This is a genomic window from Glycomyces tarimensis, from assembly GCF_054776215.1.
Genome location: NZ_BAAHCB010000005.1, coordinates 762,524 through 805,531, shown reverse-complemented (window position 1 = coordinate 805,531; position 43,008 = coordinate 762,524). Strand labels below are relative to the sequence as shown.

The 43,008-nt window shown below is 69.8% G+C and carries 37 protein-coding genes; 11 read left to right on the top strand and 26 right to left on the bottom strand.

Features of this window, described 5'->3' with window-relative positions:
• Together ACYVK3_RS09170 and ACYVK3_RS09165 are read left to right on the top strand one after the other, a co-directional pair.
• The coding region (locus tag ACYVK3_RS09170; RefSeq protein WP_460496962.1) for a VOC family protein at window positions 1–614 on the top strand (614 nt) is incomplete at its 5' end.
• 2 nt (window positions 615–616) lie between these two features.
• Window positions 617–1,633 carry an SCO2521 family protein gene (locus ACYVK3_RS09165; RefSeq protein WP_460496961.1) on the top strand — a complete coding sequence of 339 codons (1,017 nt, stop codon included), beginning with the start codon at window positions 617–619 and terminating at the stop codon, window positions 1,631–1,633.
• A gap of 2 nt (window positions 1,634–1,635) precedes the next feature.
• Here the strand turns inward: ACYVK3_RS09165 and ACYVK3_RS09160 are convergent, their stop codons facing one another.
• The 3 genes from ACYVK3_RS09160 to ACYVK3_RS09150 are packed head-to-tail and all read right to left on the bottom strand — an operon-like array spanning window position 1,636 to window position 5,446.
• Complete coding sequence (locus ACYVK3_RS09160) at window positions 1,636–2,634, bottom strand: SCO2522 family protein (protein ID WP_460496960.1); 999 nt, start codon at window positions 2,632–2,634, stop codon at window positions 1,636–1,638.
• 10 nt (window positions 2,635–2,644) lie between these two features.
• Window positions 2,645–3,571, bottom strand: a complete 927-nt coding sequence (locus tag ACYVK3_RS09155) for an SCO2523 family variant P-loop protein (RefSeq protein WP_460496959.1) — start codon at window positions 3,569–3,571, stop codon at window positions 2,645–2,647.
• 3 nt (window positions 3,572–3,574) lie between these two features.
• Window positions 3,575–5,446, bottom strand: a complete 1,872-nt coding sequence (locus ACYVK3_RS09150; protein ID WP_460496958.1) for an SCO2524 family protein — start codon at window positions 5,444–5,446, stop codon at window positions 3,575–3,577.
• 1,810 nt (window positions 5,447–7,256) lie between these two features.
• Between ACYVK3_RS09150 and ACYVK3_RS09145 the strand changes: the two genes are divergently transcribed.
• On the top strand, window positions 7,257–8,072 hold the full coding sequence (locus tag ACYVK3_RS09145) for a hypothetical protein (protein WP_460496957.1): 816 nt from the start codon (window positions 7,257–7,259) through the stop codon (window positions 8,070–8,072).
• Here the strand turns inward: ACYVK3_RS09145 and ACYVK3_RS09140 are convergent.
• Genes ACYVK3_RS09140 through ACYVK3_RS09115 form a run of 6 tightly spaced genes read right to left on the bottom strand, consistent with a single transcriptional unit; the run spans window position 8,024 to window position 15,013 of the window.
• Window positions 8,024–8,572: a GNAT family N-acetyltransferase gene (locus ACYVK3_RS09140; protein ID WP_460496956.1), complete on the bottom strand. Its 549-nt coding sequence runs from the start codon at window positions 8,570–8,572 to the stop codon at window positions 8,024–8,026. The two genes, ACYVK3_RS09145 and ACYVK3_RS09140, sit on opposite strands and share 49 nt — an antisense overlap.
• Window positions 8,569–8,931 carry a DUF4233 domain-containing protein gene (locus ACYVK3_RS09135; protein WP_460496955.1) on the bottom strand — a complete coding sequence of 121 codons (363 nt, stop codon included), beginning with the start codon at window positions 8,929–8,931 and terminating at the stop codon, window positions 8,569–8,571. Before ACYVK3_RS09135 ends, ACYVK3_RS09140 begins: the two co-directional genes overlap by 4 nt.
• Entirely contained in the window at window positions 8,924–10,264 is a 1,341-nt protein-coding gene (locus ACYVK3_RS09130; RefSeq protein ID WP_460496954.1) for a bifunctional folylpolyglutamate synthase/dihydrofolate synthase, read from the bottom strand. Before ACYVK3_RS09130 ends, ACYVK3_RS09135 begins: the two co-directional genes overlap by 8 nt.
• Window positions 10,265–10,274: 10 nt before the next feature.
• Window positions 10,275–12,893 (bottom strand): valine--tRNA ligase, encoded by a 2,619-nt coding sequence (locus ACYVK3_RS09125; protein WP_460496953.1) that lies wholly within the window; start codon window positions 12,891–12,893, stop codon window positions 10,275–10,277.
• Between the two features lie 42 nt (window positions 12,894–12,935).
• Window positions 12,936–13,856, bottom strand: a complete 921-nt coding sequence (meaB, locus tag ACYVK3_RS09120; RefSeq protein ID WP_460496952.1) for an ArgK/MeaB family GTPase — start codon at window positions 13,854–13,856, stop codon at window positions 12,936–12,938.
• On the bottom strand, window positions 13,856–15,013 hold the full coding sequence (locus ACYVK3_RS09115; RefSeq protein WP_460496951.1) for an acetyl-CoA C-acetyltransferase: 1,158 nt from the start codon (window positions 15,011–15,013) through the stop codon (window positions 13,856–13,858). Before ACYVK3_RS09115 ends, meaB begins: the two co-directional genes overlap by 1 nt.
• A gap of 35 nt (window positions 15,014–15,048) precedes the next feature.
• Here ACYVK3_RS09115 and mce point away from each other — a divergent pair, with 35 nt between their 5' ends.
• The 3 genes from mce to ACYVK3_RS09100 all read left to right on the top strand — a co-directional run bounded on the left by mce (window position 15,049) and on the right by ACYVK3_RS09100 (window position 19,201).
• Window positions 15,049–15,492: a VOC family protein gene (mce, locus tag ACYVK3_RS09110; RefSeq protein WP_460496950.1), complete on the top strand. Its 444-nt coding sequence runs from the start codon at window positions 15,049–15,051 to the stop codon at window positions 15,490–15,492.
• A gap of 186 nt (window positions 15,493–15,678) precedes the next feature.
• Window positions 15,679–16,890 (top strand): coiled-coil domain-containing protein, encoded by a 1,212-nt coding sequence (locus tag ACYVK3_RS09105; protein ID WP_460496949.1) that lies wholly within the window; start codon window positions 15,679–15,681, stop codon window positions 16,888–16,890.
• A 430-nt stretch (window positions 16,891–17,320) separates the two neighbouring features.
• On the top strand, window positions 17,321–19,201 hold the full coding sequence (locus tag ACYVK3_RS09100) for a DivIVA domain-containing protein (protein WP_460496948.1): 1,881 nt from the start codon (window positions 17,321–17,323) through the stop codon (window positions 19,199–19,201).
• Window positions 19,202–19,264: 63 nt separating this feature from the next.
• On the opposite strand, the gene mmsB is transcribed toward ACYVK3_RS09100, so the two are convergent.
• From mmsB to chvE, 3 genes are all read right to left on the bottom strand, one after another.
• Complete coding sequence (gene mmsB / locus ACYVK3_RS09095) at window positions 19,265–20,575, bottom strand: multiple monosaccharide ABC transporter permease (protein ID WP_460496947.1); 1,311 nt, start codon at window positions 20,573–20,575, stop codon at window positions 19,265–19,267.
• A complete protein-coding gene (mmsA, locus tag ACYVK3_RS09090) occupies window positions 20,572–22,125 on the bottom strand; it encodes a multiple monosaccharide ABC transporter ATP-binding protein (protein ID WP_460496946.1) in 1,554 nt (517 codons plus the stop codon). The genes mmsB and mmsA overlap by 4 nt, the downstream gene beginning before the upstream one ends.
• A gap of 109 nt (window positions 22,126–22,234) precedes the next feature.
• The gene (gene chvE, locus ACYVK3_RS09085; RefSeq protein WP_460496945.1) at window positions 22,235–23,320 is read right to left on the bottom strand and encodes a multiple monosaccharide ABC transporter substrate-binding protein; all 1,086 of its coding nucleotides are present in this window, start codon (window positions 23,318–23,320) and stop codon (window positions 22,235–22,237) included.
• A gap of 339 nt (window positions 23,321–23,659) precedes the next feature.
• Between chvE and ACYVK3_RS09080 the strand changes: the two genes are divergently transcribed.
• Window positions 23,660–24,961, top strand: a complete 1,302-nt coding sequence (locus ACYVK3_RS09080; RefSeq protein ID WP_460496944.1) for a serine/threonine-protein kinase — start codon at window positions 23,660–23,662, stop codon at window positions 24,959–24,961.
• Here the strand turns inward: ACYVK3_RS09080 and ACYVK3_RS09075 are convergent.
• The 5 genes from ACYVK3_RS09075 to ilvA are packed head-to-tail and all read right to left on the bottom strand — an operon-like array spanning window position 24,958 to window position 28,234.
• The gene (locus tag ACYVK3_RS09075) at window positions 24,958–25,773 is read right to left on the bottom strand and encodes an alpha/beta hydrolase (RefSeq protein ID WP_460496943.1); all 816 of its coding nucleotides are present in this window, start codon (window positions 25,771–25,773) and stop codon (window positions 24,958–24,960) included. The genes ACYVK3_RS09080 and ACYVK3_RS09075 overlap by 4 nt on opposite strands.
• A gap of 25 nt (window positions 25,774–25,798) precedes the next feature.
• Window positions 25,799–26,080 (bottom strand): hypothetical protein, encoded by a 282-nt coding sequence (locus ACYVK3_RS09070; protein WP_460496942.1) that lies wholly within the window; start codon window positions 26,078–26,080, stop codon window positions 25,799–25,801.
• Window positions 26,081–26,090: 10 nt separating this feature from the next.
• The gene (locus ACYVK3_RS09065) at window positions 26,091–26,303 is read right to left on the bottom strand and encodes a hypothetical protein (RefSeq protein ID WP_460496941.1); all 213 of its coding nucleotides are present in this window, start codon (window positions 26,301–26,303) and stop codon (window positions 26,091–26,093) included.
• 23 nt (window positions 26,304–26,326) lie between these two features.
• Window positions 26,327–27,016: a uracil-DNA glycosylase gene (locus tag ACYVK3_RS09060; RefSeq protein WP_460496940.1), complete on the bottom strand. Its 690-nt coding sequence runs from the start codon at window positions 27,014–27,016 to the stop codon at window positions 26,327–26,329.
• Between the two features lie 3 nt (window positions 27,017–27,019).
• Window positions 27,020–28,234 (bottom strand): threonine ammonia-lyase, encoded by a 1,215-nt coding sequence (gene ilvA / locus ACYVK3_RS09055; protein ID WP_460496939.1) that lies wholly within the window; start codon window positions 28,232–28,234, stop codon window positions 27,020–27,022.
• Window positions 28,235–28,695: 461 nt separating this feature from the next.
• Here ilvA and ACYVK3_RS09050 point away from each other — a divergent pair, with 461 nt between their 5' ends.
• Window positions 28,696–29,973 carry an ABC transporter ATP-binding protein gene (locus ACYVK3_RS09050; protein ID WP_460496938.1) on the top strand — a complete coding sequence of 426 codons (1,278 nt, stop codon included), beginning with the start codon at window positions 28,696–28,698 and terminating at the stop codon, window positions 29,971–29,973.
• An 83-nt stretch (window positions 29,974–30,056) separates the two neighbouring features.
• On the opposite strand, the gene greA is transcribed toward ACYVK3_RS09050, so the two are convergent.
• Both greA and ACYVK3_RS09040 read right to left on the bottom strand, forming a co-directional pair.
• Entirely contained in the window at window positions 30,057–30,551 is a 495-nt protein-coding gene (gene greA, locus ACYVK3_RS09045) for a transcription elongation factor GreA (RefSeq protein WP_460496937.1), read from the bottom strand.
• Between the two features lie 119 nt (window positions 30,552–30,670).
• Complete coding sequence (locus ACYVK3_RS09040) at window positions 30,671–31,114, bottom strand: DUF4307 domain-containing protein (protein WP_460496936.1); 444 nt, start codon at window positions 31,112–31,114, stop codon at window positions 30,671–30,673.
• 186 nt (window positions 31,115–31,300) lie between these two features.
• Between ACYVK3_RS09040 and mca the strand changes: the two genes are divergently transcribed.
• Together mca and ACYVK3_RS09030 are read left to right on the top strand one after the other, a co-directional pair.
• Window positions 31,301–32,170 (top strand): PIG-L family deacetylase, encoded by an 870-nt coding sequence (gene mca / locus ACYVK3_RS09035; protein WP_460496935.1) that lies wholly within the window; start codon window positions 31,301–31,303, stop codon window positions 32,168–32,170.
• A 264-nt stretch (window positions 32,171–32,434) separates the two neighbouring features.
• Window positions 32,435–33,019, top strand: a complete 585-nt coding sequence (locus tag ACYVK3_RS09030) for a YqgE/AlgH family protein (protein WP_460496934.1) — start codon at window positions 32,435–32,437, stop codon at window positions 33,017–33,019.
• An 11-nt stretch (window positions 33,020–33,030) separates the two neighbouring features.
• On the opposite strand, the gene ACYVK3_RS09025 is transcribed toward ACYVK3_RS09030, so the two are convergent.
• Complete coding sequence (locus tag ACYVK3_RS09025) at window positions 33,031–33,474, bottom strand: DUF2269 family protein (RefSeq protein ID WP_460496933.1); 444 nt, start codon at window positions 33,472–33,474, stop codon at window positions 33,031–33,033.
• A gap of 269 nt (window positions 33,475–33,743) precedes the next feature.
• Between ACYVK3_RS09025 and ACYVK3_RS09020 the strand changes: the two genes are divergently transcribed.
• Window positions 33,744–35,123, top strand: coding sequence for a glycoside hydrolase family 43 protein (locus tag ACYVK3_RS09020; RefSeq protein ID WP_460496932.1), 1,380 nt, complete (start codon window positions 33,744–33,746; stop codon window positions 35,121–35,123).
• Here ACYVK3_RS09020 and ACYVK3_RS09015 read toward each other — a convergent pair.
• From ACYVK3_RS09015 to ACYVK3_RS08990, 6 genes are all read right to left on the bottom strand, one after another.
• On the bottom strand, window positions 35,113–37,563 hold the full coding sequence (locus tag ACYVK3_RS09015; protein ID WP_460496931.1) for an MMPL family transporter: 2,451 nt from the start codon (window positions 37,561–37,563) through the stop codon (window positions 35,113–35,115). The genes ACYVK3_RS09020 and ACYVK3_RS09015 overlap by 11 nt on opposite strands.
• Window positions 37,564–37,621: 58 nt before the next feature.
• Window positions 37,622–38,251: a TetR/AcrR family transcriptional regulator gene (locus tag ACYVK3_RS09010; RefSeq protein WP_460496930.1), complete on the bottom strand. Its 630-nt coding sequence runs from the start codon at window positions 38,249–38,251 to the stop codon at window positions 37,622–37,624.
• Window positions 38,252–38,653: 402 nt separating this feature from the next.
• The gene (locus ACYVK3_RS09005) at window positions 38,654–38,962 is read right to left on the bottom strand and encodes a substrate-binding domain-containing protein (protein ID WP_460496929.1); all 309 of its coding nucleotides are present in this window, start codon (window positions 38,960–38,962) and stop codon (window positions 38,654–38,656) included.
• A gap of 58 nt (window positions 38,963–39,020) precedes the next feature.
• The gene (locus ACYVK3_RS09000) at window positions 39,021–40,646 is read right to left on the bottom strand and encodes a glycoside hydrolase family 53 protein (RefSeq protein ID WP_460496928.1); all 1,626 of its coding nucleotides are present in this window, start codon (window positions 40,644–40,646) and stop codon (window positions 39,021–39,023) included.
• 102 nt (window positions 40,647–40,748) lie between these two features.
• Window positions 40,749–41,663 (bottom strand): sugar ABC transporter permease, encoded by a 915-nt coding sequence (locus ACYVK3_RS08995; RefSeq protein ID WP_460496927.1) that lies wholly within the window; start codon window positions 41,661–41,663, stop codon window positions 40,749–40,751.
• A 3-nt stretch (window positions 41,664–41,666) separates the two neighbouring features.
• Window positions 41,667–43,008, bottom strand: a 1,342-nt coding sequence (locus ACYVK3_RS08990) for a carbohydrate ABC transporter permease (protein ID WP_460496926.1), incomplete at its 5' end; no start/stop codon positions are given.

Below are 43,008 nucleotides of genomic sequence, written 5' to 3'. Positions count from 1 at the left end.
CCGAGCCGACCTCGGCGCCCGCCGCCGAGCCCGCCCCGGCGCCGCCGGCTCCTGAGCCGCAGGGGGGCGCGGTCGCCGAGGCCGCGCCCGCGGCGACCGTCGCCGCCGTCAAGGAAGAGCCCCCGCCCGAGCCGAAGGCCGAGCAGACGCTCCCGTCCCCGCCGCGCCAGCGCCGCGCGCCCGAGCAGCCGAAGATCCCCGACAACATCTCCGAGCTGCTGCTCGCCGAGAGCACCATGCCGGGCACCGACGTCACCGACGTCGCCGCCACGCTGATCGTCGCCGACCTCCAGCGCTCGGTCGAGTTCTACACGGAGGCTTTGGGACTGGTGATCGTCGACCGCACCACCGAGGCCGCCGTCCTAGAGGCCGGGTTCGGGAAGGTCCTGCTGTGGGAGCGGCCCGACGCGCCGCCCGGCGAGACCGGCATCATGCACCTGACGTTCGAGGTCGGCGACATCGACGCCGCGTTCACCGAGATGAACGACGCCGGCGTCGAGTTCCTGCACCTGCCGCGCACCGCGCTGCTGGGCCAGAACTACCAGCTGCGGGCCGCCGCGTTCCGCGACCCCGACGGGCACGGCCTGGCGATCACCGAGCACCGGGAGCGCTGACCGTGCTGATCGTCGGCGAGGTCCACACCGCGCTGCTGCCCCATTCGCGCCCGCTCACGCCGGAGGAGGCGCGATCGGCACTGGCGCTCGCGGTCGGGGAAGGCGTCACGCAATGGGCGAGGCCCGTGCCGCACACCGCGTCGCCGACGCTGCTGCACGGTATCGACTGCAAGCTGCCGCTCGGCCCGAAGCAGGGCCGCAAGGACGCCGATCCGGTCGGCGACAACGGCTCGGTCCGCTCGGTCGGGACGGTGTGCTCGCGCGCGGTCCTCACCGGAGGGCACCTGCTCCAGGGCTCGGCGTGGGCGGCCGTGGAGCCGCAGGACCGGCCGCGGCGCATGCCGTGGTCGTACTACCTGGCCAGGCCGGGGACGGTCCACCCCATCGGGAACCTGGAGGCCCGGCGGCTCGCCGAGGGCTTCCTGTACGCGGACGCCAGACGCGACCGCACTGGACTGCTCGACACGGCCGCGATCGCGCGGCATTCGATCCGGGACGTGCTCTCGCGCCCGGTGCTCGACCAGCGCCCGCCGATCAAGACGGGATCGACGCGGCTGCGATGGGCGGCGATCACCGATCCGAGCACGAAGTCGGCGGTGGCGTTCCGCCTGGTGAGTACCGACCGGCGGCGGCTCAGCCTCGTCACCGGCACCGCCGATCCGGAGCTGATCGCCTCGGCCGCCGAGGACCTGGCCGTCCACGACTGGCTGCTGACGGCGGTGGCCGCGCGGGTCTCGCTGGCGAAGATCGGGGAGGACTCGCGCCACACGCTGCGGACGCTCAGGCCGGTGGTCGACCACCTCATGCACCTGTGGTCGCCCGGCGCCCGCACTGCGAGCGACCTCCAGTTCACCTGGGACCTCCTCGAGCGGCGGCCGGGACTGACGCGGCAGTGGAACACCATGTGCGAGCGGGTGCGCTCGCAGATCGACTACGGCGCGGCCGACTTGGCCGACAAGGTCCTGACGATCATCGAGCAGAACCCGCAGCTGCTCCAGCGCGGCGACGGCCGGTACTGATCTTAAAGCGGGCCTTGGAAGATGTAGCTGAGCCGGTCGACCAGCTCGGCGGGCAGGTCGACGCGTTCGCGCGCGGCGGCCTTGGTGATCGCCTCGTACGCGCCGGGGTCGGGGCGCACGCACGAGCAGATGACGCGCACGGCGTGCTCGACTTCGAGGTAGTCCCCGGCGAGGACCGAGACGGTCCGATAGGCGGGGAACGGGAACGCCTCGGCGCCCAGCTGGATGATCGGCGGCATCGCGGTCCACTCCTCGGGGAGGCGCCCCGGCGCGCCCGAGCCGGGCTCGTGGCTGCGCTCGGCGCCGACGACCTCGTCTACCGGGACGGGCACGCCGATGCGCCGACCCCGATCGCGCAGGACGCCGAGGCGCATGAGCTGCCAGACGGCGGCGAGCATCGGGCACGACCAGCGCCGACCGCGCTCGGTCTCGTTCCACAACTCGACGTCGAGGAAGATCGAGTGCTCCCGGGCCGAGTTCTGGCTCGGCGGGCGCCAGGTGTCGGGCGCGCTCATGGCCACGCGCGGGCGCTGCGGCGTGGGGACGCCGTTGCACAGCCACCCCGAGCGCGACACGGGCGGGCGGGAGCCGTTGGTGCCCGGCGGCGGCTCGGAGACGATGCGGCCCGCGACGAGCGCGGCCAGATCGAGCTCGCCCATGCGGGCGCAACCCGACTCCCGGGCGAGGTAGTCGATGCGCAGTCCGGCCTCGGCGGCGGCCTCGCCGACCGTGGCGATGAGCTTGTCGGGGGCGGGCAGGTCGTCGTGGAAGTAGTCGTCGACGAGGTAGCAGGTGGACACGCGCGGCGTGCGCCCGCCGAGACGGCGGGCGAGCGCCTCGGTGGTGCCGTGGACCCAGGCCGCCGCCGAGGCCATCTCGGCGCGCAGCGCGTCCGGCCCGGCGGCGAGGTCGTCGGCGTAGAGGTGGCCGACCTCGATCGACAGGTGCGACATGCCGAACCGCTCGGTGCGCTGTTTGGCGCTGGTCTCGCTGTAGCTCATGAGCGCCCTCTCAGGTGCCGTCGAATCCGGGGATGAACGACTCCTCGCCGGAGCGCTTGGCGAGTTCGTTGAACGAGTCCACGGTGCGCTGGTTGGCGATGTCGAGGGTCGCGGTGTCGGCGTCGGTGATGATCTGCTCGCGCCACTGGAGGACCGGGTCGAGCGGGACCGAGCCGAGCAGGTTCATGCGCCCGACGCGCAGGGCGGCGGCCATCTGGTGCAGATCGGCGTCGATGCGCCGCAGCCAGCGCACCTGGGTGGGCTTGAGACCGGACAGCTCGGCGCCGTCGGGATCGACCACGGCGGTGCGCACGAACCGGATCGAGGACATCAGGCGGGCGTGGTTGTGCCCCCACGACTGGCCTGTCTCGAGCAGGCCCCGCTCGCCGTGGACGAGGCTGTGCGCGGCGAGGACGTGCTGCTTGGTCCAGCGGTGGAAGACGATCCAGCGCCACGGGACGGTCGTCAGCTCGGGCCCCGCGGTGGCGGCCATGACGATCTCGGTGGCGTGCGAGCGCCCGGCCGACAGGTCCACGATGACCAGGTCGAATTCGGATTCGAGTTGGAGGAACAGGTCGACGCAGCGGTCGATGGTGCGCGCGTCGCCGGGGAACTCGCCGCCGTCGGAGTCGCCGGGGTAGAGCACGAGCTCACCGGCGCCGTCGGGGCGGGCGCGCAGCTCTTCGCGGTCGGTCTCGTCCCACACCGAGTGCCGCTCCGGTTCGGAGGCGTGGCCCTGGAGGTAGTCGTGGATGCCGCCGCCGACGGTGCCGTGCCTGAGGTCGTCGATGTTGAAGATCGCCCCGGCGGTGGGCGAACCGAAATCGAAGTCCACATAGCACACGTTGCCGCCGAGGATGGCGCGCCGGTAGGCCAGGTTGCTGGAGGTGACCGAGCGGCCGGTGCCGCCCTTGTCGGACGTGGCGAACAGCAGCATCGTTCACTCCCCCGTCTCGGCGTCCCGCCCGGCGGCGATGAGCCGGTCGAGGTCGATCAGGGCCCGGACGCCGAGCGCGAAGGCGGTGCCCGGGCGCTCGCCGACGACCTCCTTGGCGTGCCGGATCGTCGTGCCCACGGCCTGGATCTCCTGGGCCAGCGAGGGCCCGGCGGTCCCCGAGCCGCGCAGCAGCTCCTGGTCGTAGACGTGCTCGGCCTCGACCAGGAGTTCCTGCGCCAGCGACTCCAGTCCCCGCGAGCGGGCCGGCTCGGAGGCGGCGAACCGGGCGGCCAGCACCATCGACTCGACGATGCGGATGGTGAAGTGCCAGGACGGGTCGGTGAAGCGCTGCTGGATCTCGTCGTACACCTGGCCGGGCTGATCCCACAGCTTCGCGGCCGGGCCGCCGCGGATCCTCCTGCGCTCCAAGTGCTCCCAGACCTGGTCGGCCACGGCGAGCAGCTCGGCGCGCGCGTCGATCGTGTTCAGCAGGCTCGCCGCGTGCAGGATCCGCTTGAGCAGCAGCGGGGCGTAGTCCACCATGTGCCACACCATCGGCGGCCCGTCGAGCTTCTCGATGCCGGTGAGCTCGCAGGGAACGCCGGGGAAGTGCATCTCGATGGCCTTCTCGCCGGCCAGGGCGCGGCGGCTGATGCGGCCGCGGTTGGCCAATTCGATCAGGACCTCGCCGAGCCGCATGAGTTCGTCGTCGCCGCCGCGGGAGGCGCCGAACCGCTCGGTGGCCACGGCGCATACCAGCAGGCTGTAGTAGTCGTATTCGAGACCGTCGGTGGTGCGCCACGGGACGTCCTCGAGCGGCCACTTCGAGCCGCCGCCGAAGGAGGCGATGGTGGCCCAGTACCGGCGCGTGATGTCCAGGCGCAGCTGGAGCGACTGCACCAGCTGCTGCTCCTCGTCGGACAGCAGGTTGCGCCGCAGCACGCGCGGCGAGAACAGCGTCGTGATCGCCTCGAGCGCGACGACGGTGAAGTACAGGTACGGGGCGTCCTGGGCGCGGCCCGGCCGCTGCGTCGCGCGGTCGGCGACGATCGCGATCTCGGGGGCGTTCTCGACGACCGACCACGACCAGCCGATCTCGAACAGCTTGGTCGGGGCCTCCACGCCGGCGGTGCCGCCGGATCCGACGGTGATGTCCTTCAGGGTGGCGACGATGTCGCTGGTCTGCTCGCGGAAGCGGCGGACGATGCGCTTGACCGGCTGGCCGTCGACGTTGATGAGCTCGACCAGGCGCTTGCCGTAGTCGTCCTCGGTGTCGAAGGCGGCCACCGCGAAGGAGCGCAGCAGGCCGGTGAGCGCGCCGACGAGGCGGCGGCGCACCATCGCCTCGGTCTCGTCGCGCTCCTTGACGAGGTCGAGTCGGCCGATCCGGTCCACGGTGGAGGAGAAGTCCATGAGGAACGACAGGGCCGACAGGCACAGCGGGATCGCGAGTGCGAAGCCCTCGGTGACGTCGATGCCGCGCTGCTCGGCGCTGGCCTCCCTGGAGCGGTCGAGGCGGTGCATGTTGGCGCCGCCGGAGTAGTTGGGCACGCCCTCGTCATCGGAGTGCTTGACCATGTAGTCCTTGATGATCTGCATGATGAGCGTCGGAATCTCGACCGCGTCGCCGAGACCGCCGAGCGCTTCGAGCACGGCGTCGCTCGTGGCGTCGGGGTCGGCGTAGTTGAGCTCCGGGAGCTCCTGAGCCGGGTAGAGCAGGCACAGCAGCTGCTGGGCGTCGCCGACCGGGTCGGAGTCGATGCGGCCGCCCCAATGCCAGTACTTGTGGCGGCGACCGTCCTCTTCGGTCACCGGCCTCAGGCAATAGGCCACCTGGGCGCGCCAGATGTCGAGCAATTGCTGCCGAGGCTGCATTTTCACAGGGGACCACCGCCGGATGACTCGGGGGCGTTCGGACCCGTTCACTATGGCACGGGGGTGCCAAGATCACAAGCGCGCCAAGGCCTCTGGGAGAACGTGTCGTGTCGACTAACCGACAAGTGCCGCTACTCGCGCGCCGTCCGCAGGCCAGACGGTGCGCCTCGGTCGAGTTACAGGCGTTCATCGACGACGATGGCAGCGTCTGCCTGGCGTGTGTCCTCATGGTCGGGTTCGTGCGGGTCCGGGTTCAGGCGGGCAGCGACGGAGAGATGAGTGCTTTGTAGAGGCTGGGTCGGCGGGCGTGAAGGTTCACTTTGGGCGCGGGCCGGGGCGGTTTCTTGTTCCCGATTGTGTGCGGCGCAGGGCGGTTGGCGGCTGGCAAGAGGGAAACGTGAGTGTTTTCCCACCCTAATGGGTGATGACAGAGCGCCTGTGACCTGGGAGAATAGAGGTATAGCACGAACCGGCGGAAACAGCAGGTTCGTACGAGACCTCAATGACCGAGGGAGGTGTCAGATGGCCAAAGCGACGAGGACCCAGAGCAAGACCGAGCGGACCGAGCGCGCCAAGGTCATCCACACCACGCTCGATGACGCAGCAGCCACCATCAATGCCCTCCACGCTCGGGTCCTGTCCGAGGTGATCGAGGCGAAGGCCTGGAATATCCACCGCGACTGCGATGGCTTCTCGGCCTTGCGGGAGTGGCTGGTCGCCACCTTCGACTTCCACCTGCGCACGGCTGCTGATCTGGCGGCGATCGCCCGCACGGCAGGGAAGTTCACCGTCCTGGCCGAGACGGCGACTTCGGCTCGGGCGCGGATCGACCGGGTCGCGGCAGCCGTGCGCCGCCTGGACGCCACCAAAGCCCTCCGCGTGTACGCCCGGACTCCCTACAAGGAACCGGTCCCTTCCCCGTTCGACGCGGACACCCTCTGCCCGACGCCGGAGCATCTGGTCGCCGAGTACTGCATTCACGCGACGGTGAAGGATGTGCACGCCCAGCTGGACGAGCTTCAGGCCGCGCTTGACTCGGGTGAGGAGCTGTTGGACGGGTTGGGGCAGCAGTCGTTGCAGCGCCTGGATCTGGTGGAGACTGAGAACGGCATGTTCGTCCTCTCCGGGCTGCTGTCGGCCGACACCGGGAAGCTGTTCGCGAAGCTGTTGACGACAGCGGTGCCGCCGCCGCGTCAGGACGAGGTCGACGCCGACGGGTGCCTGCCGCCGGCGGCGAACCGGCGGGCTGAGGCGTTCCACCAGATGGTCGCGGCCCACGGGGCCGACCCGAACGCGGTCAAGCGGCACGGGCACACCGCCATCCTGCACCTGTCGGTCGACATCGAAACGTTGGCTGGGGACGACACCGGCCGGGTGCCGACCCTCGAAGGCGACCCCATCTCTCTGGGTAAGGCCCGCCTGCTCGCCTGCGAAGGCCTCGTGATCCCCAACGTGTTCAACTACCGCACCGGCGAAGCGATCGAACTCGGCCGCGCACTCCGGCTCCCCAACAGCGCCCTGCGGCGGAAGCTGGAACTCGAGCAGCCGGGCGGGTGCGCTTGGAGCGGCTGTCTCGCACCGGTGCAGTGGACCGAAGCTTCACCACATCCGCCACTGGGCGAATGGTGGCCCGACGGTGGCGGAGAACCTGATCTTGCTGTGCCGGTTCCACCACGGCCGCGTCCACACCCCCGGCTGGACGATCACCAAAACCGGACCGGGCAAGGCGTTGATCGTCCACCACGACGGGCACGAGGACACCGACCCCGACCTCCAATGCGGCTGCGCCGACTGGCGCACCGACACGGACTTGGACGCCGACTTCACCGACGACATCGCGAACGCCTTCCCGACCGGCCTGTATCCCGAGGAATGGTCCGAGACCCTGAAACCCGACCTCGAAGCGGCTGCTGAGCAGGCCGAGACCGAGCAGGTCATGGCCGCCGCGAAAGCCGCCCGCGCCAAAGCACGAGCACGCTTCACCACCCCGACACCCCAACGCAAGACCGAACCCGAACCGGCTTCAGCACCGACACCCGAACCGGGGCAGGGCCAGAGGCGGGAATACGAGACTTCGACACCACTGACCGAGGCGAAGCGATCTCACGACCTCGTCAGCGCCGCACCGACACCCGACTACGGACCACCGCCGGTCTTAACCCGCCCGCTGCGGAATGCCGTGGCGGGGAAGGCACCTCATAGGTCGCCAGCTCGAAACCGACAACGGCTTCGAGCACATTCCCATGCCCAGACCCCCAAACCGGCACACCAACCACCCGGCTCCCGGCACCCAGCTCCCGGCACCCAGCTCCCAGGTCCCAGGTCCCGGCTCCAAGTCAACGCCAATCCGACCCGACCCGGCACGGCACTGCACGGCACCACCGGCTACCTCCGCGCCGCCAGACCGCCCCAGCCCAGCCGCCACTTGCTTTTGTCGCTGCCCATAGTGCAGGGCGACCATCACGCCCGCCCGTTCCCGCCGACGCCCCCGCGTCCATTGCCGGACTCGGCAGGCCCTCCCGCAGGAGCACACCACGGGCAGCTTCGGCTAACGACCCCGGCCGTCCAGCCACCGCTTCATCGCTGCCTCGGTGCAGGGTGGCCCGATGTTGCCCACACCTCGTAGACGTGGCAGGGCACCTCGAGGACCGGCACGACCGTGACCCGCTCGCGGGTCATCGCGAGCTTCTCGGCCACGCGCACGGACGCGGCGTTCTCGGCGTGGATGCACGAGACGAGCCGGTCCATGCCGAGTTCCTCGAAGGCGAAGCGGATCGCCTCGCGGGCCGCCTCGGTCGCGTAGCCCCGGCCCCAGTGCGGGCGGCCGATCCGCCAGCCGACCTCGACGGCCGGCAGGATCTCAGGGAGGAACTCCGGCACGGCCAGCGCGGCGAATCCGAGGAACTCGCCGCTCTCGGCGTGCTCGACGGCGAGCGTGCCCCAGCCCTGCTCCTCCCAGCGGCTCATGGACTTGCGCACGCCCTCCCGTGTCTCCTCGATGCCGCGCGGCTCGCCGTTGCCGATGTAGCGCATGACCTCGGGGTCGGCGTTGATCGCGGCGAAGGGCTCGACGTCGTCCTCGGTGAAAGGGCGCAGGACGAGGCGTTCGGTCGTCAGGCGGGTCATCGTTCGGGCGGCTTCCGCAATTGGGTGCGGACGTACCAGCAGTAGGCCCACACCGCCGCGAAGACGAGCCCCGCCGCGCCGAGCGACCAGTGGAAGAGCCAGCAGGCGATGAGCGCGGCTTGGACGACGGCGCCGGCAGGCCAGACCCACGGGCGCCTTGCCATGCCCGCCAGTACGACGCACGCACTGGTGAGGACGAGGACGGCGGTGATCGCGGCTGTCGCGTTGTCGAGGAGCATGCGCATCGGCACGATCGCGAGCAGCAGCGCGAGCGCCTCGAAGCTCAGGGCGAGCGCGGCCAGGCCGCGGGCGGCGCGTTCGGGGTCGCGCAGGCCCGAGGCGGGCGAGGGCTCAGACACGGCGGCGCACCAGGAGCTTGCGGGCGTCGGCGACGGTGAACACCGAACCGGTGACGAGGACGCCGCCGCCGCTCTCGTAGACGTCGTCGGCCTCCTCGGCCAGCTCGATGGCGCGGGCGAGCGCGTCGGGCATGTGCGGCTGGACGATGACCCGCTCGGGCCCGAAGACCTCGCGGGCGACGCCTGCGAGCGTCGCCGCCGGCATGGCGCGGTCGGAGCCGGACTTGGTGACGACGACCTCGTCGACGATCGGCTCGAGCAACTCGAGCATGTGGTCGACCTCCTTGTCGGCGAGCATCCCGATCACGGCCACGAGCTTGCGGAAGTTGAACTCCTCGCCGACCGCCTTGGTCATGGCCTCCATGCCGGCGGGGTTGTGGGCGGCGTCGAGCACGATCGTCGGCGCGGTGCGCACGACCTCGAGCCGGCCCGGCGAGGTGAAGTCCGCGAAGGCCTCGCCGACGATGTCGGCGTTGAGGGCCTTGGGCTCGCCCGCGCCGAGGAGCACCTCGACCGCGGCGAGCGCGAGCGCGGCGTTGTGGGCCTGGTATTCGCCGTGGAGCGGCAGGAACAGGTCCTCGTAGCGGGCGGCCTTCGTCTCGATGGTGAGCAGCTGCCCGCCGACGGCTACCTCGCGGGCGGTGACCTCGAAGCCGCGGCCCTCGGCGACGAGTCCGGCGCCGACGGCCTTGGCGCGGCGCAGCAGGGGCTCCATCGCGGAGCGCTCCTGGGTCGAGGTGACGAGCGTGGAGCCCTCGTGGACGATGCCGGACTTCATGGTGGCGATCTCGGCGAGCGTGTCGCCGAGCCATTTGGTGTGGTCGATCGCGATCGGGCTGATGACGGCGACCTCGGCCGCGAGGATGTTCGTAGAGTCGGTCTCGCCGCCGAGCCCGACCTCGATGACGCCGACGTCGATCGGCGTGTCCGCGAAGGCGCCCATGGCGAGCGCGACGGTCATCTCGAAGTAGGTAAGCGTCTCCTCGTACTGGGCGTCGACCAGGTCGGCCAGCGGGGCGACCTCGTAGTAGGTGGCGGCGAGCCGGTCGGGGGCGATCGGCTCGCCGTCGACGCAGATCCGCTCGGTGACGTTGTCCAGGTGCGGCGAGGTGAACATGCCGGTGCGCAGGTTGTGGCCGCGCAGCAGCCGCTCGATCATCCGGGTGGTCGAGGTCTTGCCGTTGGTGCCGGTGATGTGCACCGACCTGAAGGCGCGCTGCGGGTCCCCCATGAGGTCGAGCAGGGCCTTGATGCGGTCGAGCGTGAAGTCCCAGCGGGAGAAGCCGCGCGCTTCGAGCGCGGCCTCGACCTGCGCCAGTTCGGCGTTGTGCATGTTCGCCACCTCAGGACAGGCGCTCGAGTTGGGCGGCGACGCGCGCGATGTCGGCCTCGGCGGTCGCCTTGCGGGCGCGGATCTTGTCGACCACGGCGTCGGGGGCCTTCGCGAGGAACGCCTCGTTACCGAGCTTCTTGGTGGTGCCGTCGAGCTCCTTCCGGGCGGCGGCCAGGGCCTTCTCCAGGCGGGCGCGTTCGGCGGCGACGTCGATCGCGCCGGAGGTGTCGAGCGCGACGCTGACCTGGTCGGACACGGCGAGCTCGGCGGTCGGGTCGAAGCCGCCGCCGGGCTCGTCGAGCTTGACGAGGTTGCGGATGAGCCGCTCTTCGCCGGCCAGGCCGGCCGCTGCGAGCCCGTCCAGGCGCGCGGCCACCCGCTGGCTGGGCTTGACGCCCTGGCCGTCGCGGAAGCGCCGGACTTCGACGACGAGATGCTGGAGGGCGCCGACGAGGCGCTCGGCCTCGTCGTCGGATCCGGCCGGGACGGGCCAGGAGGCCACGGTGAGCGATGCGCCGCGCTCTTCGCCGCCGGTCAGTTCGAGCCACAGCTCCTCGGTGACGAAGGGGACGACCGGGTGCAGCAGGCGCAGCAGCTGGTCGAACACGTGCCCGATGACGCGGCGCGTGGCGTCGGCGGCCTCGCCGCCCTCGGCGAGGACCGGCTTGGTCAGCTCCAGGTACCAGTCGAAGACGTCGTCCCACGCGAAGTGGTAGAGCGCGTCCATGGCCTTGGCGAACTCGTAGTCCTCCAGGAAGCCGTCGACGGCCTCGACCGTGCGCGACAGCCGCGAGAGGATCCACCGGTCGATCAGGGACGGCTCGGCGGGCAGATCGCCGGAGACGGTGGCGCCGCTCATGAGGGCGAAGCGGGTGCCGTTCCACAGCTTGTTGCAGAAGTTCCGGCTGATCTCGGCCAGCTCGATGGAGGCGGTGTTGTCGCTGCCGGGCTGGGCGTCGCGCGCGAGCATGAACCGCAGCGCGTCGGCGCCGTAGGTGTCGACCACCTCGAGCGGGTCGATGCCGTTGCCCGAGGACTTCGACATCTTCTTGCCCTCTTTGTCGCGGATGAGCCCGTGCAGGTACACCTCCGAGAACGGGGCCTGCCCCATCGCGTAGGTCCCGAACATCATCATCCGGACCACCCAGAAGAAGATGATGTCCTGGCCGGTGATGAGCGACGCGGTCGGATAGAACTTCTCCAGCGCGGGCGTGGCCTCGGGCCAGCCGAGCGTCGAGAACGGCCACAGCGCCGAGGAGAACCACGTGTCGAGCACGTCGGGGTCCTGGACGTAGCCTTCGGGGGCCTCCTCGCCCGGTCCCACGCACACCTGCTCGCCGCCCGGGCCGTACCAGATCGGGATGCGGTGGCCCCACCACAGCTGGCGGGAGATGCACCAGTCGAGCAGGTTGTCCACCCACGAGAAGTAGCGCTTCTCCATCTCCGGCGGATAGATCTTCGTCTCGCCGTTCCTCACGGCGTCGGCCGCGAGCTTCGCGAGCCGTTCGACCTTGACGAACCACTGCTTCGACAGTCGCGGCTCCACCACGGTGTCGCAGCGGTCGCAGTGGCCCACGGCGTGCATGTACGGGCGCTTCTCGGCGACGATGCGGCCCTCGGCGCGCAGCGCCGAGGCGATCGCGCTGCGCGCCTCGAAGCGGTCGAGGCCCTGGAAGGGGCCGTGTGCGGTGACGGTGCCGCGTTCGTCCATGATGAGGATCGACTCGAGCTCGTGGCGCTGCCCGATCGCGAAGTCATTCGGGTCGTGTGCGGGGGTCACCTTCACCGCGCCGGTGCCGAATTCGGGGTCGACGTGCTCGTCGGCGACGATCGGGATGCGCCGCCCGGTGAAGGGCAGCTCGACGGTCTTGCCGAGCAGGTGCCGGTAGCGCTCGTCGTCGGGGTGGACGGCCACGGCGGTGTCGCCGAGCATCGTCTCCAGCCGGGTCGTGGCGACCACGATGGACTCCTCGCCCTGGCCGTAGCGCATCGACACGAGCTCGCCCGCGTCGTCCTGATGCTCCACCTCGATGTCCGACAGCGCGGTCATGCACCGCGGGCACCAGTTGATGATGCGCTCGGCGCGGTAGATGAGCCCGTCGTCGTAGAGGCGCTTGAAGATCGTCTGCACGGCCTGGGACAGGCCCTCGTCGAGCGTGAACCGCTCGCGGGACCAGTCGACGCCGTCGCCGATCTTCTTCATCTGATTGGAGATGCGCTCGTGGTAGGTGTCCTTCCACTCCCACACCCGCTCGACGAACGCCTCGCGGCCCAGGTCGTGGCGGGACAGGCCCTCGGAGTCGGCGAGCTGGCGCTCCACGACGTTCTGGGTCGAGATGCCGGCGTGGTCGGTGCCGGGCAGGAACAGCGCCTCCTTGCCGCGCATGCGTTCGCGGCGCACCATCGCGTCGATGAGCGTGTGGTTGAGCGCGTGCCCCAAGTGGAGCTGGCCGGTCACGTTCGGCGGCGGGATCACGATGCAGTACGGGTCGCGATCAGAGTCGTCGGCAGCCTTGAAGCGACCGTCGGCTACCCACTTCGCGTAGCGTCGCGCCTCTACGTCTACGGGCGCGTACGTCTTCGACAGGCGGGTTTCTCGGCTCGGTGGCTTCTTCGCTGCATCGGTCACCCGACAAGTGTAAGGAGCGCGGCGAGCGGGCGTCGACGCGGTTTAGGCCGTGTCGTCCAGCACGCTTCTGGCCGCCGCGGCGACGTCGGTGCGGCCCTCGGCGACGTCGGCGGCAAGCTGTTCGGTGACCTCGTAGCGGCGACGCAGCTCGGCGTCGACGAGCGAGCGGATCTCGGCGGCGGCCCGCTCGCGGCGCTTGGCCGAGAGCCGGTCCTCCCCCGAGAGCCAGTCGCGGTGCTTGCCGATCGCGGCGACGAGCTCGTCGATGCCCTCACCCGTGTGGGCGACGGTCTTGCAGATCGGCTGTCGCCACTCGCCGGGATCGCGTTTGACCAGCGACATCATGGCGCGCAGGTCGCGTACGGCCGAGTCGGCGCCGGGCCGGTCGGCCTTGTTGACGACGTAGACGTCGGCGATCTCCACGACCCCGGCCTTGACGGCCTGGATGCCGTCGCCCATGCCGGGGGCGAGCAGCAGCAGCGTGGTGTCCGCCAGGCTCGCGATCTCGACCTCGGCCTGGCCGACCCCGACGGTCTCGACGAGGACGACGTCGAATCCGAGCCCTTCGAGCAGGCGCACGGCCGCGCCGGTGTTCGCGGCGAGCCCGCCGAGGTGCCCGCGAGTAGCCACCGAGCGGATGTAGACGCCGTCGTCGAGCGCGTGGTCGGCCATGCGGACCCGGTCGCCCAGGATCGCGCCGCCGCTGAACGGGCTCGACGGGTCGACCGCCAGGACCGCGACGCGCAGGCCGGCCTCGCGCCAGGCGCCCAGCAGCGCCGAGACGAGCGTGGACTTGCCCACGCCCGGGGAGCCGGTGACGCCGACGATGGTCGCGTCGCCTCCGGTCACCGAGGCGGCGATCTCCACCGCGTCCGGGGTGCGGTTCTCGACGGCGGAGAGGAGTCGGGCGACGGCCCGGCGGTCGCCCGCCCGGGCCGAGGCCACGGTGTCGCTGACCCGCATCAGGCTCCCTTGAGGATGACGGCGTCGCCCTGGCCGCCGCCGCCGCACAGCCCGGCCGCGCCGAGCCGCCCGGAGTCGAGCTGGCGGGCGAGCGTCTGGACCAGGCGCGCGCCGGAGGCCCCGATCGGGTGGCCGAGGGCGATCGCGCCGCCGTCGGGGTTGACGCGGTCGAGCTCGACCCCGAGGGACGCCGCCGAGGCGAGGACGACCGCGGCGAACGCCTCGTTCATCTCGATGACGTCGAGGTCGGCGGCGCGGTGCCCCGTCTTGGCGAGCGCGGCGTTGATCGCGTTCGCGGGCTGGTCGAGCAGCGAGTTGTCCGGGCCCGCGACGGCGCCGTAGGCGAGGATCTCGGCGGTGTAGGCCCAGCCGTTGGCCTCGGCGACCGACTTGCGCGCCAGGACGAGCGCGGCGGCGCCGTCGGAGATCTGCGAGGCGGTCGCGGCGGTGATGGTCCCGTTCTCGGTGAACGCGGGGCGCAGCCGCCCGAGCGATTCGGGCGTCGATTCGGGGCGGACGCCCTCGTCGGCGTCGACCAGGCCGCGGCGGGTCTCGACGGAGGTGATCTCCTCGGCGAGGCGCTCGGCGGCCTTGGCGGCGCGCTGGTGGCTGTAGGCGGCGAACTCGTCTTGCTGAGCGCGGGTGATGTCCTTGCCGCTCAGGTGCCGTTCGGTCGACTCGCCCATGGAGATGCCGTCGTAGGCGTCGGTGAGGCCGTCGTAGGAGAGGTGGTCGATGAGCGCGGCGTCGCCGTACTTGAAGCCGCGGCGCGAGCCCGGCAGCAGGTGCGGGGCGCGGCTCATGGACTCCATGCCGCCGGCGACGATGACCTCGGCGGCCCCGCCGCGCAGGAGCTGGTCGGCCAGGCCGACCGCGGTCATGCCGGAGAGGCAGACCTTGTTGACCGACAGCGACGGCACGCTCATCGGGAGCCCGGCGGCGACGGCGGCCTGCCGGGCGGGGTTCTGGCCGGATCCGGCGGGCAGGACCTGCCCGAGGATGACCTGGTCGATTCGGTCGGGGCCGACGCCGGCCCGCTCGAGCGCGGCCCTGATCGCGGTCCCGGCCAGGTCGGTGGCGGGGACGGCCGCGAGGGCTCCGTTGAACCGCCCGATCGGTGTGCGGGCGGCGGCGAGGATGACGGTGCTGTCACTCATGGTGGACCTCCGTTGGTCTGACTACCCTCGATCCTATGACGCTGACTGACGGAATCGGACTGCGGCGCATCGACCATGTGGGCGTGGCGGTGCCGGACCTGGAGCAGGCCCTGGAATGGTACGCCGGAACACTCGGCGGCGAGGCGGTGCACCGCGAGGTCAACGAGGCGCAAGGGGTGGTCGAGGTGATGGTCGCCTGGCCCGAGGGCGGCGCCCAGGTGCAGCTGCTCGCGCCGCTCGACGAGACCTCGCCGATCGCGAAGTTCATCGACAAGAAGGGACCGGGCCTCCAGCAGCTCGCGTTCACCGTGGCCGACGTCGAGGCCGCGAGCGCCACGCTGCGCGAGAAGGGCGTCTCCCTGCTGTACGAATCGCCCCGGGAGGGCACGGCCGGCAGCCGCATCAATTTCGTCCATCCGAGGGACGCCGGAGGGGTCCTCGTCGAGCTCGTCGAGCCCGCCGCGCCTGCCGCGCAATAGGAGCGATGTCGGATTCCCGACGTCGTCCGCGGCACGGCGAATCGGCCGGTGCTCGCAACGCGGACTGACTTCTGCGTCGTTTCAAGGAATTCGCCCAATTTGCGACGGGAGTGGCTGCTGATCAGACGCCCGCAAACCCCTGACCTTGCTGTCGACAGTCCGCGACGCATCTGCAACTATTAGGCCATGTCGCAGCAGCCCTCCAACAGTACCTTTTTCGACAACGACCAATCGGTGCCGGAATTCCCCGTGCAGTTGCGGGGTTACGACAGGCACCAGGTGGATGAATTCATCCAGAAGAACCTGGCGAGGTTGACGCAGACCGAGCAGCAGCGCACCGAGGCCGAACAGCGGATGACCGACGCGCAGCGCCGTCTCCGCCAGGCCGAGCAGCGCATCCAGGGACTCGAGCAGCGCCTGCAGGAGCAGACGAAGCAGCTCGAGGAGAACTCCCGCCCGACCCTCTCTGGACTCGGTACCCGCGTCGAGCAGATCCTCCGTCTCGCCGAAGAACAGGCCAACGAGCACCGCGCCGAGGCCAAACGCGAGACCGAGGGCATCCTGTCGGCAGCCCGCCTCGAATCACGCGAGATCACCGACGCCGCCCGCGCCGAAGCCCAGAGCCTCAAGCAGAACGCCGAGCGCGAGGCCACCACCTTGCGCACGCAGGTCGAGCGCGAGGTCGCCGAACTGCGCACCAACGCCCGCCGCGAATGCGAGACCCTCCGCTCCGACGCCGAGCGCGAGACCAAGCAGCTGCGCACCGCCACCGGCCACGAGGTGGCCGAGCTGAAGGCCTCCGTCGAGCGCGAGGTCGCCACGATGCGCGCCACCGCCGACCGCGAGATCACCCAGCTGCGCGCCAAGGCCGCCCGCGAGGCGGAGGAGAAGCGCGCCGAGGCCGCGAAGCTGTTCGCCGAGGCCAAGGAGAAGCGCGACAAGGACCTCCAGGCCCTCGACCTCGAACTGGCCGAGCGCAAGGAGAAGGCCGAGCGCGAGGAGTCCGAGCGCCACGCCCGCGCCGTCGCCGAGACCCAGAAGCTCGTCTCCGACGCCGAGAACCGCGCCCGCGACGCCGAGGAGCGCGCCAAGTCCGCCGAGACGCGTGCCGAGGAGAAGCGCTCCGAGGCCGACTCCTACGCCGAGGAGACCACGACCAAGGCCAAGCGCGACGCCCAGAAGGCCGTCTCCGACGCCAAGGCCGAGGCCGAACGGCTGCTGTCGGACGCCAAGTCGGACGCCGAGCGCGTCACCAAGGAGGCCGAGGACAAGGTCGCCGAACTCACCGCGAAGCGCGACGAGGTCCAGGCGACACTGCGCAACATGACCCAGACGCTCTCGGGCATGATGGGCAACTTCCCCGGAGCCGACTTCGGCGACAAGACGGACGAGAAGTGACGTCCTTCCCTCCCTTCGCTCAGGGAGGGAACCCCGCCTGGGCCGCCGCTTCAGCGGCGGCCCTACGGGCGGGTCGCTGATTCCTCTCCCGCCTCGCGGCGGGGTTGTTCGCGCCGTGCCGGGCACTCGGGGTCTTCTCGGCGCTCCACCACCGACAACCCGGACTCCCCTGAACGACCACCGCCGTCGTATCATGGCTACCCCGGAAGCGGTGGCACGAACGAGCGAATGCCCGCCGCGTGACCCCACCAGGGCTTTTTGGCGGCAGACAAGTAAACCCGGCGAATCCGCGTTACCGTCGTAAGCAACGGCAGATAAGCATTATCTGGGCGTAGGTCGACGGTGGAGGAACCACAGCATCGGCCGCGTCCCGCCACATCCGGTCCCTTATGCCGAAGTGACGGGACGCGGCTTACGTGAGGATGAGCGTATGGCGCGTGACAACAAACTCAGCGATGACTCGGAACTGCTGACCGGCTTCGACGAGGGCCGTCCCATCGACCGCGGTTTCGAGACCGCGCTGCGCGGATACGACAAGCGGCAGGTGGACCGGTTCATCGACGCGATGCAGTTGCAGATGGACACGCTGGCCGGCGAACGCGCCGAGGCGCTCGCGCAGATCGACCGGCTCGTCGTCCAGGTGCAGCAGTTGCAGACGCAGATCCAGGAGCTGCGCCGGCGCAGCGCCGCCGGCGACAAGGCCTCCTACCGGCACTTGGGCGTGCGGATCGAGCACATGCTCACGCTCGCCGAGGAGCAGGCCGCCGAGATCAAGGCGGGCGCTCACTCCGAGACCGAGGAGATGCACCGCCACGCCGAGAACAAGCTGCGCGAGGCCGAGGCCCAGATCGAGGCGGCCCGCAGGGACTTCGAGACGACGCTGAAGGCGCGCCGCGCTGCCGCGGAGAAGGCCGAAGCCGACCGGCGCGCGATCATCGACGCCGAGATCAACAAGCGCGCCCGCGAGGCTCAGGCCATGGTCGACCAGGCCAAGGAGCGCGCCGCCGCGCTGGTCGCGGAGGCGGAGCAGGACGCCGAGAACAAGCGTGCCGCCGCCGACGAGCAGACCCGCCAGCTGGTCACGCACGTGGAGCGGTTGCGGGCCGAGGCCCAGCAGATGAAGGACGACGCCGCGCTCGCCGCCGAGCAGACCGTCGCCGAGGCCCGCGAGAAGGCCGAGCGGATCGTCGCCGAGGCCGAAGCCGAGGCCGAGCGCATACGTGCCGAGAACGAGACCGAGATGCAGCGGCTGCGCAACGAGACGCTGGAGAACCTCGAACAGTTCAAGCAGGAGACCGAGACGTTCGCCCAGACCGTCCGCGCCGAGGCCGAGAACGAGGCCACGCGGGTCCGCGCCGAGGCGGCCGATCAGGCCACGCTGACGCGCACCGAGGCGGCCGACGAGGCCAAGCGGGTGCGCCAGGAGGCCCAGCGGCGCGTCGAGGAGGCCGCCGCCGAGGCCGAGGCCGTGTCGAAGGAGGCCGCCGAGCGCGCCGAGCAGCTCACGGCGGGGGCCGAGGAGCGGGCCCGGAAGGTCACCGAGGAGGCCGAGGCCGCCGCGCTGCGGCTCGCCGAGGAGACCGAGCGCGAGACGCGGCGCCTGCGCGAGGAGGCGGCGGAGTCGGGCCGTGCCGAGCGCGAGCAGGCCGCTGCGGATGCGCGCCGGCTCACCGAGGAGACCGAGGCCCAGATCGCTCAGATGCGGCAGCAGGCCGCCGCTGAGGCCGAGCAGATCACCGGCGAGGCCGCCTCGCGGGCCCAGCGGCTGACCGAAGAGGCCACCACCGAGGCGCGGCGGCTGCGCGGCGAGGCCGAGGCCGACCGCGAGCAGGCGCAGGTCGAGGCCGAGAAGGCCCGTGCCGAGTTGGCGCGGATCGACTCCGAGCGCGAGCGGCTCCTGGCCGAGGCGCAGGCCGAGGCCGATCGGGTCCTCAAGGAGGCCGAGCTGCGGGCCGAGCAGGTCAAGTCGGATCAGGAGGCGATCGTCGCCGAGGCCGAGAAGCGCGCCGAGACGGCGCGCCGCCGGGCCGAGGAGCTGTCGAAGTCGGCCAAGCAGACCGCGCGGCGCGACTCCGAGGCCATCTTGGCCACCGCCCGCGCGCAGGCCAAGAAGCTGCTGGAGGACGCGCGTTCGGGCGGCGGATCGAAGAAGCCCGCCGAGAACAGCGCCGCGCCCGCCAAGAAGCGCACGGCCCCGCGCAAGGGCGGCCAGAAGCAGCAGGACGGCCAGGCCGGCCAGAGCGAGGACGGCGGCCAGGGCGACGTCGAGGACGAGTCCGCGACGAAGATCTCGTCGTCGACCAAGTCCTAGCGAAGCGCGAAGCAGGGCCCGTACCGCAAGCGGTACGGGCCCTGCCGTTCGTCTGCCGGGCGGCTACTTGACGCCGACCGGTTCCTTGTCCTTCGGCTTGTCGCCGACGGGTCCGGAGTCGTCCGGTCCCTTGCCGCGGCGCTTGGCCTCGCCGGAGCCGCCGGGGGTGGTGCCCACGATCGGTCCGGAGGCGCGCTTCTTGTTCCACACGTCGAAGAGCACCGCCGCGAGCACGACCAGGCCGAGCACGACCTGGACGGTGTCGGTGGCGACGCCGAGGACGCGCATGCCCTGGTTCATCACGCCCATGACCAGACCGCCGATGACGGCGCCGATGATGGTGCCGACGCCGCCGCTCATCGAGGCGCCGCCGATGAACGACGAGGCGATGGCGTGCAGCTCGAACATGTTGCCCGCGTCGGGCGTGGCCGCCTGGAGACGGGCGGTGACGATGACGCCGGCCAGGCCGGCCAGGGCGCCCATGTTGACGAACACCCAGAAGGTCGTCTGCTTGGTCTTGACGCCCGAGAGCGCCGCGGCCTTCTCGTTGCCGCCGCCGGCGTAGATGTGGCGGCCGAACACGGTGCGGTTGGTGATGAAGGTGTACAGCAGCACCAGGCCCAGCAGGATCCAGCCGATGAGCGGCAGGCCCCGGTAGGAGTAGAAGGTGAACGCGGCGACGACGATGACGGCGGCGAGCACGGCGACCTTCGTCAGCCAGGCCAGCTGGGACGAGCCGGCGATGCCGGCCTTGACCTGGCGGGAGCGGCTGCGCGCCTCGAGGGCGACGTAGAGGACCGCTCCGGCGATGCCGATGACGAGCGTGGGCATCCGCAGGTCGACGCCGGCGATGCTGTAACCGGAGGCGAGGTCGTTGTAGGGGCCGCTGGTGCCGATGGTCTCGGCGCCGAGGACCTTGAGCGTCAGGCCGCGGAACAGCAGCATGCCGGCCAGGGTCACGATGAACGCCGGGATGCGCATGAACGCGATCCAGAAGCCCTGCCACACGCCGATGAGGGCGCCGGTGCCGACGGCGACGAGCACCGCGAGGTACCAGGGCAGGCCCCAGTCGGAGAGGGCGATCGCCGAGACCGCGCCGCAGAAGGCGAGCACGGAGCCGACCGACAGGTCGATGTGCCCGTTGACGATCACCAGCATCATCCCGATCGCCAGGATCAGGATGTACGAGTTCTGCAGGATCACGTTGGTGAGGTTCAGCGGCGTGATGAAGTTCGAGTTCTGGAGAGTGACGTCCAGGACCTGGAACAGCAGCATGATCGACACCAGGGCGATGATCATGCCGTAGGCGCGCAGGTTGATGTTGCGCACCGCCGACCAGAGGGTCGGGCGGGCCGCGGTGGTGTTGATGGTCATTGGCGTTGCTCTTCTCCCCTGCTGGCGGTCTCAAGGGTCATGAGACGCATCAGCTCTTCCTGTGTGGCGTTCTCTCGGTCGACCTGACCGGTGATGCGCCCGGCGCTCATGGCGTAGATGCGGTCGCACATGCCGAGCAGCTCGGGCAGTTCGGACGAGATCATCAGGACGCCTTTGCCCTGGTCGACCAGTTCGTGGATCAGCTCGTAGATCTCGTACTTGGCGCCGACGTCGATGCCTCGGGTCGGCTCGTCGAGGATGAGCAGCTCGGGCTCGGTGAAGACCCACTTGCCGAGCACGACCTTCTGCTGGTTGCCGCCCGAGAGGTTGCCCGCGAGCTGGTAGACCGACGGGGTCTTCACCCCGAAGCTCGACCGCAGCCGCTCGGAGACGGCGGTGACCTCGTGGAGGTCGACGACGCCGTTCTTGGAGACCTTGTCGAGGCCGGGCAGCGTGAAGTTCTGCCGCAGGTCGTAGTCGAGATGCAGGCCGAACTGCTTGCGGTCCTCGGTGGCGTAGGCCATGCCGGCCTTGATCGCGTCGGCCACGCTGTGGAACTTGACCGGGCGGCCGTCGAGGGTCATGTCGCCGGTGATGTGGCTGCCCCAGGAGCGGCCGAACATGCTCATGGCGAACTCGGTGCGGCCCGCGCCCATGAGGCCGGCCAGGCCCACGATCTCACCGCGCGCGACGCTGAGCGAGGCGTCGGCGACGACGACGCGGTCGCGCTGCTCGGGATGGTGGACGGTCCATCCTCCGACCTCGAAGAAGGTCTCCCCGATCTGCGGCGTGTGCGGCGGGAACAGGTGGGCCAGGTCGCGGCCGACCATGGACTTGATGAGGCGGTCCTCGTCGACGCCGTCGTCCACGGTGTCGAGCGTCTCGATGGTCTGGCCGTCGCGCAGGACGGTGATCTCGTCGGCCACGGCGAGGACCTCGCCGAGCTTGTGCGAGATGAGGATGGAGGTGACTCCCTCTTCCCGCAGCGACTTCAGCAGTTCGAGCAGGTTCTCGGAGTCCGAGTCGTTGAGCGCGGCGGTGGGCTCGTCGAGGATCAGGAGCTTGACCTGCTTGGACAGGGCCTTGGCGATCTCGACGAGCTGCTGCTTGCCGACGCCGATCTTCTCGACGAGCGTGCGCGGGTTGTCGTCGAGGCCGACCTGGGCCATGAGCCCCGCGGCCTCGCCGTTGGTCCGGTCCCAGGAGATGACGCCGCGCCGGGTCTGCTCGTTGCCGAGGTAGATGTTCTCGGCGATCGACAGTTCGGGCACGAGCGCGAGCTCTTGGTGGATGATGACGACGCCGGCGTCTTCGGAGTCGCGGATGTTGCGGAAGCGGGCGGGCCGGCCCTCGAGTTCGATCTCGCCTTCGAAGTCGCCGTGGGCGTAGACGCCCGACAGGATCTTCATGAGCGTCGATTTCCCGGCGCCGTTCTCGCCGACGAGGGCGTGGATGGTGGCCCGCTTGACCCGCATGTCGACTCCGTCGAGGGCGAGCACGCCCGGGAACCGCTTGGTGATCCCCTTCATGCGGAGGATGTCTTCAGACATGGATGGTCCTATGTGGAATGCCTATGCTGCTCTGGACGAGAGGTTGCGGGGGCGCCCCGGGTGGGCGGAGCGCCCCCGACGAAGGGTAATGCGCTGGTCGGGCCAGACCCTACTGCAGTTCGGAGGCCTCGATGTAGCCGGAGTCGACGACCACTTCCTGGTAGTTCTCGACGTCCACGCTGACGGGCTCGAGCAGCATCGCCGGCACGACCTTGACGCCGTTGTCGTACGTCTCAGTGTCGTTGACCTCGGGCTCGTCACCGTTGACCACGGCGATGACCATGTCGACGGTGGTGTCCGCGAGATCGCGCGTGTCCTTGAACACCGTCGCGGACTGGCGGCCGTCGATGATGTACTGGACCGACTCGACCTCGGCGTCCTGACCGGTCACGACCGGCAGCTCTTCGAGGGCGTAGCCGGCGCCCTCGAGGGAGGCGATGATGCCGCGGCTGATGCCGTCGTACGGCGACAGGACCGCGTGCACCTGCTCGCTGCCGTAGTGGGTCGAGAGGATGTCGTCCATGCGGGCCTGGGCGGTCGCCCCGTCCCAGCGCTCGGTCGCCACCTGCTCGAGTTCCACCTGGCCGGACACGACGACCAGCTTGCCCTCTTCGATGTAGGGGTTGAGCTGGTCCATCGCACCGTTGAAGAAGTACCTGGTGTTGTTGTCGTCCAGCGAACCGGCGAACAGCTCGATATTGAACGGGCCTTCGGCGTTCTCAAGGTCCAGCGCGTTGACGATGTAGCCGCCCTGCAGCACGCCCACCTGGTAGTTGTCGAACGTCGCGTAGTAGTCGACGTCCTCGGTGTTGAGGATGAGGCGGTCGTAGGCGATGACCGTGGTGTCCTGCTCCTTGGCCTGAGCCAGGACGCCGTTGAGCGACTCGTTGTTGATGGCGGCGATGACCAGGACGTCCTGGCCCTGGCTCACCATGGTCTCAATCTGGCTGACCTGCGTGTCCACCTCGTCGTTGGCGTACTGCAGGGTGACCTCGTAGCCCTCCGCCTCGAAGGCGGCCTTGAGGTTGTCTCCGTCGGCGATCCAGCGCTCGGAGGTCTTGGTGGGCATCGCGATGCCGACCTTCTGGGCACCGCCGCTGCCGCCTTCGTCCTCGGAGGCGCAGGCCGACGCGGTCAGAGCGACCGCGGCGGCACCGATAGAACCGGTCAGCAAATGCCGTCGGTTTACGTTCATGTATTAGTACTCCTTCGTACCGGGCGTCACCGTTCAGCGACAGCGATCACCCTGGGGTCAAGACGTCATCGATGCTTCAACGTTTTTCCACAAGCGTCAACAGCGAGCCGGTCTCGTGTCCGAATCGTTGCACTTCCAAGGAGCCGAAAAGCGACACTTGCGCCTCAGTGGACACATTGGGCATCATGGTCGCACGCGGCCCGCGGGACGTGACCGAGCGGCCACCCGTTCGTGCCACATCCCCTTGGCCGACTACCACTCGACCGTTTGGATGGGATAGCCTCACATTTGGTGGCAAATCACGCCACCCAGCCACTCAGCTCCGCCAGGGAGGTGAACATGCCCAGTACGACGACCGTCGGCGCCGCCACCGTCGACCGTTTACTGCATCGCGACCCGGTATGCAGCGTCTTCAGCGGGACCGTCGCCTCTGACCCCACGCACCTGCTGTGCGTCACCGTCGCGCACGAGCGCGTCAACGGCTCCCGCCGCGAAGTCTTCCTCGAATGGGCCTCGAAGCTCACCGGCCTCGCCGCCCATCCCCACCTGTCGCCGTGCGGCGCGGTCGGGCTGACCGAGAACGGCCGCCCCTACCTCGCCGTGGGCGCCACCCGACGGACCTTCGCCGACCTCCTCGTCGAGCACGGACCGATGCCGCCCGGCCAGGTCAGGGCCCTCGGCGTCGCGCTCAGCGACGCCGTCGCCGTCTACCACCGCGCCGGCCTCATCCACGGCGCCATCCAACCGGGCCACATCCTCGTCGGCCCCGGCCGCGTCCTCCAGCTCACCGCCTACGACGTCACCGCGCCCGTCCTGGCCGCGCCCCTGCCGCCGAGCCCCTACACCGCCCCCGAGCACCTCGACGCCGCCGTCGCCGGCGAAGTCGCCGCCAGCCCAGCCGGCGACGTGTACGCCCTGGCCACCGCCCTGTTCGCCGCCCTCGGCGGACGCCTGCCGTGGGTGCGCTCCGGGCGCGAGGACGCCGACCCGCTCCTGCGAGCCGCGCCCGTCCCCCACATCCCCGGCGTCGACACCCGACTCACCGACGTCATCGGCGCCGCCCTGCACCCCGACCCCCGCCGCCGCCCCACCGCCGACGTCCTCCGCGAGCATCTCGCGCGCCTCGACCTGAGCGGCCCGCACGCGCTCGGGGCGAAGCCGAGCGCCGTCGCCTCCGGGCTCCTGCCGCGCCGCGGACTGCGGCCGGTCACCGTCTCGGTCTCCACCGAACTCGCCCCCTACCGGCCCGGGCCCGTCCGCGTCGGACTCAGGCCCCGCCTGCGCAAGATCGCCACCGCCACCGCCGGCGTCGCACTGACGGGAGCGCTCCTCGGCGGTGCCGCGCTGGCGACGTACGCGGCGACGAACCCCGAGCAGCACGCGTCGGTCTGCGCCGACCCCGCCGCGCTGGGGTGGCGAATCAGCGAGCACGTCGAGAACGGCGAGGTCGTCGACAGCTGGTGCGCCGGCAACGACTTCGTCGCGGCCACGGTGGACTACGACGGCGGCACCGGTGGCGGCGGCACCGTCGAGACCGAGCGTCTGGCATGGCGCATCGAGGGCGAGAACCTGGTGGCCGTCACCGACTGCTCGGACGCGGCACTGCCCGACAGCATCCTCGACTTCCTCAGCTGCGGCTAGGGTCGGTCGCCCTCGTCACGCTCCGGGGCGGGCAAGAACCCTCCGAAGGCCGCCACGGTCTTGTTCGCGTACGCCGAGGTGTCGCCGCGCTCCATCGGGCCGTCCCACTCGCGCGGCAGCGGGCCGCGCTCGGGCAGGATGCGGCCCACGATCCGATCGAGCGCCTCCTCGGCCTTGCCGACCCACAGGTGCCCGCCGCCGGCGATCTCGACCACCTCGGACTGCGGAACGGCGGCGAAACGCCGCCGCGCCTCGGGGTACCGGAGGTAGTCGTCGTTCTCGGGGATGAGCGCGAGGAGCGGACGGCCGTCCTCGGCCCACCGCGCCAGGTCCTCCTCGGTCGAGTACCGCAGGGGCGGCGACATGAGGATCGCGCCTTCCACGCTCGGCTCCAGCCCGTACTTCAAGGTCAGGTCGGTGCCGAAGGACCAGCCGAGGAGCCAGGGGCGCGGCAGCTCGGCGAACTCGGCGTACTCGACGGCGGCCGCGACGTCGTAGCGCTCGCCGACCCCGTTGTCGAATGCGCCTTCGCTCGTGCCCTGCTGGGACTCGGTGCCGCGCGTGTTGAAGCGGATCACCGCCAGGTTCGCCAGCGCGGGCAGGCGCCAGGCGGCCTTGCGGAAGACGTGGGAGTCCATCATGCCGCCGTGGGTGGGCAGCGGGTGGACGCAGATGATCGTCGCCTCTGGTTCGGCGCTCTCGGGCAGGGCGACCTCTCCGACGAGTTTCAGCCCGTCGGCGGTCTCGAGGGTGATCGGTTCCCTGCGGGCGTGCAGCATGCTCGCCGATCTGATGACAGCCATGGCGAGCATTATCGCCCGATCCGGTGTCGAATTGCTACCGGTAGTGACCCGGTCGACGCCGGTCGCGGGCGTTCCAGCAGCCGCCGTGCCAGTGCCGGCGGTCCTCGCCGTCGCCGCCGTCGGCCCAGGCGACGACGTGGGGGGTGCCCGGGCGGATCTCGTGGTCGCAGCCGGGGCAGCGGTAGGTCTTGTCGGCGGCCGAGCCGGTGATGCGGCGCATCTGGAAGCGGCCGTCGGGGCCGTCGACGGTGCTGGAGTCCACGGCTCTGGGCCGCCCGCGCTCGTTCTCGCGCAGGCGGCGGTTCTTCCTGGGCATCGGGAGGGCCCTAGGAGCGGCCGGAGTCGTCGCCGCCCTTGACGGTGGGCTCGGCGGCGGCCGCCTCGCGGGCGACGCGCTCGTTCAACCGCCGGACGTGCTTGTTCATCCCCCTGATGAGGAAGACCGTCACGACGACGAGAAAGACCGTGATGAACAGGCCGAGCGGCCCCGCCAGGGCCTGTTCTCGGTCGGGTCCGAATTGCTGTGCCAGGATCTCCACGTCTACCACGGTAGCCCCAGGGCTCAGGCCTCCTGCAGTGCCGGGAGCCGCCAGTCGACCGGCTCACCGCCCTGTTCGACGAGCAGCGTGTTGGCGCGGCTGAACGGCTTGGAGCCGAAGAAGCCGCGGCGGGCGCTGAGCGGCGAGGGGTGCGCCGATTCGATGGACGGGATGGAGCCGAGCAGGGGCTTGAGGTTGCGGGCGTTGGCGCCCCACAGGATGGCCACGGCGGGGCCGCCGCGCTGGGCGAGGGCGACGATGGCCTGTTCGGTGACGGTCTCCCAGCCCTTGCCCTGGTGGGAGTTCGGTTCTCCGGGGCGCACGCTCAGGGAGCGGTTGAGCAGCAGGACGCCCTGTTCGGCCCAGGGGGTGAGGTCGCCGTTGGCGGGGAGGGGGTGGCCCAGGTCGTCGCGGTACTCGTTGAAGATGTTGACCAGGCTGCGGGGCAGCGGGCGCACCTCGGGGGCGACGGCGAAGGACAGGCCGACGGCGTGGCCGGGCGTGGGGTAGGGGTCCTGGCCGACGATGATGACCTTGACGTCGTCGAACGGCTGCTGGAAGGCGCGCAGAATGTGCTCGGCGGCGGGCAGGTAGCGGTGGCCGTCGGCGACCTCCTGGCGGAGGAAGCGCCCCATCTTCGCGACGTCGTCGGCGACGGGGGCGAGGGCCTTGGCCCAGCCGGGCTCCACGAGTTCTTCAAGGGTTTTCTGCATGACTCAGATGCTAGAACCAGCGACCGTCAAGAAATATCCCGCGTCGCGCAGTGCCGCAACGATTTCGGTCGCGTGTTCGGATCCTCGCGTTTCGATCGAGAGGTCCACCGAGACCTCGCCGACGTGCAGGCGCGGATCGCCGCGCTGGTGGTAGACGTCGACGATGTTGCCGCCGTAGGCGCCCACGCGCTGGAGGATGGAGGCGAGCGCGCCGGGCCGGTCGGCGCAGCGCAGGTTGCAGCGCAGGAAGCGGCCCGAGGCGGCGAGGCCGTGCTCGATGAGGCGCATGAGCAGCAGTGGGTCGATGTTGCCGCCCGAGATCACCGCCACGGTCGGTTCCTCGTGAGCGACGGACTGGTTGAGCAGGGCTGCGTAGGCGGTCGCGCCGGCGGGCTCGACGACGAGCTTGTTGCGTTCCAGCAGCGAGAGCAGGGAGCGGCTGATGTCCTCTTCGGTCACGGTGACGATCTCGTCGACCAGGTCCACCACGTGCGCGAAGGGCACCTCGCCGGGCTTGCCGACGGCGATCCCGTCGGCGATGGTCTGCATCCTGTCGAGGCGCATGGGCTTGCCGGCCTCCAGCGAGTCCGGGTAGGCGGCGGCGCCCGCGGCCTGGACGCCGACGATGCGAATGCCGGGGCGCAGTTGCTTTGCGGCGGCGGCGATGCCGGCGATCAGGCCGCCGCCGCCGACGGAGACCACGATGGTGGCCGTCTCGGGCAACTGCTCGAGGATCTCCAGTGCGATGGTGCCCTGGCCGGCGACGATGTCGCGGTGGTCGAAGGGGTGGATGAGCGTCGCGCCGGTCTCCTCGGCGAAGCGGTGCGCCGATTCGAGTGCGTCGTCGACGCTGGCGCCGCCCAGGATGACCTCGGCGCCGTAGCCCTTGGTGGCGGCGACCTTGGGGAGAGGGGCGGACTCGGGCATGAAGACGGTGACGCGGGCGCCGAGCGTCGAGGCGGCGAGGGCGACGCCTTGGGCGTGGTTGCCGGCGGAGGCGGCGACGACGCCGCGCCGACGCTGCTCGGGCGAGAGCCGGGAGACGCGCATGTAGGCGCCGCGGATCTTGAACGAGCCGGCGCGCTGCAGGTTCTCGCATTTGAGGAAGACGCTGGACAGGGCGGGGTCGCGGGAGGGCTCGAGGGGCGTGCGGCGCACGGTCCCTTCGAGTTCGGCGGCCGCCGCGCGGACGTCGGCGAGGGTTACGAGCTCGTTCACGCCTCCGATCGTAGTTCGCGCGACCGCTGAGCGGCCCGGCTCGAGCGAGGCGGCGCGCCGATGTGTCGGTGCGCGATCGGCGCGCATCGATTACTCTTGTGACTCAAAGGAATGGCACTCCGGCCGCGCGGGACCGGGCCCGACCGGTCCGGATGCCATTGTGCCGCAATGCGAACCGCATACCGTATACGATGCTTCGAATACCCTGCCCGAATTGCGAAAACGGTTACAACGCTCGGAAAGGCCGCTCGTCCACACCCCGGCGGCGGCCCACGCCATCCGCCTCCGACGGAGGGAAACACCTTCCGTAATCTGGAGTTAACCCGGAGCGAGAAGGGTGGCCCGCGACACTCGACTGGGAGCGCAAGGATTAAGCTACGCCTAGTCAACCACGTCGATGAATCCGCTTCACTTGGCGAACATGTACCTACCGGTCCCCTTTTGAACCCCTGGAGTTAACGGTGACTGCAGTCACGCTGAAGAACGTCTCGAAGGTGTTCCCCGGCGATACCCTGGCCGTGGACTCCTTGACCATGGAAGTCAACCACGGCGAGTTCCTGGTGCTCCTGGGCCCGTCCGGCTGCGGCAAGTCAACCGTGCTCCGAATGGTCGCCGGGCTGGAGGCGCCCTCCGAGGGCGACATCCTGCTCGACGGCGAATACGCCAATGATCTGCCCCCTCGCGAGCGCAACGCCGCGATGATCTTCCAGACTTTTGCCCTTTATCCGCATATGTCGGTTGGCGAGAATATCGGATTCCCCTTGAAACTCGGCAAGCGGAACGGTGGTCCGAACGTTCCCGAAGCCGTCGGGGATATGGCCGGAGCATTGGGCATCAGTGATCTGCTGGAGCGCAAACCGGGACAACTCTCCGGCGGTCAGCAGCAGCGTGTGGCAATGGGCCGCGCATTGGTGCGCCGCCCCAAACTGTTCCTCATGGACGAGCCTCTTTCCAACCTCGACATTGGACTCCGGGCCGAATTGAGGACCGAGATCTCGTCGCTGGTGCGGCGCCACGACGCCACGACCTTGTACGTCACGCACGACCAGACCGAGGCCCTCACCATGGCCGACCGCGTGGCGGTCCTGCGCAAAGGCGTCCTGCAGGACGTCGGCACGCCCGACGAGGTCTACGAGCGGCCCGCGACGATGTACGTCGCGGCGTTCCTCGGCACGCCCCGCATGAACCTGCTCGAGGCCCGCGTCAACGTCTACCTCGACCGCTACGTCGCGCTCGACTTCGGCGACCAGGAGCTGCGCCTGCCGTGGCACGACCTGCGCGGCCGGGCCGTCGCCCGCTACCACGGCGAGAACATCGTGGTCGGGATGCGGGCCGAGGCGCTCGCGCCGGTCGCCGAGGGCCAGCCGGGCCAATCCCTCCAAGGCCGCGTCCGCTTCTACGAGCACCACGGCCACGAGACCCTCGTCTTCCTCGACATCGGGGCCACCGCGATCGTGCCCGACGGCATCGGCGACAAGCCCGACCTGGCCCGCAACGGCTCCAAGCCGCGCCGGCGCCTGACGGGCCTGTTCTCCGGCTTCGGCGCACCGACCGCCGAGCGGCGCGCCGAAGAGGACACCGGGCCGATCCGCAAGCCCGCCGACCTGGTCTTCCGCCTGCCTCCGCACATCCCGATCTCGGCCGGCCAGCCGATCACCGTGGCCGTGCACATGGACGCGCTGCACTACTTCGACAAGTTCGGCAAGCGCATCGACGTCGGCTGGACGCAGCGCGCCTGAACGACGCGAACAGCGCTTGAGGGGCCCTGTGGCCCCTCAAGCGCTGTTCGTTCCGGCCGCCGCGGCCGGTGATGACCGCGGTGCTAGCCCTCGAACGGTTCGGTGCCGACGATCTTGACCGACAGCTCCATGCCGTTGGGCGCGGTGTAGGAGACGGTGTCGCCCTCCTTGTGGCCCAAGATCGCCGCTCCGAGCGCGGAGTCCGGGCTGTAGACCGTCAGGTCCGTCGTCGCGCCGATCTCGCGGGAGCCCAGCAGGAACTTCTCAGTGTCGTCGGGGTCGCCGTCGAAGGCGATCGTCACGACCGTGCCGATCTGGACCTCGTCGCTGGCCTTCGGCTCGCCGACCTTCGCGTGGCGCAGCAGGTCCTCGAGCTGGCGGATGCGGCCCTCCTGCTTGCCCTGCTCCTCCTTGGCGGCGTGGTAGCCGCCGTTCTCGCGCAGGTCGCCCTCTTCGCGCCGGGCATTGATCTCGGCGGCCATCACCGGACGGTTCGCGATGAGCTCGTCCAGCTCGGCCTTGAGGCGGTCGTAGGCCTCCTGCGTCAGCCAAGTGCCCTGGTTGCTGTCGGTAGCCATATGCTCCAAATCCTCCGAATGTTGCGATCCGTGCTGTGTACAGGTCAATTGCGTAGCGGTATGCGAATAACAAAATGCCCGCCGACCGATACGCGGTGCGGCGGGCCGAAGATCAGTGATCAGTCCGCCTTCCAGCACCGCAGGACTTCGCCGGTATTGGGTTCGCCCTCCACCTCGAGCGTGTAGGTCCGCTCGACGCGGGTGGAGGCGTCCGCGGGAATGCGCACCTCCGCCGACCCGATCTCGGCCCCGCTCATGTCGCGGGACCTGATGAGGCAGACGGCCCCCTCGCCTTCGGGCTTGAACACCTCGAAGGTGACCGCGACCTGCCCGGGCACCGAGTCGTCGAACGCGAGCAGGTTCGACGTGTATTCCCCGTGCCCGTACTGCTCATAGAGGCGCCACGACACGGCGGCCCCGGCGGCGACCACCGCCAGCGTCAGCACGACGGCCAGGATCGGGCGCCTTCGGGCCGGTTCGCGGCGTCGGCCGTAGCGATCCGGCGGAAAGGAGACGTCGCCAGGTTCGGGCGCGCGCCCATCCGTGGTCAAGGTCTCACTCATCCGGCTGCTTTCTAGCACTGAGGTCGTCGGTCGGGGAAGAATCGATTATCGAGTATCGTTGCACAGAATGCCAGAGCCGACAACCTACTCATCGGTGCGCGTCGGCTTTAGCGCACAGCAGCTTTACCTTGGCACCCACCAGTGAGGTCGAACGCCGTGTCAAACGCGTCCAGCAGTCTGCGCCTGATGTGTGTTCACGCGCACCCCGACGACGAATCGAGCAAGGGCGCCGCCACCATGGCGCGCTATGTTCGCGAAGGCATCGAGGTGCTGGTGGTCACCTGCACCGGCGGCGAGCGCGGCGACGTGCTCAACCCGAAGATGGACCGCCCCGAGGTCCAGGAGCACCTCCCGCGGATCCGCACCGAGGAGATGGACCGCGCCCGCGAGATCCTCGGCGTGCGGCAGCACTGGCTCGGCTTCACCGACTCCGGCCTCCCCGACGGGTGGCTGCCGGATTCGGACGTCCCGCTGCCCGAGGACGCCTTCTATCTGGTGCCCACCGAGAAGGCCGCCGCGCCGCTGGTCGAGATCATGCGCTCCTTCAGGCCCCACGTGGTGACGACCTACGACGAGGAGGGCGGCTATCCGCACCCCGACCACGTCAAGACCCACGAGATCTCCGTCGAGGCCTTCCGCGCCGCGGGCGACCCCGAGCGCTACCCCGACCGGGGCGAGCCGTGGCAGCCGCTGAAGCTGTACTACAGCCACTCCTTCGGCAAGGCCAGGATCGAATCGCTCCACCACGGGATGCTCGAGGCCGGGCTCGAATCGCCGTACGCCGGTTGGCTCGACGGCGAGGACTGGGCGCGCGACAAGAGCGAGCGCACCACCACCCGCATCGAGTGCGCCGACTACTTCCACATCCGCGACGAGGCGCTCAAGGCGCACGCCACCCAGGTCGACCCCGACGGGTTCTGGTTCGCCGTGCCGCGCGAGGTCCAGCAGGCGTGGTGGCCGACCGAGGACTACGAGCTCGTCGAGTCCCACGTCGAGTCGCGGCTGCCGGAGGACGACCTCTTCGCCGGCATCCGCCAGGCACACCGTCCCCTTTAGTCCCCCTGCCGTTCCCGGACCCCACCGGACCCGCCGATCCACTTCCGCGACACCGCAATGTTCGCGCTCGCGCACCCTCGGTGACGAACGAACTGTCGGGCTCCCGACACCTTGGTGTATTTCCTCGGAAAGTGCGGGAACGTTGTTGCAAGCACGCCGCCGCGAGATACCGTGCCAAGGAAGCACGGGCCGATCGACGGCCCGGAAGCTTCGCCATGAGGGCCACGGCGGACGCGGCGGCAGCGGCAGAACGGAGGTGAAGCCATGGTCAGTCGCGAAACTTCACCGGCGCGGACCGAGTCGTTCGTCGGAAGTCTTCTCGTCGCCACGCCAACGCTGCAGGACCCCAACTTCGACCGGACCGTCGTCATAGGCGTCGGCCACGAATCCGACGGCGTCCTCGGCGTCGTCCTCAACCGCGCCACCGAGATGCCGGTCGCCGACGTGCTCGGCGACTGGGGTGTGCTGGCCGGCGATCCGGCGGTCCTCTTCGAGGGCGGGCCGGTGCAGCCGGAGGCGGCCATCGCGCTGGGCTGGAGCAAGGCCGACGCCCCCGAGTCCGACGCGTTCAGGCCGGTGATGGGCCGGCTCGGCACGCTCGACCTCTCGCGTGACCCGGGCGAGGTCTCGCACCTGCTCGACGGGATGCGGGTCTTCGCCGGCTACGCCGGATGGGTGCCCGGCCAACTGGAGTCGGAGATCGACGCGGGTGCGTGGATGGTCTTCGACGCCCTCCCCACCGATCCCTTCTCGACGAACCCCGAAGAGCTGTGGGCCATGGTCTGGAGGCGCCAGGGCGGCCTGCTGTCCGCGGTGGCGCACTACCCCGCCGATCCCACCCTGAACTGACACCCCGTTCCTCAAGGGCGCCAAGCCATGAGGATGAGCACGACGACGTAGCAGACGACCCCCAGCCCGGCGAGCGCCCGGAGCCGGCCCCGGTGCTGCTCGAGCGCCTCCGCGTCGAGGACGCCTTCGGAGTCTTGGAGGTCCTTGCCGATGCGTGCCAGCGCCCCGGGGATGGCCGCCGTCCCGTTGATCAACGCGAGAACGTACAGCGTCGCGGCGATGATGAGCCACGGGTCCCCGAAGGAGTACTCCTCGCTCGTGACGACCACGAGCGCGCCGAAGAGCGCCGCGATGAGCGTGAGGGCGTTGAAGGCCATGGTGCGGCGACCGGCGAGGTGGGCGGCGTCGCCGTCGCGCACGCGCAGGGCCCGCTCCCCCAGCCAGGGCACGAGCATGGCCGGGCCGACGAGGATCGCCACGGTCAGGACGTGGAGGATCACCAGCAGCGTGTTCATATGGCGATCCTACGGACGCAAGGAGCTTCAGGCGCCGAAACGGCGAGGACTCGGGGCGGGGGAGGCGAATGTCCACGGCCGTGCCGGGAGGGGACGACAGTATCCCTGTGGTGTCAACCGGTTTCCCGGTACGGACGGGCAAGCCTCCAGACATTGAAGTTCTTGACTTTATCAACGGCATGCGCCTACAGTTGTTACCGATCACTTTTCCATCGACGACGCCCGTCTGAGCCGATCCCCCTCCACCCTTCACAGAAAGGCCCGGCACGATGCCCTCACGTCGGACACTGCTCGCCACCGCGATGGCCACCGCCGTCGCAGGCACCGTCGCCTCCGCCAACACCGCGTTCGCGCAGACGAACACCGCCTACGCGATGTCCTATTTCAAAGAGTCGCCGCAGGAGAGCGACGACAGCTACGCCCTCCACCTCGCGGTCAGCGACGACGGCCTGCACTGGATGCCGCTCAACCAGAACAACCCCGTGGCCGTGCCGACCGCCGGCACGCAGGGCCTGCGCGACCCCTTCATCCTCCGCAAGCGGGAAGGCGGCTTCGTCGTCCTCGCCACCGACCTCAAAGGACGCGTGTTCAACCTCGACAACCAGTACCTCCACGTGTGGGACTCGGCGAACCTGACGAGCTTCACCGGTTACCGGCGCGTCCGCCTCCACGACATGGCCACCCACTCGTGGGCGCCGACCGCGTTCTGGGACCCCGCGCGCGGCCGGTACGGCGTCGTCTACTCGGCCTACAACGGCGTGCGCGACGTGCTCATGGTCAACTACACGACCGATTTCGTGAACATGGGCGGCGCGCAGGTCTTCTTCGACCCCGGCTTCAACGTGCTCGACGGCGACGTGCTCGTCCACGGCGGCGCGTTCTACCTGGCCTACAAGCACATGGGCAACGGCGGCCTGTACGTCTCCAGCTCGGCCACGGGAGCGCCGAACAGCTTCACCACGGTGAGCGCCGGGCTCCGCCAGGGCGGCGCGATCGAGGCCCCGATCCTCGTGAAGTCCAACGCCGGCAACGCCTTCTGGCTGTGGGGCGACTCCTTCGTCCCCGACAACGCGGTGTTCTACGTCTGGCGGTCGTCCGATATCGACGGGAACTCCTGGTCGGCGCTGAGCCGGCGCGACTACGACGCGCCGATCAGCGCCAAGCACGCCGGCATCGTCCCGATCACCGCCGCCGAGCGGGCCGCGATGGTCGACCGGTGGGGCGCACCGCAATGGAACCGGCTCAAGTCATACAACTTCCCCGACCGGTACGTGCGCCACGCGAACGAGCTCGCGAGGATCGATCCGTTCCCGATGGAGCCGCCCGCCGACCAGCAGTGGCGGCTGCGCCCCGGCCTGGCCGATCCGACCGGAGCGTCGTTCGAGTCGGTGAACGTCCCCGGCCGGTACCTGCGGCATGTGAACTACGAGCTCCGGCTCGCCGCGAACGACGGCACGTCCCAGTTCGCGGCCGACGCCACCTTCGTCCGCACCGCCGGCCTGGCCGACGGCGCCTGGGCCTCGTTCCGGTCCCACAACTTCCCCGACCGGTACCTGCGCCACTCCGGGTACGTCCTGCGCATCGACCCGCTCGGCGCGAGCTCGCCCGCGGCCGACCGCCAGGACGCCACCTTCCAGGTCACCTACTAGGCGTCGCCTCGGTCTCGTGGTGGTGCGGGTGCCGGCGTTCGAGGGCCGCGCCCTCGACGTCGACGTCCGGCAGGAGCCGGTCGAGCCACCGCGGCAACCACCACGCCTTCTCGCCGGCGAGGTGCATGAGCGCCGGGATGAGCACCATGCGGACCACGAACGCGTCGACGAGGACGCCGAACGCCAGGGCGAAGCCGATCGGCCGGATCATCGCGCTGTGGGAGAACATGAAGCCGCCGAAGACGGAGATCATGATGATCGCCGCCGCGGTGACCACCGCGCGTCCCGCCCGCATGCCGAGCACCACGGCCTGGGGCGCCGGCGCGCCGTGACTGAACGCCTCGCGCATCCCCGAGCCGAGGAACAGCATGTAGTCCATCGCCAGTCCGAAGAGGATCCCGAGCAGGATCGTCGGCAGGAAGTTGAGGACCGGGCCGGGGCTCTCGACACCGAAGACGTCGGCGAGCCAACCCCACTGGTAGATCGCCACGACACCGCCGAGCGCGGCGAAGTACGACAGGATGAAGCCCAGGGTGGCGATGAACGGGACGTAGAGGGACCGGAACACCAGCACCAGGATGATGAGCGACAGGCCGACGACGACCACCAGATAGACCGGCAGGGCATCGGCGAGCTTCTCCGAGATGTCGATGTTCCCGCTGGCGGAGCCGGCGACGCCGAGCGCGTACGTCCCGTCGATCGGCGAGAGCTCCCGCAGGGCGTGCACCAGGTCCTCGGTGGACTCGCTGGTCGGGGCGCCGGCCGGCACGACCTGGAAGGCGGCGATGGTGCGGTCCTCGGAGGCGCCGATCGGCGCGACGGCCACGACGTCGTCCCGCTCGTAGAGGACCCGCGCCACGGCGAGCTGATGGGCCGCCAGCTCGGCCTCGTCGGGCGAGCCGGGCAGGTCGGCCACCACCAGGAGCGGACCGTTGAACCCGGGGCCGAACTCATCGGCGACGGTCTCATGGGCCTGGTACTGCGTGGAGTCGTGCGCCTCGGTGGACCCGTCGGGGAGGTTGAGGCGCAGGTCGAGCGCCGGGATCGCGACCACGAGGAGCGCGGCGACGCACACGACGACGCGGCCGAGGGCCTGCCACAGCGGCAGGCGGCGCGGGTCGGCGGCGCTCGCCGGCGCGGGCGCGGCCCGGGGCGCGGACTCCAGCGCGGCGCGTTCGCGCCGGCTCAGGACGCGCCGGCCGACGAGCGTGAGCAGCGCCGGCGTGAGCGTGACGGCGACGAGGACGGCGACGAGGATGCACATGGCGCCGACGGTGCCCATGAGGCCGAGGAACGGGATGCCGGTGACGTTGAGCGCCAGCAGCGCGATGATGACGGTCGCCCCGGCGAACACGACCGCGTTGCCGGAGGTGCCGTTCGCGAGCGGGATCGACTCGGACGGCTCGTAGCCTTCCTTGAGCTGGCGCCGGTGCCGGTTGATGATGAACAGCGAGTAGTCGATGCCGACCGCCAGGCCGAGCATGATGCCGAGGATGGGGGTCACGGACGCCATCTCGATCGCTCCCGACAGCGACATGGCCGCGAGCGCGCCGATGCCGACGCCGATGAGCGCGTTGACGATCGGCAGGCCGGCGCCGATGAGCGTGCCGAGCATGACGATGAGGACGACCGCGGCGACGAACAGGCCGATCACCTCGCCGATGCCGAGCAGGTCCGGAACGCCGCCGGCGATCTCGGCCGCGAAGTCGGTTCGCACCCCGTCCACTGGTTCGTCCTCGAAGACCGCCATCAGCTCGGACTTCGTCTCCTCCGAGACGGCCAAGGCGTCCTCGTCGAACCGCGCCGTGGCGATCGCCGCGTCGCCGTCCTCCGAGACGGTCCGCATCGCCGACGCCATCTCCAGCAGGGCCGCTCCCTGTTCCAGCTGGGCGCTCTGCGCGTCGAGCTCGGCGAGGCCCTCGTCGATGGTCTCCTGCCGGGCGTCGAGCTCCTCCTGGACCTGCTCCAGCGTTCCGTTCGCCTCGGCCTGCCGCCGGGCGGCGTCGAGCAGGCGCTGCGCCTCCTCGAGCTCGGCGTAGCCGCTCTCGACCTGGGCCAGGCCCGCTTCGATCTCCTGCCGTCGCTGCTCGCGCTCCGCCTCGGTCGCGAACGGGTTCATGACCTCCTCGACGCCTTCGACTTCGGACGCCTCGGCGACGGCGGCGCCGATCGCCTCCCGCTGGGCGTCGGTGAAGGCCGAGCCGTCCTCGGTCGTGAACACGATCGTCCCCGTGCCGCCGGCCGCGTCGGGGAACTCGGACTCGAGGCGGTCGGTGACCTCGGCGGTGGGCGTGTCGGGAATCGAGAAGCTCGTGGCGAGCGTGCCGCCGCCGAGCGCGTACGCGATCCCGGCGGCGATGAGCGCGGCGATCCAGACGGCGATCACGGTGCGGGCGCGCCGTGCGGCGGCCCGGCCAATCCGGAAGAGCAGTTCGGCCATGGGAGTCCTTCGGTGAGTTGGCGGAACGGACGAGTACGGGGAGGGCGGGACCGGCTCGCTACATGGATCCGTAGCCCCTTCGCGTCGCGTCGAGCAGGCGTTCGAGGAGCCGCTGCCAGACCCGGTGCGAGTGCGCGTCGACCGCCGCGCCGGTCTGGGCGTGCCAGTGGCGGTGAATGGTGATCAACCCGCTGACGAGCGCGCTGACCAGCAGGTGCGCGGTGAGCTCGTCGGTGTCGGGGTGCCGCTGGAGAATTTTGGCCGACAGTCCCTCGCTGACCTGGGTGAAGGAGCGCAGGAGGATGACGGCCGATCGCGGCGTCTGGCCGGCGTCCGGTCCCCCGAGGACACGCGTGAGATACGCCATGGGTTCGACCAGGTCGGCGCTGCTCAAGACGTCGGCGACCTCGTCGAACGGCGAATCCGAACGTGCCGAGCCGAGTTCGAGGCCGTCGACGATGGCGCCGAGGAGCTCGCCGCATACCGTGATCACGATGTCGTCCACGGTGGCGAAGTGGTTGAACACGGTGCGGCGCGAGACGTCCGCCCGCTCGGCGAGCTGGACGACGGTGAACTCGGTGCCGCCGGTCTCCTCCATGAGCGCGGCCGCGGCGTCGATGATCGCGCGGCGGTGGCGCTCCTTGAGCAGCGCGCGGCGGTCGGCGGCGGTCTCTCCGGACGACGGCATGCCCCCACACTACGCAAGCAGATGCACTCAGTGCAACTAAACCGCGGAGTGGTGCCGAACGCCCTGACCGAGGCGATCGGCGAGCCCGGGCGCTCGCGCGGCCGCGCCCCGCACCCGGTCGCCTTCGTAGCCGTCAAGGCAGTCCGGTGAGGCTCGTTAGACTCATTGGAGCGGCGCCCTGCCGCGAGTGCGAGCGCTCAAGCGTCACAAGAACCTGGGTGCCTCCGCCGCCCGGCCGTCTCTGGCCCGAGACTTCAAGATGCTGAAATCGTTCCCAGCTCTCTCTGGGCCGTGCGCGTCAGTCGCCATGTGCCGATCGTGTGGTGATTTACCAGTTCATCAGCCTATTCCGCGCTTTTCTTTCTGATACGGCTCGGCCGTGAATTACTAGGAACGTTCACACTAAGTGATCGACTTGGTCGCGGTGGCGATCGCCGAGTCATCGAATCCAGCGCCGGCCACGTCTTCGGGGACGCCGCGGCCGGCGACGTGGAGCGCCTGGAGCGCGCCGGCGGCCATGAGGTCCGACGCGACGAAGACCCCTCCAGGCCTGGGATATTCCTCAGGAGCTCGCGCATCGCCCGCTCGCCGCCGGCTTGGGTGTAGTCGCCGTGGACCAGCATGCGCATGGTCGCCTTGCGGCCCAGCATGGTGGTGAAGCCCTCCATCCGCAGCGACGCCGCCGGGGGTGTCGAGCGGGCCGGTGACCATACCGGTCTTGCGGCGCGCGGGGAGGCCGTCGTGGCTCGGTCGGCCTCCCCGGCCGCGTTCACCCGGTGCGGTACAGACTCACGGAGTCGACGTTGATCCAGTTCCCGGCGTTCGCGTCCGAGTAGAACCCGACCTCGATCTGCCCGCTCGTGACCTGCACGCCCGTGATGGACACCTGGGTCCACTGCGAGGTCACCGGGAGGTCGACCCGCCGTTCGGCGCCGCCGTGCCGCTTGGCGTACATGTGCGCGGCATGCTGGCCGCCGCCGTTCATGACCCAGGCGGTGAGCGTATAGGTCCCGTTCGGGACGCTCGGCGACTGATAGTGGGAGACGACGTATGCGGCGCTGCTCCAGTGAGTGAACTTGGAGCCGCCCTCGTAGACGCTTCCGCGTGTTTCCCGGAAGGCCGCGTCGGCATCAGCGCTGCTCTGGGACCAGACGCTCCAAGCGGTCGCCGTCGTGCTGCCGCCCGACTCGAAGCCGCCGTTGGCCAGCACGTTCTCGCCGGTGCCCGAGCCCTGCTCGCCACCGGTCACCTCGCCGAAGAAGTCCAGCGTCGACAGCTTGTTCCCGTTGTGGTCGAACAGGGTCTGGTTGTCCCAGGAGTTGCTCTCGCCGGCCTGGTCGTCGATGTACGACATCCCCGCCGGCGTGGCCCAGCTCGTGTCGCCGGTCCACGCCGCCTCCCACCAGACCAGGCCCCGCCCGCGGTCGTTCGGCACGTCGGCGATGGCGTCCTGCAGGTCGTGCAGGAACTGCGTCTGGCCCTGAACGGTCGCCGGGTAGCCCGATTCCTCGGCATGGCTGCCGGTGAAGATGTTGCCGCGTCCATCGCCGTCCTGGAGGGTCCAGGCGTAGGCGGTCTCCACGACGAGCACGTCCTTGCCGTAGCGGGCGGAGACGTCGTTCATGTTGTTCCGCAACTGGCCCATGGTGCCGTGCCAGTACGGGTAGTACGACATGGCGATGATGTCGTACGGGACGCCTTGCGCGCGGGCGTTGTCGAACCAGTCGCGGTAGGCGCCGTTGTTGCCGCCGCGGTCGAGGTGCAGCGCGATCTCGATGCCGTCGGCGCCCTGGTGGACGCCTTCGATGCCGGCCTTGAGCAGGCCCGCGAGTTGCGTCCAGTTGTCGGTGCTGCCCGAGGGCCACAACATGCCGCTGGTGATCTCGTTGCCCACCTGGACGATCTCGGGCGCCGCTCCCGCGGCGCTCATCTGCGAGACGACGTCGCGCGAGTAGTCGCGCACCGCGCCGACCAGTTGGCTATAGGAGAGGTGCTCCCATGCCTTGGGCTTGTGCTGCTTGCCCGGGTCGGCCCAGAAGTCCGAGTAGTGGAGGTCGAGCAGGACGTCCATGCCGAGCGCCTTGGCCCGCTGCGCGAGCCGGATCGTCTTGTCCAGGTCGTTCGTGCCGCCGCCGTAGGGCTGGCCCGAGGAACTGTACGGGTCGTTCCACAGCCGAAGCCGCACCAGGTTGGCGCCGCTGTCGGCCATGATCTCCAGCGCGTCGCCTTGCACGCCGTTGTCATAGAAGCGTTCACCGTCGGCCTCCACCTCGGCGAGCGTGCCGACGTCGACGCCCATGTAGAAGTCGCTGCTGACGGCCTGCGCCGGGGAGGCCGTGGCGAAGGCGACGAAGCTCATGGCGGCGACCAGGGCCACCGCGATCATCCGTCTCATGTGTCGCTCCTTTGCGATCGATGGGGCGGGCGCCGGCGGGCGCCCGCGACGGCGGCGGGGAACCGCCGCCGAAGTCAAGGAGGCCGTGCTCGGCCATGGGTCTCACCCTTTCTCCGCTCCCGCCATGGCCCCGGTGACCAGGTGGCGCTGCAAGAGGATGTAGAGGATCGTGATGGGCACCGCGAGCACCACGGCGCCGGCGGCGAAGGTGGTGAAGTCGTTGCTGTACTGGTCGGTGATCATCTGGAACAGGCCCAGGGCCACGGTCTGCTTGCTGTTGCTCTGCAGCAGCAGTCGGGGAAGGATGAAGTCCATCCACGGGACCGTGAACTGCGTGATGGCGACGAAGGTCAGCATCGGGCGCATCAGCGGCAGCACGATCTTGCGGAAGATCGTGAGCCGACCCGCGCCGTCGATCGCCGCGGCCTCGTCCAGGCTCGCGGGCAGATTGTCGGTGTAGCCCTTCATGAGCCAGGTGTTGTACGGCAGGGCGGCGGCGATGCTCACCAGGGCCAGTCCGGTCAGGGAGTCGAGCAGACCGAAGTTGAGGAACAGCATGTAGACCGCGATGGCGGTCAGGAAGCTGGGGAACATCTGGAGAATGAGGATCCCGAGCATGCTGGCCTTGCGGCCGCGGAAGCGGATGCGGGCGAACACCCAGCCGCACAGGGCCGAGAGGGCGACCGAGCCGACCATGTTGAGCGTGGCGACATAGAGCGAGTTGAGGTACCAGCGCCCGTAGTTCGTCTGGGTGAACAGGTGGACGTAGTTGTCGAGGGTCGCGTTCTCGGGTATGGGGCTGGCGTTGGCCAAGCCCCCGCCGGGCCCGAAGGAGGAGCCGACGACCCACATGAGCGGGAATATCACGATGACGGCGACGATCGCGAGTTCCACGTGGAGGAACACGCTGGCCGCGCCGTCGCGCACCCGCTGCCGGCGCTCGATGCCCCCGCTCGGGGGGATCCGCCGGAGCCGCGCCGCCGGATGGTCCGCGGTCTTCACCGGATGATCGGCCATGGGTCACAACTCCCTGATCGCTTTGGAGCGGTTGAGGTTCAATACCGAGAAGGCACCGACGATGACGAAGACGATCAGGCTCATCACCGCGCCGATGTTGTACAGGCGGTTGTCCAGAGTGAGCTTGAACAGCCAGGTGACGAGCAGGTCGGTGCTGCCGGCGAACCGGTAGTCCACATTGTCGGGACCTCCTTCGGTGAGGAAGTAGATCACCCCGAAGTTGTTGAAGTTGTGCACGAATGCCAGTACGAGCAGGGGCGTGACCGTCCGCTGGACGATCGGCAGGGTGATGTAGCGGAACTGGTGCACGGGCCCGGCGCCGTCGATGCGGGCGGCCTCGTAGTAGCTGTCGGGGATGTTCGCGAGGACGCCGCCGACGAGGGCCATGAAGAACGGGAATCCGAGCCAGAGGTTGACCAGGAGCGCGACGGCCCGTGCCAGGTTCGGATGCGACGGGTCGGTGAACCAGTAGACGCGCTCGTCGGTGAGGCCGAGGTCGACCAGCCACTGGCTGACCGGGCCGAACTGGCCGTTGAACATCGAGCGGAACACGAGGGCGGAGACGATGGCGGGGACGGCCCACGGCAGCAGGAACACCGAGCGCCACACGCGCGGGAACCTGACCTTTCGGCTCGCCAGCAGCACGGCCTGGAGCAGCCCGGCGGCATAGGTGGTGACGGTCGCGAGCACCGCCCACACGAAGGTCCACGCGAGGACGCCGAGGAACGTCGTGGACCAGGAGGAGACGGCGAAGACGGTCGCGAAGTTGTCGAGGCCGACCCAGTTCACGAGGTTCTTCGGCGGCAGGTTGTCGCGGTTGTAGTCGGTGAAGGCGACGAGGATGCCGAACAGGACCGGCAGCACCGACATGAAGACGATCAGGACCAGACCCGGAGACAGCGCGATATAGGCGAAGGCGCCCTCCCACAATCTGCGGAAGTAGCGACCCGAGGGATCCGGTGTGCCGCCGGCGTTCAGGACGGCGCGGCAGCGGACGGCGTCGCTGACGCTCCAGAAGCAGACGATGGCGAGCAAGGCCAGCGTCAACATGGCGATGAGGCCGTTGGCCATGAGGACGATCGAGTTGTCGCCCTCGGTCAGGCCGGTGAGGGTCATCTCGCGCGGTTGGACGCCGAGCGTGAACAGGCCCCACAGGCCTCTGATGAAGAACCCGCCGTTCGATCGCGGCGTGAAGTCCATCCCGGCGTAGTAGTTGCCGGTGGCGATCTCCCACACGACGGCTCCGGCGAAGCACGCGAAGAAGAACGCGGCCTTGCCCGCCTGGCGGTTGATGAGCTGGCCCGCACCCCACACCAGCGCCGAGGCGAGGCCCGGCACCGGCGGG

What these genes read in the sequence shown, in the direction of transcription:
- ACYVK3_RS09000 (WP_460496928.1), bottom strand. Translation starts at nt 40,646, where the DNA reads ATGAGACGGATGATCGCGGTGGCCCTGGTCGCCGCCATGAGCTTCGTC.
- ACYVK3_RS09020 (WP_460496932.1), top strand. Translation starts at nt 33,744, where the DNA reads ATGCCCTCACGTCGGACACTGCTCGCCACCGCGATGGCCACCGCCGTC.
- ACYVK3_RS09010 (WP_460496930.1), bottom strand. Translation starts at nt 38,251, where the DNA reads ATGCCGTCGTCCGGAGAGACCGCCGCCGACCGCCGCGCGCTGCTCAAG.
- ACYVK3_RS09160 (WP_460496960.1), bottom strand. Translation starts at nt 2,634, where the DNA reads ATGAGCTACAGCGAGACCAGCGCCAAACAGCGCACCGAGCGGTTCGGC.
- greA (WP_460496937.1), bottom strand. Translation starts at nt 30,551, where the DNA reads ATGGCTACCGACAGCAACCAGGGCACTTGGCTGACGCAGGAGGCCTAC.
- meaB (WP_460496952.1), bottom strand. Translation starts at nt 13,856, where the DNA reads ATGCGGGTCAGCGACACCGTGGCCTCGGCCCGGGCGGGCGACCGCCGG.
- ACYVK3_RS09025 (WP_460496933.1), bottom strand. Translation starts at nt 33,474, where the DNA reads ATGAACACGCTGCTGGTGATCCTCCACGTCCTGACCGTGGCGATCCTC.
- mca (WP_460496935.1), top strand. Translation starts at nt 31,301, where the DNA reads ATGTGTGTTCACGCGCACCCCGACGACGAATCGAGCAAGGGCGCCGCC.
- ACYVK3_RS09015 (WP_460496931.1), bottom strand. Translation starts at nt 37,563, where the DNA reads ATGGCCGAACTGCTCTTCCGGATTGGCCGGGCCGCCGCACGGCGCGCC.
- ACYVK3_RS09060 (WP_460496940.1), bottom strand. Translation starts at nt 27,016, where the DNA reads ATGCAGAAAACCCTTGAAGAACTCGTGGAGCCCGGCTGGGCCAAGGCC.
- ACYVK3_RS09130 (WP_460496954.1), bottom strand. Translation starts at nt 10,264, where the DNA reads ATGCACAACGCCGAACTGGCGCAGGTCGAGGCCGCGCTCGAAGCGCGC.
- ACYVK3_RS09005 (WP_460496929.1), bottom strand. Translation starts at nt 38,962, where the DNA reads ATGGTCACCGGCCCGCTCGACACCCCCGGCGGCGTCGCTGCGGATGGA.
- mmsA (WP_460496946.1), bottom strand. Translation starts at nt 22,125, where the DNA reads ATGTCTGAAGACATCCTCCGCATGAAGGGGATCACCAAGCGGTTCCCG.
- chvE (WP_460496945.1), bottom strand. Translation starts at nt 23,320, where the DNA reads ATGAACGTAAACCGACGGCATTTGCTGACCGGTTCTATCGGTGCCGCC.
- ACYVK3_RS09070 (WP_460496942.1), bottom strand. Translation starts at nt 26,080, where the DNA reads ATGCCCAGGAAGAACCGCCGCCTGCGCGAGAACGAGCGCGGGCGGCCC.
- ACYVK3_RS09155 (WP_460496959.1), bottom strand. Translation starts at nt 3,571, where the DNA reads ATGCTGCTGTTCGCCACGTCCGACAAGGGCGGCACCGGCCGCTCGGTC.
- mce (WP_460496950.1), top strand. Translation starts at nt 15,049, where the DNA reads ATGACGCTGACTGACGGAATCGGACTGCGGCGCATCGACCATGTGGGC.
- ACYVK3_RS09105 (WP_460496949.1), top strand. Translation starts at nt 15,679, where the DNA reads ATGTCGCAGCAGCCCTCCAACAGTACCTTTTTCGACAACGACCAATCG.
- ACYVK3_RS09030 (WP_460496934.1), top strand. Translation starts at nt 32,435, where the DNA reads ATGGTCAGTCGCGAAACTTCACCGGCGCGGACCGAGTCGTTCGTCGGA.
- ACYVK3_RS09040 (WP_460496936.1), bottom strand. Translation starts at nt 31,114, where the DNA reads ATGAGTGAGACCTTGACCACGGATGGGCGCGCGCCCGAACCTGGCGAC.
- ACYVK3_RS09080 (WP_460496944.1), top strand. Translation starts at nt 23,660, where the DNA reads ATGCCCAGTACGACGACCGTCGGCGCCGCCACCGTCGACCGTTTACTG.
- mmsB (WP_460496947.1), bottom strand. Translation starts at nt 20,575, where the DNA reads ATGACCATCAACACCACCGCGGCCCGCCCGACCCTCTGGTCGGCGGTG.
- ACYVK3_RS09115 (WP_460496951.1), bottom strand. Translation starts at nt 15,013, where the DNA reads ATGAGTGACAGCACCGTCATCCTCGCCGCCGCCCGCACACCGATCGGG.
- ACYVK3_RS09140 (WP_460496956.1), bottom strand. Translation starts at nt 8,572, where the DNA reads ATGACCCGCCTGACGACCGAACGCCTCGTCCTGCGCCCTTTCACCGAG.
- ACYVK3_RS09100 (WP_460496948.1), top strand. Translation starts at nt 17,321, where the DNA reads ATGGCGCGTGACAACAAACTCAGCGATGACTCGGAACTGCTGACCGGC.
- ACYVK3_RS09075 (WP_460496943.1), bottom strand. Translation starts at nt 25,773, where the DNA reads ATGCTCGCCATGGCTGTCATCAGATCGGCGAGCATGCTGCACGCCCGC.
- ACYVK3_RS09150 (WP_460496958.1), bottom strand. Translation starts at nt 5,446, where the DNA reads ATGCAGCCTCGGCAGCAATTGCTCGACATCTGGCGCGCCCAGGTGGCC.
- ACYVK3_RS08995 (WP_460496927.1), bottom strand. Translation starts at nt 41,663, where the DNA reads ATGGCCGATCATCCGGTGAAGACCGCGGACCATCCGGCGGCGCGGCTC.